Source organism: Actinosynnema sp. NPDC023794, from assembly GCF_040639675.1.
In the GTDB taxonomy this organism is placed as follows: Bacteria; Actinomycetota; Actinomycetes; order Mycobacteriales; family Pseudonocardiaceae; genus Actinosynnema; species Actinosynnema luteola.
In genome coordinates this window covers 57672-113724 of sequence record NZ_JBFAFR010000021.1, presented here as the reverse complement: position 1 = coordinate 113724, position 56053 = coordinate 57672, and the positions used below count along the sequence as shown (strand labels likewise).

General features: G+C 72.1%; 60 protein-coding genes and 1 pseudogene (2 of these 61 only partly in view). 32 read left to right on the top strand and 29 right to left on the bottom strand.

Translation table 11 applies throughout. The features are described from left to right. The 5 genes from scpA to AB0H12_RS32140 form a co-directional block, all read left to right on the top strand. Positions 1-777, top strand: partial view of a methylmalonyl-CoA mutase gene (scpA, locus tag AB0H12_RS32160; RefSeq protein ID WP_499628123.1) — the 3' end only. Its footprint begins 1419 nt before the window's first position; 777 of the gene's 2196 nt are visible here — the last part of the coding sequence; its start codon lies beyond the left edge, outside the window; the stop codon is at positions 775-777. Continuing rightward, a complete protein-coding gene (meaB, locus tag AB0H12_RS32155; protein WP_499628121.1) occupies positions 770-1771 on the top strand; it encodes a methylmalonyl Co-A mutase-associated GTPase MeaB in 1002 nt (333 codons plus the stop codon). The genes scpA and meaB overlap by 8 nt, the downstream gene beginning before the upstream one ends. Before the next feature lie 104 nt (positions 1772-1875). Further along, the gene (locus AB0H12_RS32150; protein ID WP_499628119.1) at positions 1876-2199 is read left to right on the top strand and encodes a hypothetical protein; all 324 of its coding nucleotides are present in this window, start codon (positions 1876-1878) and stop codon (positions 2197-2199) included. A 194-nt stretch (positions 2200-2393) separates the two neighbouring features. After that, positions 2394-3560, top strand: coding sequence for a M20 family metallopeptidase (locus AB0H12_RS32145; protein WP_499628117.1), 1167 nt, complete (start codon positions 2394-2396; stop codon positions 3558-3560). After that, on the top strand, positions 3557-4819 hold the full coding sequence (locus tag AB0H12_RS32140) for an amidohydrolase (protein WP_499628115.1): 1263 nt from the start codon (positions 3557-3559) through the stop codon (positions 4817-4819). Before AB0H12_RS32145 ends, AB0H12_RS32140 begins: the two co-directional genes overlap by 4 nt. Before the next feature lie 41 nt (positions 4820-4860). On the opposite strand, the gene AB0H12_RS32135 is transcribed toward AB0H12_RS32140, so the two are convergent. After that, the gene (locus AB0H12_RS32135; protein WP_499628113.1) at positions 4861-6591 is read right to left on the bottom strand and encodes a glycerol-3-phosphate dehydrogenase/oxidase; all 1731 of its coding nucleotides are present in this window, start codon (positions 6589-6591) and stop codon (positions 4861-4863) included. Between the two features lie 182 nt (positions 6592-6773). On the opposite strand from AB0H12_RS32135, the gene AB0H12_RS32130 reads away from it, so the two are divergent. Both AB0H12_RS32130 and glpK read left to right on the top strand, forming a co-directional pair. Continuing rightward, a complete protein-coding gene (locus AB0H12_RS32130; RefSeq protein WP_499628111.1) occupies positions 6774-7514 on the top strand; it encodes an MIP/aquaporin family protein in 741 nt (246 codons plus the stop codon). 14 nt (positions 7515-7528) lie between these two features. Continuing rightward, complete coding sequence (glpK, locus tag AB0H12_RS32125; protein ID WP_499628110.1) at positions 7529-9034, top strand: glycerol kinase GlpK; 1506 nt, start codon at positions 7529-7531, stop codon at positions 9032-9034. Between the two features lie 87 nt (positions 9035-9121). Here the strand turns inward: glpK and AB0H12_RS32120 are convergent, their stop codons facing one another. After that, positions 9122-10525: an NAD(P)H-quinone dehydrogenase gene (locus AB0H12_RS32120; RefSeq protein WP_499628108.1), complete on the bottom strand. Its 1404-nt coding sequence runs from the start codon at positions 10523-10525 to the stop codon at positions 9122-9124. A gap of 136 nt (positions 10526-10661) precedes the next feature. Between AB0H12_RS32120 and AB0H12_RS32115 the strand changes: the two genes are divergently transcribed. Further along, positions 10662-11111, top strand: coding sequence for a gamma-glutamylcyclotransferase family protein (locus tag AB0H12_RS32115; protein WP_499628106.1), 450 nt, complete (start codon positions 10662-10664; stop codon positions 11109-11111). A gap of 101 nt (positions 11112-11212) precedes the next feature. On the opposite strand, the gene AB0H12_RS32110 is transcribed toward AB0H12_RS32115, so the two are convergent. From AB0H12_RS32110 to AB0H12_RS32070, 9 genes are all read right to left on the bottom strand, one after another. Then, positions 11213-12130 (bottom strand): DUF559 domain-containing protein, encoded by a 918-nt coding sequence (locus tag AB0H12_RS32110; RefSeq protein WP_499628104.1) that lies wholly within the window; start codon positions 12128-12130, stop codon positions 11213-11215. Between the two features lie 151 nt (positions 12131-12281). After that, a complete protein-coding gene (locus tag AB0H12_RS32105; RefSeq protein ID WP_499628101.1) occupies positions 12282-13076 on the bottom strand; it encodes an ESX secretion-associated protein EspG in 795 nt (264 codons plus the stop codon). Next, a complete protein-coding gene (locus AB0H12_RS32100; RefSeq protein ID WP_499628100.1) occupies positions 13076-14371 on the bottom strand; it encodes a PPE domain-containing protein in 1296 nt (431 codons plus the stop codon). Before AB0H12_RS32100 ends, AB0H12_RS32105 begins: the two co-directional genes overlap by 1 nt. Positions 14372-14399: 28 nt before the next feature. Continuing rightward, positions 14400-14777 carry a transcriptional regulator gene (locus tag AB0H12_RS32095; RefSeq protein WP_230570428.1) on the bottom strand — a complete coding sequence of 126 codons (378 nt, stop codon included), beginning with the start codon at positions 14775-14777 and terminating at the stop codon, positions 14400-14402. A 114-nt stretch (positions 14778-14891) separates the two neighbouring features. Continuing rightward, positions 14892-15479: a DUF3558 domain-containing protein gene (locus AB0H12_RS32090; RefSeq protein WP_499628097.1), complete on the bottom strand. Its 588-nt coding sequence runs from the start codon at positions 15477-15479 to the stop codon at positions 14892-14894. 6 nt (positions 15480-15485) lie between these two features. Beyond that, positions 15486-15926: a GNAT family N-acetyltransferase gene (locus AB0H12_RS32085; RefSeq protein WP_499628095.1), complete on the bottom strand. Its 441-nt coding sequence runs from the start codon at positions 15924-15926 to the stop codon at positions 15486-15488. Between the two features lie 9 nt (positions 15927-15935). Beyond that, a complete protein-coding gene (locus AB0H12_RS32080) occupies positions 15936-16808 on the bottom strand; it encodes an HAD family hydrolase (protein ID WP_499628094.1) in 873 nt (290 codons plus the stop codon). After that, positions 16805-17194 carry a DUF1707 SHOCT-like domain-containing protein gene (locus AB0H12_RS32075; protein WP_499628092.1) on the bottom strand — a complete coding sequence of 130 codons (390 nt, stop codon included), beginning with the start codon at positions 17192-17194 and terminating at the stop codon, positions 16805-16807. The genes AB0H12_RS32080 and AB0H12_RS32075 overlap by 4 nt, the downstream gene beginning before the upstream one ends. A 10-nt stretch (positions 17195-17204) precedes the next feature. Further along, a complete protein-coding gene (locus AB0H12_RS32070; protein ID WP_499628090.1) occupies positions 17205-18986 on the bottom strand; it encodes an acetyl/propionyl/methylcrotonyl-CoA carboxylase subunit alpha in 1782 nt (593 codons plus the stop codon). Between the two features lie 313 nt (positions 18987-19299). On the opposite strand from AB0H12_RS32070, the gene AB0H12_RS32065 reads away from it, so the two are divergent. Further along, positions 19300-19776, top strand: coding sequence for a hypothetical protein (locus AB0H12_RS32065; RefSeq protein WP_499628088.1), 477 nt, complete (start codon positions 19300-19302; stop codon positions 19774-19776). A 125-nt stretch (positions 19777-19901) separates the two neighbouring features. On the opposite strand, the gene AB0H12_RS32060 is transcribed toward AB0H12_RS32065, so the two are convergent. Both AB0H12_RS32060 and AB0H12_RS32055 read right to left on the bottom strand, forming a co-directional pair. Further along, positions 19902-21224 carry a dicarboxylate/amino acid:cation symporter gene (locus AB0H12_RS32060; protein WP_499628086.1) on the bottom strand — a complete coding sequence of 441 codons (1323 nt, stop codon included), beginning with the start codon at positions 21222-21224 and terminating at the stop codon, positions 19902-19904. Positions 21225-21402: 178 nt separating this feature from the next. After that, positions 21403-22011: a Maf family protein gene (locus tag AB0H12_RS32055; protein WP_499628085.1), complete on the bottom strand. Its 609-nt coding sequence runs from the start codon at positions 22009-22011 to the stop codon at positions 21403-21405. A gap of 184 nt (positions 22012-22195) precedes the next feature. On the opposite strand from AB0H12_RS32055, the gene AB0H12_RS32050 reads away from it, so the two are divergent. Next, positions 22196-22600, top strand: a complete 405-nt coding sequence (locus tag AB0H12_RS32050; RefSeq protein ID WP_499628084.1) for a hypothetical protein — start codon at positions 22196-22198, stop codon at positions 22598-22600. A gap of 126 nt (positions 22601-22726) precedes the next feature. Here the strand turns inward: AB0H12_RS32050 and AB0H12_RS32045 are convergent, their stop codons facing one another. Then, on the bottom strand, positions 22727-22939 hold the full coding sequence (locus AB0H12_RS32045; RefSeq protein ID WP_499628082.1) for an acyl-CoA carboxylase subunit epsilon: 213 nt from the start codon (positions 22937-22939) through the stop codon (positions 22727-22729). Next, complete coding sequence (locus AB0H12_RS32040; protein ID WP_499628080.1) at positions 22936-24567, bottom strand: acyl-CoA carboxylase subunit beta; 1632 nt, start codon at positions 24565-24567, stop codon at positions 22936-22938. The genes AB0H12_RS32045 and AB0H12_RS32040 overlap by 4 nt, the downstream gene beginning before the upstream one ends. 230 nt (positions 24568-24797) lie before the next feature. On the opposite strand from AB0H12_RS32040, the gene AB0H12_RS32035 reads away from it, so the two are divergent. From AB0H12_RS32035 to AB0H12_RS31995, 9 genes and pseudogenes are all read left to right on the top strand, one after another. Further along, entirely contained in the window at positions 24798-25586 is a 789-nt protein-coding gene (locus tag AB0H12_RS32035; protein ID WP_499628078.1) for a biotin--[acetyl-CoA-carboxylase] ligase, read from the top strand. A 45-nt stretch (positions 25587-25631) separates the two neighbouring features. Beyond that, entirely contained in the window at positions 25632-26162 is a 531-nt protein-coding gene (locus AB0H12_RS32030) for a PH domain-containing protein (protein ID WP_499628076.1), read from the top strand. After that, positions 26149-27078 carry a hydroxymethylglutaryl-CoA lyase gene (locus tag AB0H12_RS32025; protein WP_499628074.1) on the top strand — a complete coding sequence of 310 codons (930 nt, stop codon included), beginning with the start codon at positions 26149-26151 and terminating at the stop codon, positions 27076-27078. Before AB0H12_RS32030 ends, AB0H12_RS32025 begins: the two co-directional genes overlap by 14 nt. Before the next feature lie 290 nt (positions 27079-27368). Beyond that, on the top strand, positions 27369-27647 hold the full coding sequence (locus AB0H12_RS32020; protein ID WP_499628071.1) for a GNAT family N-acetyltransferase: 279 nt from the start codon (positions 27369-27371) through the stop codon (positions 27645-27647). Continuing rightward, entirely contained in the window at positions 27644-28309 is a 666-nt protein-coding gene (locus AB0H12_RS32015) for an adenosylcobinamide amidohydrolase (RefSeq protein WP_499628069.1), read from the top strand. Before AB0H12_RS32020 ends, AB0H12_RS32015 begins: the two co-directional genes overlap by 4 nt. A 16-nt stretch (positions 28310-28325) precedes the next feature. Continuing rightward, a complete protein-coding gene (locus AB0H12_RS32010) occupies positions 28326-28793 on the top strand; it encodes a YbaB/EbfC family nucleoid-associated protein (protein WP_499628068.1) in 468 nt (155 codons plus the stop codon). Then, the gene (locus AB0H12_RS32005; RefSeq protein ID WP_230570446.1) at positions 28790-29098 is read left to right on the top strand and encodes a WXG100 family type VII secretion target; all 309 of its coding nucleotides are present in this window, start codon (positions 28790-28792) and stop codon (positions 29096-29098) included. The genes AB0H12_RS32010 and AB0H12_RS32005 overlap by 4 nt, the downstream gene beginning before the upstream one ends. 14 nt (positions 29099-29112) lie before the next feature. After that, complete coding sequence (locus tag AB0H12_RS32000; protein ID WP_499628066.1) at positions 29113-31869, top strand: TNT domain-containing protein; 2757 nt, start codon at positions 29113-29115, stop codon at positions 31867-31869. Next, positions 31866-32114 (top strand): annotated as a pseudogene (locus tag AB0H12_RS31995) (hypothetical protein); the annotation flags it as partial. The gene AB0H12_RS32000 and the pseudogene AB0H12_RS31995, both read left to right, overlap by 4 nt. 70 nt (positions 32115-32184) lie before the next feature. Here AB0H12_RS31995 and AB0H12_RS31990 read toward each other — a convergent pair. Then, positions 32185-33459, bottom strand: a complete 1275-nt coding sequence (locus AB0H12_RS31990) for an ATP-binding protein (protein WP_499628064.1) — start codon at positions 33457-33459, stop codon at positions 32185-32187. Next, positions 33459-34124: a response regulator transcription factor gene (locus tag AB0H12_RS31985; RefSeq protein WP_499628175.1), complete on the bottom strand. Its 666-nt coding sequence runs from the start codon at positions 34122-34124 to the stop codon at positions 33459-33461. The genes AB0H12_RS31990 and AB0H12_RS31985 overlap by 1 nt, the downstream gene beginning before the upstream one ends. A gap of 39 nt (positions 34125-34163) precedes the next feature. Between AB0H12_RS31985 and hisN the strand changes: the two genes are divergently transcribed. Then, on the top strand, positions 34164-34949 hold the full coding sequence (gene hisN / locus AB0H12_RS31980) for a histidinol-phosphatase (RefSeq protein WP_499628062.1): 786 nt from the start codon (positions 34164-34166) through the stop codon (positions 34947-34949). Between the two features lie 7 nt (positions 34950-34956). Here hisN and AB0H12_RS31975 read toward each other — a convergent pair whose 3' ends face one another. The 3 genes from AB0H12_RS31975 to AB0H12_RS31965 are packed head-to-tail and all read right to left on the bottom strand — an operon-like array spanning position 34957 to position 38352. Further along, positions 34957-35511 carry a GtrA family protein gene (locus AB0H12_RS31975; protein ID WP_499628060.1) on the bottom strand — a complete coding sequence of 185 codons (555 nt, stop codon included), beginning with the start codon at positions 35509-35511 and terminating at the stop codon, positions 34957-34959. Positions 35512-35547: 36 nt separating this feature from the next. Further along, the gene (locus AB0H12_RS31970) at positions 35548-36063 is read right to left on the bottom strand and encodes a GtrA family protein (protein WP_499628174.1); all 516 of its coding nucleotides are present in this window, start codon (positions 36061-36063) and stop codon (positions 35548-35550) included. A 36-nt stretch (positions 36064-36099) separates the two neighbouring features. Beyond that, on the bottom strand, positions 36100-38352 hold the full coding sequence (locus tag AB0H12_RS31965) for a sigma-70 family RNA polymerase sigma factor (RefSeq protein ID WP_499628058.1): 2253 nt from the start codon (positions 38350-38352) through the stop codon (positions 36100-36102). 147 nt (positions 38353-38499) lie between these two features. Between AB0H12_RS31965 and AB0H12_RS31960 the strand changes: the two genes are divergently transcribed. Continuing rightward, positions 38500-39306 (top strand): GGDEF domain-containing protein, encoded by an 807-nt coding sequence (locus AB0H12_RS31960; RefSeq protein WP_499628056.1) that lies wholly within the window; start codon positions 38500-38502, stop codon positions 39304-39306. Positions 39307-39538: 232 nt separating this feature from the next. Here AB0H12_RS31960 and AB0H12_RS31955 read toward each other — a convergent pair whose 3' ends face one another. After that, the gene (locus tag AB0H12_RS31955; protein WP_499628054.1) at positions 39539-40021 is read right to left on the bottom strand and encodes a ricin-type beta-trefoil lectin domain protein; all 483 of its coding nucleotides are present in this window, start codon (positions 40019-40021) and stop codon (positions 39539-39541) included. A 263-nt stretch (positions 40022-40284) separates the two neighbouring features. Here AB0H12_RS31955 and AB0H12_RS31950 point away from each other — a divergent pair, with 263 nt between their 5' ends. From AB0H12_RS31950 to AB0H12_RS31920, 7 genes are all read left to right on the top strand, one after another. Beyond that, positions 40285-40701, top strand: a complete 417-nt coding sequence (locus AB0H12_RS31950) for a GntR family transcriptional regulator (protein WP_499628052.1) — start codon at positions 40285-40287, stop codon at positions 40699-40701. Continuing rightward, positions 40698-41570, top strand: coding sequence for an ATP-binding cassette domain-containing protein (locus AB0H12_RS31945; RefSeq protein ID WP_499628050.1), 873 nt, complete (start codon positions 40698-40700; stop codon positions 41568-41570). The genes AB0H12_RS31950 and AB0H12_RS31945 overlap by 4 nt, the downstream gene beginning before the upstream one ends. A 23-nt stretch (positions 41571-41593) precedes the next feature. Continuing rightward, positions 41594-42547, top strand: a complete 954-nt coding sequence (locus AB0H12_RS31940; protein WP_499628049.1) for an ABC-2 membrane transporter-related protein — start codon at positions 41594-41596, stop codon at positions 42545-42547. 138 nt (positions 42548-42685) lie between these two features. Then, positions 42686-43882 (top strand): 5-(carboxyamino)imidazole ribonucleotide synthase, encoded by a 1197-nt coding sequence (locus AB0H12_RS31935; RefSeq protein ID WP_499628047.1) that lies wholly within the window; start codon positions 42686-42688, stop codon positions 43880-43882. A gap of 17 nt (positions 43883-43899) precedes the next feature. Next, entirely contained in the window at positions 43900-44385 is a 486-nt protein-coding gene (gene purE / locus AB0H12_RS31930) for a 5-(carboxyamino)imidazole ribonucleotide mutase (RefSeq protein WP_499628172.1), read from the top strand. 52 nt (positions 44386-44437) lie between these two features. Next, positions 44438-45601 (top strand): acyl-CoA dehydrogenase, encoded by a 1164-nt coding sequence (locus AB0H12_RS31925; protein ID WP_499628045.1) that lies wholly within the window; start codon positions 44438-44440, stop codon positions 45599-45601. 198 nt (positions 45602-45799) lie between these two features. Beyond that, positions 45800-46129 carry a hypothetical protein gene (locus tag AB0H12_RS31920; RefSeq protein ID WP_499628043.1) on the top strand — a complete coding sequence of 110 codons (330 nt, stop codon included), beginning with the start codon at positions 45800-45802 and terminating at the stop codon, positions 46127-46129. A gap of 229 nt (positions 46130-46358) precedes the next feature. Here the strand turns inward: AB0H12_RS31920 and AB0H12_RS31915 are convergent, their stop codons facing one another. From AB0H12_RS31915 to AB0H12_RS31905, 3 genes are all read right to left on the bottom strand, one after another. Continuing rightward, on the bottom strand, positions 46359-47420 hold the full coding sequence (locus AB0H12_RS31915; protein WP_499628041.1) for a VanZ family protein: 1062 nt from the start codon (positions 47418-47420) through the stop codon (positions 46359-46361). Positions 47421-47531: 111 nt separating this feature from the next. After that, complete coding sequence (locus AB0H12_RS31910) at positions 47532-48011, bottom strand: SRPBCC family protein (protein ID WP_499628039.1); 480 nt, start codon at positions 48009-48011, stop codon at positions 47532-47534. Continuing rightward, on the bottom strand, positions 48001-48339 hold the full coding sequence (locus AB0H12_RS31905) for an ArsR/SmtB family transcription factor (protein ID WP_499628037.1): 339 nt from the start codon (positions 48337-48339) through the stop codon (positions 48001-48003). The genes AB0H12_RS31910 and AB0H12_RS31905 overlap by 11 nt, the downstream gene beginning before the upstream one ends. Before the next feature lie 144 nt (positions 48340-48483). On the opposite strand from AB0H12_RS31905, the gene AB0H12_RS31900 reads away from it, so the two are divergent. Then, positions 48484-48891, top strand: a complete 408-nt coding sequence (locus AB0H12_RS31900; protein WP_499628035.1) for a DoxX family protein — start codon at positions 48484-48486, stop codon at positions 48889-48891. A 2-nt stretch (positions 48892-48893) separates the two neighbouring features. Here the strand turns inward: AB0H12_RS31900 and AB0H12_RS31895 are convergent, their stop codons facing one another. The 4 genes from AB0H12_RS31895 to AB0H12_RS31880 form a co-directional block, all read right to left on the bottom strand. After that, positions 48894-49589, bottom strand: coding sequence for a TIGR03089 family protein (locus AB0H12_RS31895; RefSeq protein ID WP_499628033.1), 696 nt, complete (start codon positions 49587-49589; stop codon positions 48894-48896). A 58-nt stretch (positions 49590-49647) separates the two neighbouring features. Next, positions 49648-50550, bottom strand: coding sequence for a hypothetical protein (locus tag AB0H12_RS31890; RefSeq protein ID WP_499628031.1), 903 nt, complete (start codon positions 50548-50550; stop codon positions 49648-49650). Between the two features lie 69 nt (positions 50551-50619). Continuing rightward, positions 50620-51819, bottom strand: a complete 1200-nt coding sequence (locus AB0H12_RS31885) for an LCP family protein (protein WP_499628029.1) — start codon at positions 51817-51819, stop codon at positions 50620-50622. 84 nt (positions 51820-51903) lie between these two features. After that, positions 51904-53355: an LCP family protein gene (locus AB0H12_RS31880; protein ID WP_499628028.1), complete on the bottom strand. Its 1452-nt coding sequence runs from the start codon at positions 53353-53355 to the stop codon at positions 51904-51906. Positions 53356-53606: 251 nt separating this feature from the next. On the opposite strand from AB0H12_RS31880, the gene rfbB reads away from it, so the two are divergent. Both rfbB and rfbD read left to right on the top strand, forming a co-directional pair. Then, positions 53607-54599 carry a dTDP-glucose 4,6-dehydratase gene (rfbB, locus tag AB0H12_RS31875; RefSeq protein WP_499628025.1) on the top strand — a complete coding sequence of 331 codons (993 nt, stop codon included), beginning with the start codon at positions 53607-53609 and terminating at the stop codon, positions 54597-54599. Beyond that, a complete protein-coding gene (gene rfbD / locus AB0H12_RS31870) occupies positions 54599-55492 on the top strand; it encodes a dTDP-4-dehydrorhamnose reductase (protein ID WP_499628023.1) in 894 nt (297 codons plus the stop codon). The genes rfbB and rfbD overlap by 1 nt, the downstream gene beginning before the upstream one ends. 10 nt (positions 55493-55502) lie before the next feature. Here rfbD and AB0H12_RS31865 read toward each other — a convergent pair whose 3' ends face one another. Then, positions 55503-55985, bottom strand: a complete 483-nt coding sequence (locus tag AB0H12_RS31865) for a GNAT family N-acetyltransferase (RefSeq protein WP_499628021.1) — start codon at positions 55983-55985, stop codon at positions 55503-55505. A 36-nt stretch (positions 55986-56021) separates the two neighbouring features. On the opposite strand from AB0H12_RS31865, the gene AB0H12_RS31860 reads away from it, so the two are divergent. Continuing rightward, positions 56022-56053 carry the 5' end (the start) of a hypothetical protein gene (locus AB0H12_RS31860; RefSeq protein WP_499628018.1) on the top strand. Its footprint extends 712 nt past the window's final position, so 32 of the gene's 744 nt are visible here — the first part of the coding sequence; its start codon is at positions 56022-56024; its stop codon lies beyond the right edge, outside the window.

Genomic DNA, 56053 nt, shown 5'->3' with positions numbered 1-56053 from the left:
GAGTTCGACGAGAAGATCGACGTGCTCAAGGTCGACAACGCCGGTGTGCGGGCGCAGCAGCTGGCGAAACTGGCACGGTTGCGCGAAGAACGCGACCAGGCCCGCGTGGACTCCGCGCTGGCCGCGCTGACCGGTGCCGCCGGCTCCGACGGCAACCTGCTGGAGCTGGCGATCTCCGCGGCCCGCGCCAAGGCCACCGTCGGGGAGATCTCCGAGGCGCTGGGCAAGGTGTGGGGCAGGCACTCCGCGCAGATCCGCACCATCACCGGCGTCTACCGGGAGGAGGCGGGATCGGTGTCCAACGTGGTGGCCACCCGCGAGGTGGTGGAGGCGTTCGCCGAGGCAGAAGGGCGTCGGCCGCGCATCCTGGTCGCCAAGATGGGCCAGGACGGGCACGACCGCGGCCAGAAGGTGATCGCGACCGCGTTCGCCGACCTCGGCTTCGACGTGGACGTCGGCCCGCTGTTCCAGACACCGGAGGAGGTCGCGCGCCAGGCCGTCGAGGCCGACGTGCACATCGTCGGCGTGTCGTCGCTGGCCGCCGGCCACCTCACGCTGGTGCCCGCGCTGCGCTCGGCGTTGGCGGAGATGGGCCGCGAGGACATCATGATCGTGGTCGGCGGCGTGATCCCGCCCCAGGACTTCGACGCGTTGCGCGAGGCGGGCGCGGCGGCGATCTTCCCGCCCGGCACGGTCATCGCCGACGCGGCGGGTGACCTGCTGCGCGAGCTCGCCGGGCAGCTCGGCCACGACGACCTGCCGGGACGAGATGGCTAGGCCGGTCGACGTCGGCGAGTACGCCAAGGGCGTGCTCGCCGGCAACCGGGGCACGCTGGCGCGTGCCATCACGCTGGTCGAGTCCACGCGCCCGGACCACCGCGCGTCGGCGCAGGAGCTGCTGGTCGAGCTGCTGCCGCACTCGGGCGCCGCGCACCGCGTCGGCATCACCGGCGTGCCCGGCGTCGGCAAGTCGACGTTCATCGACGCGTTCGGCTCGATGCTGACCGCGCAGGGCCGCCGGGTGGCGGTGCTGGCGGTCGACCCGTCGTCGACCCGCACCGGCGGCTCGATCCTGGGCGACAAGACCCGGATGGCCCGGCTCGCGGTCGACGAGGCGGCGTTCATCCGGCCGTCGCCGACCTCCGGCACGCTCGGCGGCGTGGCCAGGGCGACCCGCGAGTCGATCGTGCTGGTCGAGGCCGCGGGCTACGACGTGGTGCTGGTCGAGACGGTCGGGGTCGGCCAGTCCGAGGTCGCGGTGGCCAACATGACGGACTGCTCGCTGCTGCTCACCCTCGCCCGCACCGGCGACCAGCTCCAGGGCATCAAGAAGGGCGTGCTGGAGCTGGCCGACGTGATCGCGGTGAACAAGGCCGACGGCCCGCACGAGCCGGACGCCCGCAAGGCCGCCCGCGAGCTGGCCGGCGCCCTGCGGCTGCTGCGCCCGCCGGACGCCCGGTGGCACCCGCCCGTGCTGACGTGCAGCGGGCTGGACGGCTCCGGGCTCGACACCGTGTGGCAGCAGGTCGTCAAGCACCGGGAGACCCTGGAGGCGGCCGGTGGGCTGGCCGAGCGGCGACGTCGCCAGCAGGTCGACTGGACCTGGGCCATGGTGAACGACCAGCTGCTCACGAGCCTGCGCGCGGCGCCGGGCGTGCGCTCGGTCGTGCCCGAGGTGGAACGGCAGGTGCGCGCCGGTGAGCTGACCGCCACGCTGGCCGCCGAACGCATCCTGGCCGCGTTCCGCGCCGACGCCGAGCAAGGCGCGTAGCGGGCACGTTCCGGCCCTGTTCGCTCACAGCACGTGAACGAAAGCCGGTTTGGATGACCACCGACAGTGGTAACCACGAAAGGCGGTGGCTAGGCTTGGCGACCATGTGGCGATCTGTGCTCGCGGTGTGCCTGTTCGTGCTGGCCGGTGTCTTCACCGCGTCGGGCACAGGCGCCGCCGTGACGCCGGCGCCGCACCTCGCGGCCCAGCCCACGGAGACCCTGGCGCCCGGCGGCACCATCCAGCCCGAGGGCACCGTGCCACCCGGCCCGGACATCAACGCCCCCCAGGAGGAGCAGCCCGCGTCCGGCGCCGAGACGCGCCGGAAGTTGTGGATCGGCGGTATCGCGGTGCTGCTGTTCGCCCTCGTCTACTGGCGCAACAAGAAGCGCTGGTCGAAGTGGAAGGCCGGTCGCAAGTCCGGCTGATTCCCACTTCCTGGGAACACGGGGGCGACAGGTGGTCGCCATCTAGCATGGCCTGCGCGAACGCGCACGGTCGCGCGGGCGTGATCGGTCTGACCGAAAATCGAGCACCGCTTGGCGCATCGCCGCGACCGGTTGCCGGTTGATCAACCAGGGGTGCGACGTGCCCGCCGGACCGTGATGCAGGATGGACGCAAATGGGTACCGACTTCAAGATGAGCACACGCTCGGCCGTCGAGCGGTACTCGGATGCGCTGGTAGACCTCTCCCGCAGCATCCACGCGGAGCCCGAGCAGGCGTTCGCCGAGCACCGCAGCGCGGCCAAGGTCGCCGACCTGCTGGCCGCCGAGGGCTTCGAGGTCGACCGCGGTGTCGCGGACCTGGAGACGGCGTTCACCGCGTCGTTCGGCTCCGGCGAGCTGGTGCTGGGGCTGTGCGCGGAGTACGACGCGCTGCCCGAGGTCGGCCACGCGTGCGGGCACAACGTCATCGCCGCCGCCTCGGCCGGAGCGGCCCTCGCCCTGCGTGACCTGGCCGACGAGCTCGGCCTCACCGTCCGGGTGATCGGCACCCCGGCGGAAGAGGTCGGCGGCGGCAAGGTGCTGATGCTCGAACGCGGGGTATTCGACGACGTGGCGTTCTCGATGATGGTGCACCCGGCCCCGTACGAGGCCGTGGCCGCGCGATCGCTCGCCATCACCGACGTCGAGGTCCACTACACGGGCAAGCCGTCGCACGCCGCCGCCGCGCCCCACCTGGGTGTGAACGCCGCCGACGCGATCACGGTCGCCCAGGTCGCCATCGGGCTCGCCCGCCAGCACCTGGAGCCGGGCCAGATGGTCAGCGGCATCGTCACGCGCGGCGGCACCGTGCCCAACGTCGTGCCCGCGCGCACGTCGGCGATGTTCGACCTGCGTGCCGACGACCTCGACTCGCTGCGCCGGCTGGAGGAGCGGATGAACCGCTGCTTCGAGGCGGGCGCCATCGCCACCGGCTGCACCCACGAGGTCGTGAAGGTCTCGCCGGTGTACGCCGAGCTGAGCCCGGACCCCTGGCTCGCGGACGCCTACCGGCGCGCCGCGATCGAGCTGGGCAGGCATCCGTTGAGCCCCGAGGAGGAGCTCAAGGAGAAGATCGGCAGCACCGACATGGGCAACATCACCCGTGCGCTGCCGGCCATCCACCCGACCATCGCCATCGACTGCGGAGACGCGGTGAACCACCAAATCGAGTTCGCGACCGCCTGTGCGTCGGCCTCGGCCGACCGAGCCGTCCTCGACGGGGCGCTCGCACTCGCCTGGACCACAATTTCCGCTGCCACCGACGGTGCGCAGCGCTCTCGACTGCTGGCGGGTGTGGCATGACGGTCCTGGACTCGCGTCCGCCGGAGGAGGGTGCCGAGGTGCTGTTGACCGATCGCGGGGTCAGCATTGCCCCTGTGGATGATCCCGGTGAGGGTCGCGGACCCTCGTGGCTCGACGACTGGCTGGCGGCGAACGCCTCCGAGGTCGTCGCCTGGCGCCGGCACCTCCACGCGCACCCGGAGCTCTCCCGGCACGAGTTCGCCACCACCGAGCTGATCGCCGACGTGCTGCGCTCGGCCGGCCTCAAGCCGCGCATCCTGCCCGGCGGCACCGGCCTGGTCTGCGACGTCGGCTCCGGACCGCGCTGCGTGGCGCTGCGCGCGGACATCGACGCGCTGCCCCTGCCGGAGAACACCGGCGCCCCGTACTCGTCCACTGTGGACGGCGTGGCGCACGCCTGCGGGCACGACGCGCACACCACCGTGCTGCTGGGCGCGGCGCTGGCGCTGGCGTCGGCCACCGAGCTGCCCGGACGGGTCCGCCTGGTGTTCCAGCCCGCCGAGGAGGTCATGCCGGGCGGCGCGCTGGACGTGCTGGCGGCGGGCGGCCTCGACGGCGTGGAGCGCATCTTCGGCCTGCACTGCGACCCGCGGCTGGAGGTCGGCCGCATCGGCACCCGGATCGGCGCGATCACCTCGGCGAGCGACATGCTGGAGCTGCGCCTGACCTCACCCGGCGGCCACACGTCCCGGCCGCACCTGACGGCGGACCTGGTGCACGCGCTGGGCACCGTGATCACGGGACTGCCGGGCCTGCTGTCCCGCCGCGTGGACCCCCGTTCGGGCACCGTCCTCGTGTGGGGCGCGGTGCACGCGGGGGAGGCCCCGAACGCCGTGCCGCAGGACGGGGTGCTGCGCGGCACCCTGCGCACCGGCGACCGCGACATCTGGGCCGAGCTGGAGCCGCTGATCAAGGAGCTGGTGGGCGCGCTGCTGGCGCCGACCGGCGTCGGCTTCGACCTGCACCACCGGCGCGGCGTCCCACCGGTCGTGAACGACCGGGAGAGCACGATGCTGCTGCGCGCGGGCGTCGAGGCGGCGCTGGGCGAGGACGCGCTGGCCGGCACGGAGCAGTCGTCGGGCGGCGAGGACTTCGGCTGGTACCTGGAGCACGTGCCGGGCTCGTTCGCCCGCCTGGGCGTCTGGGACGGCGTCGGCAAGCAGAAGGACCTCCACCAGCCCGGCTTCGACCTGGACGAACGCGCCCTGCTGGTGGGCGTGCGCGTGATGGTGCACGCGGCCCTGGCGGCGCTGGCCTGACCGCACAGCGGCGCCCGGCTCGTCCGGGCGCCGCGTCTCGGTCAGCTCACCGGCTCCACGATCTCCGGCCGGGCCTCGGGCGCGGACGAGCGGACGGCGTCGGCGGCCTGGTCGTCCGGCTCCGTCTGAGACGCCCGCTCGGCGTCGACCCGGGCCGTGTAGACCGACACCTCGTGCGCCACCATGGCGTCGTCCCAGCCGTGCACACCGGCGATCAGGCGGGCCACCGGCAACGCGCACTCCACGCCCCGGTGCGGGTACTCGATCGAGATCCTGGTCCGCCGGGTCAGCACGTCCTCCAGGTGCAACGCGCCCTCGTGCGACGCCGCGTAGACCACCTCCACCTGCAGGTAGTCCGGCGCGCCCGGCACGGGCTTGAGCAGCTCCGCGTCCGCCGACCCCAGCACCTCGTGCACCAACGACCCGTAGCGGTCCAGCAAGTGCCGCACCCGGTACGGGTGCAGGCCGTACCGGGCCGCCAACTGGTCCGCCTGGTTCACCAGCGCGTGGTAGCCGTCCGCCCCGATCAGCGGCACCTTGTCCGTGATCGACGGCTGGATCCGCCCCGGCAGGTCGACCGAGGCCGCGTCCACCGCGTCGGCCCCCATCACCCGGTACGTCGTGTACTTCCCGCCGGCGATCGCGACCAACCCGGGCGCCACCCTCGCCACCGCGTGCTCGCGCGACAGCTTCGACGTCGACTCGCTCTCACCCGCCAGCAACGGCCGGAGCCCGGCGTACACGCCCTCGATGTCGTCGTGCGTCAACGGCGTCGCCAGCACCGAGTTGACGTGCTCCAGGATGTAGTCGATGTCCGACCGGGTCGCCGCGGGGTGAGCCAGGTCCAGGTTCCAATCGGTGTCGGTCGTTCCCACGATCCAGTGATTCCGCCACGGGATCACGAACAGCACCGACTTCTCCGTGCGCAGGATCAACCCCGACTCGGACACGATCCGGTCCCGCGGCACGACGATGTGCACGCCCTTCGACGCGCGCACCCGGAACCGGCCGCGACTGCCGGACAGCCGCTGCAGCTCGTCGGTCCACACCCCGGTCGCGTTGATCACCGCGTGCGCCCGCACGGACGTCTCCCGCCCGTCCTCCACGTCGCGCACCCGCACGCCCGACACCCGGTCCGCCTCCCGCAGGAAGCCCACGACCTGCGTGGACGTCCGCACGACCGCCCCGTAGTGCGCCGCCGTTCGGCCGACCATCATGGTGTGCCGCGCGTCGTCCGCCTGCGCGTCGTAGTACCGGATCCCGCCGATCAGGGCCGACGGCTTCAACGCGGGCACGAGCCGAAGGGCGCCTGCCCTGGTCAGGTGCTTCTGCCCGGGCACGGACCGCGCGCCGCCCATCGTGTCGTACATGAGCAGCCCGGCCGCGGTGTACGGCCGCTCCCACCCGCGGTGCGTCAGCGGGTACAGGAACGGCACCGGCTTGACCAGGTGCGGGGCCAGGCGGGTCAGCATGAGTTCGCGTTCCCGCAGCGCCTCGCGCACGAGCCCGAACTCCAGCTGCTCCAGGTACCGCAGCCCGCCGTGGAACAGCTTGGACGACCGGCTCGACGTGCCCGAGGCCAGGTCGCGCGCCTCGACCAGCGCCACCCGCAGGCCGCGCGTCGCGGCGTCCAGCGCGGCGCCGACGCCGACCACGCCACCACCGATGATCACCAGGTCGAACGTCTCCGCGCCGAGCCGGTCCCAGGACGTCGAGCGTTCGAGCGGACCCAGCCGGCCCGCGGTGGAGGGGTACTGCTCGCGCGTGGCCACTGACGCCTCCCTGATGCTCGAACCGACCGGGCGGACCAGGACTGACTCGACCACGTTACCCGCTGGTACGCCACCCGTGGACAACCGATCTGGACGGAACTAGCGTCAACCACCGTTGTGGGGTGGGCAGCGCCGCCGGACCCGGACCGCGCTGCCTCCTGCCAAGGCGAGGAGGTCGGCGAGTGAGCAGTGGCTCGATCTTCGTGTGGGAAGTGCTGGGCACCGCGATCCTGATCCTGCTGGGTGCGGGTGTCGTCGCCAACGTGGTCCTGAAGGACACGCTGGGCAATGCCGGCGGATGGCTCCTGATCAACATCGGCTGGGGTTTCGCGGTCTTCGCGGGCGCCAGCATCGCCGCGCCGAGCGGCGCGCACCTCAACCCGGCGGTGACCCTCGGCCTGGCCGTCGCGGACAAGACACCGTGGGACCAGGTGCCCGTCTACTTCGCCGGGCAGATGGTCGGCGCGTTCATCGGCGCCGTGCTCGCGTGGCTGGCCTACAAGGCGCAGTTCGACGCGCACGACGACCCGGCGGGCACGCGCGGCATCTTCTGCACCGGCCCGACCATCCCCAAGGCCGGCTGGAACGTCGTCACCGAGGTGATCGGCACGTTCGTGCTGGTCGCGTGGGTCCTGCTGAGCCCGGCCGCGAAGGGGGCGGCGGACGGCGTGCCGCAGCTGGGCAACTCCGCCCTCGGCTACGCCGGCGTCGCGTTCGTCGTCATCGGCATCGGCGCCTCGCTCGGCGGGCCGACCGGCTACGCCATCAACCCGGCCCGCGACCTCGGGCCGCGCATCGCCTACGCGATCCTGCCCATCCGCGACAAGGGCAGCGCCGAGTGGGGCTACGCCTGGGTGCCGGTGGTCGGACCGCTGGTCGGCGGCCTGCTCGCCGGTCTCCTGTACCTGGTTCTCCCGGTCTGAAAGGACTCCAGCGCATGACGAAGCACGTGGCCGCGATCGACCAGGGCACGACGTCGACCCGGTGCATGATCTTCGACCACTCGGGCCGCGTGGTCTCCGTCGACCAGAAGGAGCACGAGCAGATCTTCCCCAAGGCCGGGTGGGTCGAGCACGACGCGAACGAGATCTGGGCCAACACCCGGCAGGTGGCCGCGGGCGCGTTGGCCAAGGCCGACCTGCACACCGCGGACATCGCCGCCGTCGGCATCACCAACCAGCGCGAGACCGCGCTCGTCTGGGACAGGACCACCGGGCAGCCGGTCTACAACGCGATCGTCTGGCAGGACACCCGCACCGACAGGATCTGCCAGGACCTGGCGGCTCTCGGCGGCGGGCAGGAGCGGTACCGGGACAAGACCGGCCTGCCGCTGGCGACGTACTTCTCCGGTCCCAAGATCCGCTGGATCCTGGACAACGTGGAGGGCGCGCGCGAGCGTGCCGAGGCCGGTGATTTGCTGTTCGGCAACATGGACACGTGGGTGCTGTGGAACATGACCGGCGGTGTGGACGGCGGCGTGCACGTCACCGACCCCACCAACGCGTCCCGCACGCTGCTGATGGACCTCGACACGCTGAGCTGGGACGAGGGCATCGCGGCCGACATGGGCGTGCCGCTGTCGATGCTGCCGGAGATCCGGTCCTCGTCCGAGGAGTACGGCAAGGTCCGGGAGCGCGGCGCGCTGGCCGGCGTGCCGATCGCGGGCATCCTCGGCGACCAGCAGGCGGCGACGTTCGGGCAGGCGTGCCTGTCGCCGGGCGAGGCCAAGAACACCTACGGCACCGGCAACTTCGTGCTGCTCAACACGGGCACGGACAAGGTGATGAGCGAGAACGGCCTGCTCACCACCGTCTGCTACAAGATCGGCTCGCAGGCGCCGGTGTACGCGCTCGAAGGTTCGATCGCGGTGACGGGCTCGTTGGTGCAGTGGCTGCGCGACAACCTCGGGATGATCACGACGGCCGCCGAGATCGAGGAGCACGCCCGCACGGTGGAGGACAACGGCGGCGCGTACTTCGTGCCCGCGTTCTCCGGCTTGTTCGCGCCGTACTGGCGTTCGGACGCGCGTGGCGCGATCGTCGGCCTGACCCGGTTCGTGAACAAGGGCCACCTGGCCCGCGCGGTGCTGGAGGCGACGGCGTTCCAGACCCGTGAGGTGATCGACGCGATGAACGCCGACTCGGGCGTGCCGCTGAAGTCGTTGAAGGTCGACGGCGGCATGGTCGTGAACGAGCTGCTGATGCAGTTCCAGGCGGACATCCTGGGCGTGCCGGTGATCAGGCCGGTGGTCAACGAGACGACCGCGCTCGGCGCCGCCTACGCGGCGGGGCTGGCGGTCGGGTTCTGGGAGTCGGAGGACGACATCCGGCAGAACTGGGCGCAGGACAAGCAGTGGGACCCGGCCATGGACGACGACACCCGGGCCCAGACCTACGCGCAGTGGAAGAAGGCCGTGACCAGGACCTTCGACTGGGTGGAGTGACGGTCGGGGGCGCCGCTCGTCCGTGAGCGGCGCCCTCTCCGGGCTCGGCCCCCGGCCTCGCGCCCGTCGTCCTGCGCCGTTCTCGCCTCAGTCGAGGTCGTCGTGGCGCATGAGCTGGCGACCGGCCTCGGTGATCGAGCCGGTCAGCGACGGGTAGACCGAGAACGTGGTCGCCAGGTCGTCCACCGTGAGCTGGTTCTGCACGGCGAGCGTGATCGACAGGATCAGCTCGCTGGCGTTCGGCGCGACCACGACGCCGCCGATGACGACACCCGTCGCCGGGCGGCAGAACAGCTTGACGAAGCCGCGCCGCAGGCCTTCCATCTTGGCCCGCGGGTTGGTGGCCAGCGGCAGCATGATGGTGCGCGCGGGCACCTCGCCGGAGTCGATCGCCTGCTGGCTGATGCCGACGGACGCGATCTCGGGGTTGGTGAACACGTTCGCCGCGACCGTCTTGAGCCTGATCGGGCTCACGCCCTGGCCCAGCGCGTGCCACATGGCGATGCGGCCCTGCATGGCGGCGACGGACGCGAGCAGCAGCAGACCCGTGCAGTCGCCCGCCGCGTAGACGCCGGCGATGTTCGTCCGCGACACCCGGTCCACCGGGATGTACCCGCCGCGGCCGAGTTCGATGCCGATCTTGTCCAGGCCGAGGTCGGCGGTGTTCGGGACCGAGCCGACCGTCATCAGGGCGTGGCTCGCCTCGATCGTGCGACCGTCTTCCAGGTGAATCAGGACGCCGTCGCCGACGTTCTCGACCCGGTCCGCGCGGGCGTGCTTGACGACCGCCGTGCCGCGTTCGGCGAACACGTCCTCCAGCACCACGGCTGCGTCGGCGTCCTCGTGGGGGAGCACCCGATCGCGGCTGGAGACCATGGTCACCTTCACGCCGAGCTCGGTGTACGCGGAGGCGAACTCCACACCGGTGACACCCGATCCGATGACGGCCAGGTGCTCCGGCAACTCGGGGAGGTCGTAGATCTGCCGCCAGGTCAGGATCCGCTTGCCGTCGGGCTCGGCGCCGGGCAACACGCGCGGGGTCGCGCCGGTCGCGATGAGCACCACGTCGGCCGGGAGGACTTCCTTCGTGCCGTCCTCGGCGATGGCCACGACCTCGTGCTGGGCGAGGCCGGGCGCGTTGTCGCAGAACTTGCCGACGCCGTTGACGATCCGCACGCCCTCGCGCTGGAGGCGGGCCCGGACGTCGGCGGACTGGGCGAGCGCGAGGCCCTTCACCCGTCCGTGGACGACCGGCAGTTCGACCGCCGCTTCCGCGTTGTCGGTGCGAATGCCCAGCTCACCGGCGTTGCGGAAGGCGCTGCGGCCACCCGCGGAGGCGATGAACGTCTTCGACGGCACGCAGTCGTAGAGCACGCAGGCGCCGCCGAGGCCCTCGCGTTCCACGATGGTCACGTCGGCCCCGTGCTGGGCCGCGACCAGTGCCGCCTCGTAACCTGCGGGGCCACCGCCCATGATGACGATGCGGGTCACGACACGTCCTCCTCGTGGTCTTCGGCGCTGTTTGCGCCGGTTGCAGCCGCTGGTAACCGTACGCGGTCGGGTGTCGGGGTGTGTCGTCCGGTCTTCTGGTACCTCGCGGTGATCGCGAGGTCGCTAGGCTGTCGTCGTGCCGCTCTATGCCGCGTACGGGTCCAACATGGACCCGAACCAGATGATGGAGCGAGCCCCCTACTCCCCGATGGCGGGGACCGGGTGGCTCGCCGGATGGCGTCTGACGTTCGGTGGCGAGGACCTGGGCTGGGAGGGCGCGCTCGCCACCATCGTCGAGGACCCCGACACGCAGGTGTTCTGCGTGCTCTACGACGTGAGCCCGCGTGACGAGTCCCGCCTCGACCGCTGGGAAGGCGCCCTCGGGCTCTACAAGAAGATCCGCCTGCGCGTCCAGACCCTGGAAGGCTCGGTGACCGCCTGGCTCTACGTCCTGGACGCCTACGAGGGAGGTCTGCCCTCCGCCCGCTACATCGGCGTCGTGGCCGACGCCGCCGAAGCCGCGGGCGCCCCCGACGACTACGTCTCCGACCTCCGCACCCGCCCCTGCCAAGGCATCGGCCCCTGACCCCCGGCGTGTCGAACCTTCAGGTCCCGCGTGTCGAACACTCGGGACCGGCGTGTCGAACGCTCAGGTCCCGAGTGTCGAACGCTCAGGTCCCGTGAGTTCTACGTTCGGAACGCGCGAGCCCTGCGTGCAGGACTGCTGAGCTCGACACTCAGCTGCCGGAACAGGCGAACGGGGTTCCGCAGGTCCGAAACGTCGGCCCGGAGCACTTTCCAGCCGCGGCGCCGCAAGTCCTCGTCACGGGCTTGGTCGGCTTCGGCTTTGCCGACGTGTGCCGCGTAGCCGTCGTACTCCACGGCCACGCGGTGGTCCGGCCAGGCGAGATCCAGCCGCCAGATCTCCTGGTCGTCCAGATCGCGGACCGAGTACTGCGGCTCGGGCAGCGGGAAGCCCGCTTCGGCGATCATCAGCAGGAGCGTGCTCTCCGGCGGGGACTCGGGCAGGCCCGTGGCCAGGTCCAAGAGGAACACGCCTTGGCGTCGGCCGCGGAAATCACGACGTGCCGCGATGCGCACCGCGAGGTCGGCCTTGAACGCGGCTCGTTGCTGCGGCGGCAGGGCGCCGAGTGCTTGATCCGCGCAGGCCAGGGCCGTGGAACGGTGGCGTCCCCGGCACAGCAGGTCGGCGAGAGCGTAGTCGAGCACCATGGTGCGCAGACCGTCGATGTCGACCACGTCCGCGGGGTCGTAGCTGTCGTAGTGGACCGCGACATCCGGGCGTGGTCGGAGTTTGCGCTCGTAGCCCATCATCAGGTGGACGCGATTCGTGTCCGCCGCTGTGCAGCCGTGCAGCCACACCGCCGTGTGGCTCGCCAGCGCGGCGCCTTGCCCAGCCATGAGCAGCGCCGCAGCGGCCCGGGTGTGCAGGTTCGCCATCCGTTCCCGTTGGATGACGACCGTTCGGCAGTAGCTGACCAGGCGGCCGTCGGCGATGGCGTTGCGCAGCGACTTGGCGCCGAGGTGGTTGTGCAGACGGGTGCGCGAGTAGGCCCCGTGGAGGCCTGGAGGTAGTTCGATCATGCACAACCGAGTGGCGGGGACCGTCGATCCGTACACGGTTCACCCGACCGTGGGACGCCCCTCGACCTGAGCGTTGAACTCAGGGGTTCTGGAGGTTCGACATGCGGACCTGAGTGTTCGACACGCGAGTCCTGAAGGTTCGACACGCCGGTTAGGGGGTGGTGAGGGATTCCAGGTGTTGGATCAGGCGGCGGGTGTCGACGGGGGAGACGGTGCTCCACGGTTGTTGGCCCGGGGTGGCCCGGCGCAGTTGGATGTAGCGGCCCTGGGGGTTGTCGAAGAACGACACGACGTGCTCGTGGCGGACGCGCTTGCCCCACTTGTCACGGCTCGCGGCGCCGAACTGGCCGCGGTTGCCCACGTCGCGGAACATGTCGGCGAGGGTGCGGGCGTCCTCCTGGCGGATGCCGCGCGCCAGCAGGGCCTGGTACAGGTCGTCCGGCGTGTTGGCGTGAGCCGCCGCGGCGTCCAGGTCGGAGCTCGGCAGCGTCACGGAGTGCCCCGGGCCCGCGGACAGCGGCGGGAGGACGGAGAGGGCCTCGCGCGGGAGGCCCTCGGCGGACGCCGGGCGCAGGGTCAGCTGGTCGTGCGAGAGGACCGCCAGGACGCCGGACTGGCCCTTGGCCGCGGCCAGCACGCGAACGCTGTGGCCGAGCCACAAGCGCCCGTCCACCTCCTGCTGCGGCCGGTTGAGCAGGTGCAGCAGGTCTTCCAGCATCGGGTCCAGCGACACGGGCCGACCCAGGCCGCGCCGGTCCAGCCCGCTCCACGCCTGCCGCTCCAACTCGGCACGCTCGGTGTGCGTCTTGCCCGGTGACGGCACCTTGAGCACCAGCGGCATGGTCTCCAGCCGCAGGTGCTCCCAGAGCACGTCGAACTCCAGCGCCGAGATCGTCACGGGTTCGCGCAGGTCGTTGCTGCCCAAGTCCAAGCCGAACGTCGTCATCAGTGGGTGGTGCTCTCCCCGATCACCGGAGGCGAGATGATCCCGCCGATGCCGTAGATGTCGTCCGTCTCCCGAAGGTAGTCGGCGGCGTCGTGCGTGGCCTCTTCTTCCTCCTCCGCGCCACGAGCCGCACCCAGACCGCCGAACGGGTCGAACGCGGGCTGCGGCGGCGCCGCGACGGTGCGCTTGTGCACGGTGTCGTTGCCGCCGACCTGGCCGCCGGCGCCGAGCATCGAGCCCGTCGACCCGCCCGGCCCCGCCGTCGCCGCGTGCTGCGTGCTGGCCGCGAACGCCCCGATCTCCACCGAGCTCACCGACGTCGTGCCGCTGGGCAGCAACGGCCCACCGCCCGCACCGGGCAGCAGCTGCTGGTTGGCACCGGCGGCGTGCTGCCCGTTCGTCGTGTCGGAGGAGGACGACGACGAAGACGACGCCTTGCGACGATCCTTGTCCTGCTGACCACCCGCACCGCCGCCACCGACCACACCACCGGGCCCGAACACGCCCGAACCAGACGCCGACGCGGGTAAGGCGGCCGACGAAGCCCTGGTGGAACCGGTCGTCCCGGCCGACGACGTCCCCGTCGACCCGCCGAACGAGGGCTGCGCCGCCGGGCGCGGACCCGAGTAGCCGCCACGGCCACCGCCGCGACCGCCACGCCACCCGCCCCGACCGCCGCCACGCCCACCGCGCGGACCGCCGTAACCCCAACCGGGCCCGGACACACCCGCCGCGTCGTTGCGCACCACCTCGGGCGTGCTGATCACCAACTGCGGCGGCTGGTGGAACTGCCCCAACGTGCTGGTGTTCGACACGGTGCTGGAGGCGTAGGTCGTCATGACCTCGCGCGCCCGCTGCTCGGCCGCGTTGCGCGCCTTCTCCTGCTGCTCGTAGTCCGTCTGCCCGCCGACCAGGTTGGTCAACGCGCTGACGAGCAGGTTCGGCTCCTCCGCGGTCACCTTCACCGGCGGCGGCATGTCCGCGCGCGCCTTGGCGATGTAGTCCGCCTGCAGCTCGGCCGAGATGCGCATCACCTCCGCGCCGGCACGGGCGTCGTCCGCCCACGCGGCCAGCGGGTTGATGCCCGTCCGCGCCTTGTCCGCGGCCGAACCCTCCCAGGACGCGCCGGACTTCAGCACGCCGCGGTGCAGCTCGGCGTTGATCTCGGTCAACGCGGCGGAGACGCCCTGCCACCGCTCCATCGAGGCGTGCGAGGCCTTGGGCCCCGGCCCCGAGTTGATCTGCTCGTACAGCTCTTCGTGGCTGTACCCGCTCCAGCGGTGTCCATCGGGCATGAACGCTCCCCTTGCCTGCGCCGGGCGCTCAGCGGCTGCCCTGCTGTCCCATCAACCCGGTGTTGTCTTCTTCGATGGACTGGTACTGCTGCTCGACCAGGGTGAGCGCGTCCATGGCCGACTTGAGCTGCCGCTGGTAGTTCTCCAACGCGATCAGCGCCGAGTCGCCCGATTCGAGCGACCGCTCGTTGAACCGCTCCGCGGCGTCCTGGCTCACCGGGTCACCCGCCCACGGGCGGACCCTGACCTCGGTGATGGCCTGCTCGATCTGCTCGTCCAGCTTCGACAACGCGCCCGCGAACGCGTTGCGCAGACTGGGGATCGCGCTGGGTTCGACGTTCAACGTGTGCGACAGGGGCGGTGGTGAGCCCGTGTCAGCGCCGTGGCCGTGGTCTTCCGACGGCATGGACAACCTCCCGCCTTCCTCGTTCCCGTCGCGCCATTCCGTTCTCGCGCAAGGTCACTCTAGCCACCCGGTCCGACAGCGGGGAGTGGGTGGAGCACACATCCCCCGCGTGGATCAGCGCCGTTGCAGCAAACCGGCTACTGCCGCTTCTGCCGCCCGTTGCGCCCCTTGGCACAGAGTGTCTTGCTTCGCCGCTCTTTCGTTACCGCCGTCGCGGAACATCACGTCGAGGAACTGCCCCTCCGCGACGTCCACCTCGACGTTGCACACGTTGTCCATGCCGGGCGTCCGCACGGTCAGGCCGGGGAATCCGGCCACCGCGGTCTGCTCGGCGTGCACCTGGGCGTTCTCGCTGAGCCACACGCCCACGCCCTCCACTGTGACGAGCGCCAGCCGGACGACGTTCCCGCTGATGTTGCTGCGCATGGTGCACGCCTTCGCGTTGCCGAAGCTCGCTTCCACATACGCGCTCGGCGGGTTGTCCAGGCTCAGCGCGATGCGCTGTTCGGGTGAGAGCACCGCGCACGGGTCGACGTCGTCCAACCGCAGTTCCCGCGGCCTCGGTGGCAACGACAGCACGGTGGTCGTCGTGGCGGGCAGCGGTTCGTCGACCCGGCCGTCGGCCTTCTTGTCCGGAACGGGCGTGCAGGAGGCCATCGCCAACGCGCAGAGCGTGGCGGTGAGCACCTGAGCAGCCCTCATGGACACCTACCGTAGCCGGGTCCACACGCCAAGTGGACCCTCGGCTGTGAAGCCGCACTTCGCGGCCACGCGACGGGCCGCGTCGTCCGGGGGTCTGGCGGTGATCAGCGGTAGGTCGAGGAACCCGAAACCGAACCGCAGCACGGCGGCGGTCACGTGTGTCGCGATGCCCTTGCCGCGCAGGTCAGGTGTGATCCAGCAGTGCAGCTCGCCGGTGCGGGACAGGGAGATCTCGCCGACGGCCGTCCCGGTGAGCTGGTCGCACACGGCCCAGGAACAGCATTCGTCGGCGTGCCACTGGTCCGCGCGTTCGGCGATGTGCGCGCCGGCCGCGTCGAAGTCGGGGTGCAGGCCACCGCCGACCAACGCCGGCCGGTCGTCGACGCGGTCGTCCGCGCGGAGTTGGCGCAGGTAGAACTCACCCGCGTTGATCTCGACGCCCTCCATGCGCGGAGACTAGTCCGTGACGAACCCGTCGTAGCGCCCGGCCAGCTCTTCGAGCAGGCCTCGGTGGGCGGACGCGGGACGGTCGTCGGGACCGGTGGTCAACTCCACGACCCAGTCGGCGTCTTCCAGGTCGTCCTCGCCGGCCAGCACGTCCTTGTGCACCGCGCACGGCGCCCAGCCGGCCGCGCCCAGCTCCCGCGCGGCTTCCTCCGCGTCGTCACGGTCGTGCAGGACCAGCAACAACGGACCCGCGGTCCCGGGCGGACCGGAGCCGACGCCGTCGTCCAACAAGCCGCGCGACGACAGCGCCCCGTGCAACGCGGCGAAGTCCGGCGTGTGCACGGCGTCGATGCCGATCGTCCGCGCCGCCTCCGCGTTCACCGCGTTGTCATCGCAGAACAACGTCCCCGACGGCGAGTGTTGCAGCACCCGCAACGCGCGCCGGAACGCCTCGGGCGACGGCTTGGCCACCCCGAGCCGCGCGGACGACACGACCGCGTCGACCTCGCGGTCCAGCCCCAACGCCGCCAGGTCGCGCGGCAGCCGGTCGGTCGCGTTGGACAGCAACGCCACCCGGCACCGCCCGCGCACCCGCCGCACGAGGTCCAACGCCTCGCCGATCACCTCGCCGGTCCGCGTCCACGCCGCCACGGCGTCCGCCGCGCGAGCCGGCGAGAGCCCTTCGACGACCAGCTGCTCCCGCACGGCCGCGCGCCACTCCTCGTCCGTGGCACGGCCGGCGGTCGCGGGACCGGCCAGGGCGAACGACACCCGCGCCAACGTGCCGCGCGGCAGGCCGAAACCGTCCTCGACCGGCCCGTCCGGCGGGAACCGCCGCAGCACGCCGTCCAGGTCGAGCAGCAGCAGCGACGGCGCGCTCAACGCCTGCCCATCCGGCCGATCAGCAGCATCGCCGCGGGGATCAGCAGGAACACCAACGGCGTCTTGGCCAGGAAGAACAACGCCACGCTGATGATCGCGACCGCCGTCACGGCCGCGCTGCTGACCCGGAACTCGAGCGGGAACCCGCGTCGCGCGGACACCGTCGAACCCGACGGAGGCGGCTCGACCTGCGTGAACCGCGGCCGTGGCGCGGGCAGGTCGCTGAACAACGCGTACAGGTCGCCCCGGGTCTTCGCGGTGGCGACGCGGGCGGAGCGGTCGCCGTACTCGTCCATGCTCAGCCGCCCCTCGCCGAGGTGCGTGCCGAGCAGTTCGAGCGCGTGCTCGCGCTCCGCGTCGCCGATCCGGATGTCCCGCTCGCTCACACAGGTGAGCCTATTCCTTGATCTCGCAGATGACCGTGCCCTGGGTGACCGCCGCGCCCGGCTCGGCGGCCAGACCCGTGACCACGCCGGACTTGTGCGCGGTGACCGGGTTCTCCATCTTCATGGCCTCCAGCACGACGATCAGCTCGCCGGCCTCGACCTGCTGGCCGTCCTCGACCGCGACCTTGACGATCGTGCCCTGCATGGGCGCGGCCACCGCGTCACCGGAGACCGCCGCGCCGCCCTTGCCGCCGCCGCGCTTGCGCGGCTTGGCCTTCACGCCCGCCTTGGCCGCGCCACCGCCGCCGCCACCACCGCCGGCGAACGCCAGGTCACCGGGCAGCGAGACCTCCAGCCGACGTCCGCCGACCTCGACCACCAGGGTCTGCCGCGGCTCGTCCTCCTCGGCCTCCGCGCCGTCGGTGAACGGCGCGATGGTGTTGTCGAACTCGGTCTCGATCCACCGCGTGTGCACGGTGAAGCCGTCCTCGGAGCCGACGAACGCCGGGTCGCGCACGATCGCGCGGTGGAACGGCAGCACGGTCGCCATGCCCTCCACCACCATCTCGTCCAGCGCGCGCCGGGCCCGCTCCAGGGCCTGCGCCCGGTCCTCGCCGGTGACGATCAGCTTGGCCAGCAACGAGTCGAACTGGCCGCCGATGACCGTGCCGCTCTCCACGCCCGCGTCCACCCGGACACCGGGACCGGACGGCGCGGAGAACGTGGTGACCGTGCCGGGCGCGGGCAGGAAGTTGCGGCCCGCGTCCTCGCCGTTGATCCGGAACTCGATCGAGTGGCCGCGCGGGGTGGGGTCCTCGGTGAACCGCAGCACCTCGCCGGCGGCGATGCGGAACTGCTCGCGCACCAGGTCGACGCCCGCCGTCTCCTCGCTGACCGGGTGCTCGACCTGCAGGCGGGTGTTGACCTCGAGGAACGAGATCGTGCCGTCCACCGCGACCAGGTACTCGACCGTGCCGGCGCCGTGGTAGCCGGCCTCCTTGCAGATGGCGCGCGCCGACCGGTGGATCTCGGCCCGCTGCTCGTCGGTCAGGAACGGCGCGGGCGCCTCCTCGACCAGCTTCTGGTGGCGGCGCTGCAACGAGCAGTCACGCGTGCCGACGACGATGACGTTGCCGTGCTGGTCGGCCAGGACCTGCGCCTCGACGTGCCGCGGCTTGTCCAGGTAGCGCTCGACGAAGCACTCGCCGCGGCCGAACGCCGTGACGGCCTCGCGCACCGCGCTGTCGAACAGCTCGGGGATCTCCTCCAGCGTGCGCGCCACCTTGAGGCCACGGCCGCCGCCGCCGAACGCCGCCTTGATCGCGACCGGCAGACCGTGCTCCTCGGCGAACGCGATGATCTCGTCCGGGCCGGAGACCGGGTCCTTGGTGCCGGGGACCAGCGGCGCGCCCGCGCGCATCGCGATGTGCCGCGCGGTGACCTTGTCGCCGAGGTCGCGGATGGCCTGCGGGGTCGGCCCGATCCAGATCAGGCCCGCGTCGAGCACCGCCTGGGCGAAGTCCGCGTTCTCGGACAGGAAGCCGTAACCGGGGTGCACCGAGTCCGCGCCCGCGCGCTTGGCCACGTCGAGGATCTTGTCGATGGAGAGGTAGCTGTCCCCGGGCGTGCTGCCGCCCAGGGCGAACGCCTCGTCCGCCAACCGGACGAACGGGGCGTCCCGGTCCGGGTCGGCGTACACGGCGACGCTGGTCAGGCCGGCGTCTCGGCAGGCACGGATGACCCGGACGGCGATCTCACCGCGGTTGGCGACGAGGACCTTGCGCAGCGACACGACGTCCTACCTCCTGGCAACGCTGGGACTGGGAGCGGCAATGGTCGTGGAGTTTAGTGACCCGTCAGTACTCGGAGACCGAGAGACAAGTCACGCTTGGGTGGAACAATCGGGAATCGTGACACGCCCGCCCGTCGCCGCGCTTCTGACAGCTTGCGCAGCTGTGCTCATCACCGTCGCGGGACTGGTCATGGCCTGGTCACTGCGGCCCACCGCGGCCACCGACCCCGGTGCCGTGACACCGCAGGACGAATTGCGGTGCGGGACGACGGCGTGCCGTTCGGTGGTGAAACAGGAGGTCGGTGTCGATTCAGTGGAATTGGTCGTCGGCGAGGGCGCGGGCCGGATCCGGACCAGCGGCGCGTCCGGGCCGAACATCTTCGAGTTGACCATCGCGACTTCGGGGGCCCGGATCGACGCGTCGTCGCTGCAGTGCGTGGACGCCGAGGTCGCGGTGTGCCTGGTGCGGGGCGAGGTCGGCGGCGAGGTGCTCGGGGAGGTGCTGGTCCGCCGGTCGGGCGCGTGGTCGCGGGCGCAGGTGCCGTACGTGGCCAGCGGGGCGTACTTGGCGCTGCGCGACGTGGACGACGACGCGGTCGCCGACGTGGTGGCCGTGCAGCGGGCGTGCCAGGCGGGCGTGGACTGCTCGCGGTGGTTCGCGCAGGTGTTCTCGCTCGCCGGTGGCGGCGGTGAGCTGGGGTGCACGCCGGTCGTGCGCGCGGCGGAGTCGTTGCCGGGCTGGCCGACCGTCGCGCCGGACCCGTCCGACCTGCGTCACTGCGGCGCGTGACCGTCCTGAGCGTTGGATTCAGGTGCTCTGGACGTAGGACTCTCGCGACGCGGACGTAGGACTCTCGCGAGAGTCCTACGTCCAGAGCGCGAGAGTCCTACGTCCGCGTCACGTGAGTCCTGAGGTCAGGCGGGGACGGGGGTGGGGCGGGGGCCCGTCAGGAGCGGCGGGTCGCTCGGGGTGTTGAGGACCTCGTCGTCCAGCAGGCCCTCGGAGCGGGCGACCAGGACCGGGACGGTGATCTGGCCGGTCACGTTGGTGGCCGTGCGGACCATGTCCAGGATCGGGTCGATCGCGTAGACGACCGCGACACCGGTGGCGATGACCTCCGGCGGCATGTTCACCGCGCCCAGGGTCAGCGTCAGCATGGTGAACCAGCCGGTGGTGCCCGCCGTGGCAAGCGCGCCGAACACGGCGACCGCGACGATCGCCACGTACTGCCACAGGCCCAGCTGCACGCCGAACAGGTTCGCGATGAACACCGTGGCGATGGCGGGGTACACGGCGGCGCAACCGTCCATCTTCGTGGTGGTGCCCAGCGGCACGGCGAACGACGCGTAGTCGTCGTCCACGCCGAGGTTGGCGGTGGTCTGCCTGCTCAACGGCAGCGTCGCGCCCGACGAGCGGGACACGAAGGCGAACTGGATCGCGGTCCACGCCTTGGCGAAGAACGTCACCGGCGACACCCGGCCGACGAACCGCAGCAGCAGCGGGTACACCACGAACAGCACCAGCAACGACCCGCCGTACACCGACGCGATCAGCGAGAACAACGGCTGGACGAACGAGTTGCCGTACGTCGCGAACGCCGTGCCGATCAGGCCGAACACGCCGACCGGCGCGAGCAGCACGATCCAGCCGACGATCTTCTGGATCAGGTCGAACGCCGACCGGGTCAGCGTGACGAACGGCGTGGCCCTCTCGCCCAGCGCGTACGCGGCGAAGCCGACCAGCACCGCGATGAACACGACCTGGAGCACCTCGCCCTCGGTGAAGGCGCTGAACAGGTTGGACGGGATCAGGGTCTCCAGCAACGTGCTCCACGAGCCCGGGTCACGCGCGGCGAGCTTCTCCACCGCCGCCGCGGACGGCTCGACCTGCACGCCCGCGCCCGGCTTGAAGATCAACGCGATGGCCAGGCCGATCAGCACGGCGATCAGGGACGTGATGGCGAACCACAGCAGCGTCTTCCCGCCCAGCCGCGCGGCGCGCGAGCTGCCGAGCCTGCGCAGGCTCGTGATGCCCACCACGATCGCGGTGAACACCAGGGGGATGACGGTGAACTGCAGGAGGCTGGTGAAGACGTCGCCGATGGAACCGAGGGTGGTGGTGAGCCACGCCTGGTCGGTGGTCTTGGCGACGTACCCCGCCAGGGCGCCGAGGACGAGCGAGGCGAGGACGGTGAAGCCGAACACCTTCGGCTTCGTATAACTGCGGACGAACGACACGACTGCTCCGGGTTGGCTGCGCAGGGGTGGACGACGGGGGCGGCGTCAGCCGCGACAACCCGTGTTCGTCCTGCGCCCGAAGTCGATGTGACGGCGGCGCGTCAGCAGTTCACCCACAGCTCCCCCAACGCGAAAGGCCTTCGAGGAGCTTCCCGGATCAGGGAAAATGTGACAACGGCTACCAGATGTCGGACACCTTGACGTCGACTTGACGCAGCAGCTCGCGCGTGAGCGGCAGGCTGATGCCGATGACGCTGGACGGGTCGCCGTCGATGCCGTCCACGAACCAGCCGCCCAGGCCGTCGAGCGTGAAGGCACCCGCGACCGCCAGCGGCTCCCCGGTCGCGAGGTACGCCTCGAGCTCGTCGTCGGCCGGGCGGCCGAACCGGACCGCGGTCGTCTCGTGCCCGACGGCGCGCGCCACGACCCGCCCGCCGCTCAGCCGCAGCACGGCGTGCCCGGTCAGCAGGGCGCCGGTGGTGCCGGCCATCTTCTTCCACCGCTCGCGCGCGACCTCGACCGTGCCGGGCTTGCCGTGCACCTCGCCGTCGGCGGTGCGCAGCATCGAGTCGCAGCCGACGATCACCGCGTCGTCGTCCTCGTCCCGGGCGATCGCCTCGGCCTTCGCCGTCGCCAGGGCCGTGACCAGCTCTTCCGGGGTCGGGTCGGCGAGGGAGGCGGCCAGCGCGTCCTCGTCGACGCCGGACACGCGGACGACGGGCTCCACACCGGCGGCACGCAGCACGGCCAGGCGGGCGGGGGACTGGGAGGCGAGGACGAAGCGCACGCCGTGCAGCCTAGGGCGCGGCCGGGTGGACACCCCAACGGACGGCGGCCGGCCGGGTTCGCTTCGGGACCCGTGCGTGATCCCGAAGCGGAAACCCCAGCTCAGGCGACTTCGGGACGTCGTCGCGCACGCGGTGCGTAGAACTACCGATGCGCGCTGTCACGGCGTTCGGCAGCCTCGGGGTGTGCAGCGTTTGGCTCTGGTGGTCCGCCGGAACGACCGGGGTCGAGGCCGGTACCGGTGGCTCTGGGCGGTCCCGGCCGTCCTGGTCCTCGTCCTGACCGGCCGGGTCGTGTCGACGGACCCGGTCGGGTACGGCGTGCCGTTCTGGCCGTTCGCGAACGGCAGCGACCGCGTCGAGTACCAGGTGATGGACCAGGTGACGTCCATCGCGCGGGCCTTGCGGCGGCTCGACGCAGTGCCCTCGGCGGTGGCCGCCGAGGGCGTCGAGGTGCTGGAGGCGCGGGTCGGCGCCGGCGCCGTGTGGATGCGGGTGCGCGTGCACGTGCCGGACGGGTCGCGCTGCCGCGAGGTCTCCGTCCTCGGCGACGGCGCGCAAGTCAACTCACGCCGGGTGGATTGTGCCTGACCGGGCCGCCGCTGGAGTCGCGTGCGCAGGTGACCCCCACGCGAGGACGCGAACGTCCGACTTCCAGGCGTCCGAGCCGCCGTCTGCGGAGCAGCGGCAACGCGACACGGCGACCTCGCGGTGTGCTCAGCGGGGCAGGGTCGAGGCGCGCCACGCGCCGGGGCCGTGCGGCAGCGGTCGCCGCACCTGCCTGGACTTGTCCGACCACGCCGACCGGCGCGGCTCGTCCTCGACGGGACCGCCGGCCGTTGCCAGGCCGACCACGACCGCCGTCACGGCGGCCAACTCGACGTCGTCCGGGTTGCCTCGCACCACCCGGAGGTGCGGCGCCGCGCTCACAGCGGGATGTTCCCGTGCTTCTTGGGCGGCAGTGCCTCGCGCTTGTCGCGCAGCACCGCCAGCGCCCTGGCGACGTACGAACGCGTGAAAGAGGGAGGGATCACACTGTCAACATAGCCGCGTTCGGCCGCCACGTAAGGGTTGCAGAGGGTGTCTTCGTATTCTTGCTGCAAACGGGCCCGAAGCGCGTCCACGTCCTCCCCCGAAGCCGCGGCCGCCGCCAACGCCTTGCGGTGCACGATGTTCGCCGCGCCCTGCGCGCCCATGACCGCGATCTGCGCCGTCGGCCACGCCAGGTTGATGTCCGCGCCCAGGTGCTTGGACCCCATCACGTCGTACGCGCCGCCGTAGGCCTTCCGGGTGATCACGGTGACCAGCGGCACGGTCGCCTCGGCGTAGGCGTAGATCAGCTTCGCGCCGCGCCGGATGATGCCGTTCCACTCCTGGTCGGTGCCGGGCAGGAAGCCGGGCACGTCCACGAACGTCAGCACCGGGATGTTGAACGCGTCGCAGGTCCGGACGAACCGCGCCGCCTTCTCCGAGGCGTCGATGTCCAGGCAGCCCGCGAACTGGGTCGGCTGGTTGGCCACGATGCCGACCGAGTGGCCGTCCACCCGGCCGAAGCCGACCAGGATGTTCGGCGCGAACAGCGGCTGGACCTCCAGGAACTCGCCCTCGTCCAGCACGCGGGTGACGACCTCGTGCATGTCGTACGGCTGGTTCGCCGAGTCCGGGATGAGCGTGTCGAGCTCGCGGTCGGAGTCGGTGATCGAGTCCTCCACCGAGCCGTGCACCAGGTCGTCCGGCGCGTCGAAGACGGGCGGCTCGGACATGTTGTTGGCGGGCAGGTAGGACAGCAGCTCCTTGACGTAGGAGATGGCGTCCTCTTCGTTGTCGCCGAGGTAGTGCGCGTTGCCGGACTTGGTGTTGTGCGTGCGCCCGCCGCCGAGCTCCTCGAAGCCGACGTCCTCGCCGGTGACGGTCTTGATCACGTCGGGGCCGGTGATGAACATGTGCGAGGTCTGGTCGACCATGACCACGAAGTCGGTCAGCGCGGGCGAGTAGACGTGGCCGCCCGCGTTCGCGCCCATGATCAGCGAGATCTGCGGCACGACGCCGGACGCGGCCACGTTGCGGCGGAAGATCTCGCCGTAGAGGCCGAGCGAGACGACACCCTCCTGGATGCGCGCGCCGCCGCCCTCGTTGATGCCGACGATCGGCCGGCCGGTCTTGATCGCCAGGTCCATGACCTTGACGATCTTCTCGCCGTACACCTCGCCGAGCGAGCCGCCGAAGATCGTGACGTCCTGGCTGAACACGCACACCGGGCGGCCGTCGACGGTGCCGTAGCCGGTCACCACGCCGTCGCCGTAGGGCCGGTTGCGCTCCTGCCCGAAGTTGGTCGAGCGGTGCCGCGCCAGCTCGTCCAGCTCGACGAACGAGCCCGGGTCCAGCAGCAGTCCGATGCGCTCGCGGGCGGTCTTCTTGCCCTTGGCGTGCTGCTTCTCGACCATGCGCGCCGAACCGGCGTGCACGGCCTCCTCGTTGCGCCGGTAGAGGTCGGCGAGCTTCCCGGCCGTGGTGTGGACGTCCGGCTCCTCGCCATCGGGGGCGGTCGCACTGCTCATAGCGCCGCAGCTTAACCAGCGGGTAACGAACGCGCGTGGCGGTAGTAGCCCAGGTCACTGGACGGGAAGTTGACCTCCAGCGCGGTGGAGGTTGCAGGCTTGACCCCGCGACCCGCCCCGCGATCCACACCGCTCCGACAAGCGCGTGGGGCGGGTCGCGACTTCCGGCGCGGACCCGCGGTCCCACGCGGACCCTGCGGGCCGGCCGCGTCGCTCCTAAGGTGCGAGCCGTGACCTTGGATGCCACCGCCCTCCGCTCCGCTCTCATCGGCCCCTACGCGACGGTCGACGTCGTCGCCGAGACCGGTTCCACGAACAACGACCTGCGTGACGCGGCGAGCCGGGGCGCACACGACCGCACCGTCCTGATCGCCGAACGGCAGACCGCGGGCCAAGGTCGGCGGGGCCGCGGCTGGACGTCGCCCGCCGGCGGCCTCTACCTGAGCGTGCTGTTCCGCCCGACCAACGTGACGCCGGCGAGGTTGCCGTGGGTGACGCTGCTGGCGGGCGTGGCGTTGGTCCGCACGGCGCGGAGCGTCGGCGTCGAGGCGTCCCTGAAGTGGCCGAACGACCTGCTCGTCGGTGACGCCAAGGCGGCGGGCGTGCTGGCCGAGACCAGGGCGGGCGTGGCGCAGGCGGTGGTCGTCGGCATCGGGCTCAACGTGGCGAAGCTGCCCGAGGACGTCGAGCCGGGCGCGGGTGGTCTGCTGCCGACCAGCCTCGAGGACCACGCCGGACCGCTGGACCGCACCGAGGTGGCGATCACGCTGCTGCGCGAGCTGGCCGCGCTGGAGGAGCAGTGGCGGCGGGCGGACGGCGACGAGCCGTCGTTGCGCGAGGAGTACCGGCGGCACTGCACCACGCTCGGCAGCCAGGTGCGGGTGGAGCTGGCCGGGGGCGAGGCGCTGGTCGGCACGGCCCGGTACCTGGAGACCGACGGCACGCTGGTGGTGCGCGACTACGCGGGCGTCGACCGCTCCGTTTCCGCCGGGGACGTGGTGCACCTCCGGGTACGGTGAGGCGAGCCGCACCCGAGGCGAGCCGAGCCACCGAAGGGGACCGTCGTGGCCTACCCGGACGACCTGCTCAGCACCGGTGAGCACGTCGTGATCCACCGGCACCCGCACTGGAAGACGCTGGTCGTCCCGGTGCTCGTGCTCCTCGTCGCGGTCGGTGTCGGCGCCTACCTCGCGGTGCAGGTGTCCGGCTTCAGCTGGGCCCCGATCGCCTGGATCGCGCTCGCGGCGATCGTCGCGGTGCTCGTCGCCTGGCTGACCCTGGCGCCGGTCATCCGCTGGCGCACCACGCACTTCATCATCACCAGCGAGCGCGTGATGTACCGGATCGGCGTGGTCAAGCGCACCGGCCTGGACATCCCGCTCGGCCGCGTCAACAGCGTCCGCTTCGAGCACACCCTGGTGGACCGGCTGCTCGGCTGCGGCACGCTGATCATCGAGTCGGCCTCGGACGAGCCGTTGGAGTTCGACGACATCCCGCGGGTGGAGAAGGTGCACTCGCTGCTCTACCGGGAGATCAACGACAACCCGGCCGACGACCACCGGACGGAGGACAGGGTCACAGATGGGCGCGCGTGAAGTCGGTCTGCCGGACACGGTCGGCGCGGGCGGTCTGCCCGACCGCGTGACGATCTGGGAAGTCGGGCCGCGGGACGGGCTGCAGAACGAGTCCGAGGTCGTGCCGCTCGACACCAAGCTGGAGTTCCTCGACCGGCTGGCCGACGCGGGGGGCACGGTGCTGGAGGCCACGAGCTTCGTGCACCCCAAGTGGGTGCCGCAGCTGGCCGACGCGGAGGAGCTGCTGGCCGGCCTGGTCAAGCGCCCCGGCGTGAGCTACCCGGTGCTGGTGCCCAACGAACGCGGGCTGGAGCGGGCGTTGCGGGCGGGCGTGGACCACGTCGCGATCTTCGCCAGCGCCACCGAGACCTTCGCCCGGCGCAACCTGAACCGGTCGCTGGACGAGCAGTTCGCCATGTTCGACCCGGTCGTGTCCCGCGCCAAGGCCGAGGGCTTGGCGGTGCGCGGGTACGTGTCGATGTGCTTCGGCGACCCGTGGGAGGGCGCCGTGCCGCGCGAGCAGGTCGTCGGCGTCGGCAAGCGGCTGCTGGACATGGGCTGCGACCAGCTCTCGCTGGGCGACACGATCGGCGTGGCCACGCCGGGCCAGGTGACCGCGCTGCTGGCCGGGTTCGACGACGTCGACCGGCTCGCCGTGCACTTCCACGACACGTACGGGCAGGCGTTGGCGAACACGCTGGCCGCGATGCAGGCGGGCGTGCGCACGATCGACTCGTCGGCGGGCGGGTTGGGCGGCTGCCCGTACGCCGGGTCCGCGACCGGCAACCTCGCCACCGAGGACCTGGTGTGGATGCTGGACGGGCTGGGCGTGGCGCACGGCGTCGACCTGGACAAGCTCGCCGACACCAGCGCGTGGATGGCCGAGCGGCTGGGTCGGCCGAGCCCGTCGCGGGTGGTCCGGGCGCTGCGGGGGTAGCGCGGTGCGGGTGGTCGAGCTGACACCGCGGACCTGGCCGTCGCTGGAGGAGCTGTTCGGGCCCAACGGCGCGCAGTCCGGGTGCTGGTGCACGTGGTTCCTCCAGACCAACGCCGAGATGCGGGCCAACGGTTCGGCGGGCAACAAGGAGCTGCTGCGCTCCCGCGTCGGGTCCGGCGCGCCGGTCGGGTTGCCGGCGATCGACGACGACGAGCGGCCGGTCGGGTGGGTCGCGGTCGCTCCCCGGCTCGGCTACGCCCGGTTGGCGCGCACCAAGGTGGCGGCCCCCGGTGGACGACGACCTGACCGACGTGTGGTCGGTGACGTGCTTCTTCGTCCACCGCACCGCCCGCCGACGCGGCTTGGGCGCGGTGTTGCTGGAGCACGCCGTCGGGTACGCGCGGGAGCGCGGCGCGCGGTCCGTCGAGGGTTATCCCGTGGACACCGCCGGTGCGAAGAAGGGCTCCGGCGACCTGTACCACGGCACGCTCGGCATGTTCACCGACGCGGGGTTCGAGCTGGTGGAGCGCCGGGGCGCGAACCGGGCGCTCGTGCGGCTCGCGACGTGATCGAACGGCACCCCGGCGTCCTGGTCTGGCGGCTGCCGAAGCCGCTGCCGGCGATCTCGTCCGGCCCGCACGGCGGCGGGCTCGGCGTGCGGCACTGGGCGCTGAACGCGACCGTGCCCGAGGACTACGCGCGCCTCGACCCGGACGCGCACGTCGCCGAGATCGCGGCCGACCTCGGGTTGACCGGGCCCGGCACCGGGCTGCTCACCGCCGTCGACGTGCGGGACGTGGTGCCGGAGGCCGACGGCGGTGTGCGGTCGTGGGTGACGACCGGGATCGGCGTGCACCCGACGTGGGCCGCCGGGCCGCCCGCCGACGGCCTGCCGAGCGTCGGCACGATCAACGCGGTGTGCGTGCTGCCGGTGCGGTTGGCGGACGCGGCCCTGGTGAACGCGGTCGCCGCGGTCGCCGAGGCCAAGGCGCAGGCGTTGGGCGAGGCGGGCGTGCCGGGCACCGGGACGGTCACCGACGCGGTCGTCCTGCTGTGCCCGGCGGACGGACCGGTCGAGCCCTACGGCGGGCCGCGGTCGGTGATCGGCTCGGCGTTGGCCCGAACGGTGCACCGCGCCGTCCACGCCGGTATTTCGCTGGAACGGGCGGGAACCGGGATACGGGTCGTAACGTCCAACGCGCGACCGACGACCATGCCCGGCGACGGCTGAAGGACCGGAGGTGGCCGTGACGACCGATCACCGCGCCCAGGTGGACGAGTTGCTGGCCGACTACCGGCGCAGCCGGGACCAGCTGGCGTCCGTGCAGCGCGACCTGGCCCGGATCTCCGGGTCGGCCACCAGCCCCGACGGCTCGGTGACCGCTGCGGTCGACGCCAAGGGCACGCTCACCGACCTGGAGCTGCGAGACGACGCGTACCGGTTGCGGCCGGCGCAGCTCGCCCAGTTGATCGTGACCACCGCGCGGGAAGCCGTGGCCAAGGCCACCGAGGACGCCTACCGGACGTTGACGCCGGTGCTGCCCGCCGGCACGGATCCCGAGGCGTTGTTGCGCGGCACGGCCGACCTGCGGCCCGAAGAGATCCAGCCGCCGCAGCCGACCCGGAGGCGTCCCGTCGCCGTTGACGACGAGGACTTCGAGCAGCGCGAGTGGATGACCGACGTCGACGCCAAGGCTTCGAGGAGAACGAGATGACCGGCTTCCAGACCGACCTCGCCCGCCTCGCCGAGGGCGCCGACGACTTCGCCGCCTTCGCCGAGCGCGCCGGGAAGATCGCGGGCGAGCTGGGCGGCGTGCTCGGCTCGATCGGCGACTGCTGGGGCGGTGACGCGATCGGGCAGAGCTTCGCGGCGAGCCACGTCCAGCCCTCCGGCGAGGTGCTGGGCGGGTTGACCGGGTTGAGCGCCGGGTTCGGCGGTGTCGGGGAGCGCTTCGCCGAGACGGCCCGGACGTACCGCGAAGTCGAAGAGGGCAACCGCAACGCGCTCGGCGCGATCTGACTCAGGGGGCCGTGATGGGGATCGAGCTGCCGGCCGAGTTGGCCGAGGTCGCCGCCAAGGCGGGGGTGTCGTGGCCCCAGGCCGACGAGGACAAGCTGCGCGCGTCCGCCACCGCGTGGCGTGAGGCGGGCGCGAAGCTCTCCTCGTTGGCGGGCGAGTCCGACGGCGCCGCGGGCAAGGCGCTGACCGCGATGACCGGGTCGACCGGTGACGCGGCGCGCGGCCACTGGAACAAGTTCACCGCGCCGGACGGCACGCTGAACTCCGTGCTGCGCGGCTGCCACGCGGCGGCCGACCGGTTGGACCACGCGGCCGAGCAGGTCGGCGCGGCCAAGGTCGAGCTGGTCCGCGAGCTGGTGAACCTGGCGAAGAACAACGACGCCGCGCAGCAGGCCGCGAACGCCGGGCACCCGACGGCGTTGCTGGGACTGGAGACGGCGGTGCGCGGCGCGGCGGCGAACGTCGCCCACCTGACCGACACGTTGACCAGCGCGGTGCGGTTGGACAGCGGCGTGCAGATCGGCGGCCACCAGCCACCGGTCGCGGCGAACCCCGGCGTGCACGCGCCCGACGCGGGCCCCGGTCAGGGCCCCGGTCAGGGACCCGGTTCCGGTCAGCCCCAGGGCGGTCTGCTCGGCGGAGGCCTGCTGGGTGGAGGTCAGGGCGGCGGGCTGCTCGACGGGTTGGCGCCCGGCGGGTCCGAAGCCCTCGGCAGCGGTGGCGCCGCCGCTCCGGGCGCCCAGCCGCCCGGGTTGGTCGAGAGCCTGCTGCCCGCCGGTTCCGGCGCGGCGCCGGGCAACGGCCAGGCGCCCGGTCTGGTCGGCGGCTTGGTCGGCGCGGTGACCGACACGGTGAACGCGGTGACCGAGCCGGTCGTCGACGTCGTGGAGACCGTCGCGCCGCCGCTGGCCGCCGTGGTGGAACCGGTGTTGGACACGGCGGGCGAGGTCGTCCAGGACGTCGGCGGCGCGGTGGACGACACGGTCGGCCGCACCGTCCAGGGCGCGGCGGAGACGGTCCAGAGCGTGGCCGGAACCGTGGCCCCCGGCCACGCCGACGCGCCCGGCCGATCCGACCACGCGCCCGGCCACGGCAACGGGCCCGGTCAGGGCAACGGACCCGGTCAGGGCAACGGGCCCGGCACCGCGCCCGGTCAGGGCAACGCGGTCGGCAACCTGCTCGGCAACGTGGTGAACCCCGTCCTCGGCACCGCGGGGCCGGTCGTGGACGCCGTGACGCGCCCGGAGGGCACGGTCAACCAGTCGTCGGCGGCGGTCCTGGACCGTCCGCTGCTCCCGCACGCCGAGGCGCCGCACGCGACGGCTCAACCAGCGGCCCCCGCCGCGAACCAGGCCGGGCCGCAGGGACCGTCGTTCGGCGGACCGTCCGTCGGTGGCGCGCCCGCCGCGGCTCCGGCGGCGGCTGCGGCAGCCGCCGCGCAGGGCCCGGCCGCGAGCGCCGCCGCGAACACCCAGGCCCCGGCCCAGCAGGCAGGTCAGCAGGCGGCCCAGCAGGCGGCCCAGCAGGCGGCGGCGAAGGCCGAAGCGCGTGCCGCCCAAGCCGCCCAACCCCAACCCGGTCAGACCCCGGCAGGTCAGACCCCGGCAGGTCAGACGCCGGCAGGTCAGGGACAGGGCCAGAGCCAGTCCGGCTCCGGTCAGGCCCAAGCAGGTCAGGGGCAGGGCCAGAACCAGGGCCAGGGCGCTCAGGCCAAGGGCGAAGCCGCCCCGAAGGCCGAGGGCCAGGCCAAGGTGGAGGTCCAGCCGAAGGGCGAGGGCCAGGCCAAGGGCGACAGCTCGGCCAAGACCGAGCTCAGGGACGTCGGCCACGACCTCAAGGACGCCCTGGCCGCCGTCGGTCAGCAGGTGAAGGACGGCGACCTCGCGTTCGCGATCGTCCCCCTCCCGCTCGGCGGTCGCGACACCATCGCGCCGCCGCTCGCGGCCGGAGCCGCGTCCGCGGTCCTGCCGACCGCACCGGACGACACCCCGCCCGCGCCACCGGTCAAGGCCGCGCGGACCGCGCAGCCGACCACCGAAGCGGCGGCGTTGTTCCTGCTGCACATGTTCCCCGGCGGCACGCTCCCGCCGCCCAGCGCGAAGCCCGCGCGCCAGCTGCCACCGCCGTCGGAGGACGAGACGTTCGCGGCGGGCCTGCGCTTCGAGCCGCAGGGCCACCCCGACGGCCACCTGGTCGACGCCTCCGCCCAGTTCGGCCTCGACCTGCGCGCCGTGAGCCAGGACGCGCTGCGGTCACGGCTCTCGGGCGTGGAGCCGACCGGTCCGGTGTCGACGGACCCGGTGCCCGCGGGCAACCGGCCGCGCCTGGTCCTCACGCCCGGCGTCGCGCCCGATCCCGTGCTGCTGGACGGCTACGACCCGTTGGCGGGCATGCACGAACGCGACTGGGAGCGCCGGTTCCTGGTCCGCGCCGACCCGCCCGAGTACGCCTGGCCGCCCGGCGAGCTGTTCCCCGAGGGCGGCTACGAGGCGGGCCAGCCCGGCGTGCTCGCGGTCGGCGTCGAGCTGGACCGGTTCGGCGGGCCGGAGGGCCGGGTGCTGTCCCAGCTCGGCACGGCCTACGCCGAGCGCTCGCTGCCGCCCGCGCTGGTGGACGCGGGCTACCACCGCTACCGGGTGGCCAAGGTGCTGCCGGTGTGGTTCACCCTGTCCGCCGAGTGGTTCGGCCAGACCGGCGGCGGCGCCCGCTTCCGCGCCACCTACCCGGTCGCCGACCTGGTCGCGCTGGGCTACCTGGAGGAGATGGCATGAACGCGGAGTCGATCCAGGGCTGGCTGTTGGCGGTCGGCGTGCCCGCCGAGGTCGTGTCGATCGGCGCGGAGGCCGACAACAGGTGGTGCCTGCTGCCGACCGAGGAGGGCGTCGAGGTCTTCTGGCGCGAGCAGGGCAACCGGTACGACTGGGCCGCGTTCACCAGCGAGGACGTCGCCTGCCACTACCTGTTCGGCCGCTTGGTGTGGGCGCAGGTGGTGCGCGGCGCGGTCGGCGTGCTGCCCCAGGAGGCCAAGCCCGAGGACGCCAAGCCCGAAGCAGCCGAGTCCGAGGACGCCGAGCGGGAGGTCGCGCCTAGCGGGGCGTGAGGTCGGTCCGCCAGGTCACGCCGACCACGTCCTCGGCCTTCGGCACGGGCAGGAACAGCGCGAACGTCGCCGGCCGGGCGGTCGACAGCTCCAGCCGCCCGCCGTCGGCGTCCACCAGGGCGCGCGCCAAGGCCAGCCCCACACCGGTGGACCCGCCGCCGGACACACCGCGCTCGAAGATGTGGTGCGCCAACTCGTCCGGCACGCCGGCGCCGCCGTCGGCGACCTCCACGACCACCGTGCCGTCGTCACGGCGCGCGGTGACGACGACCTGGCCCTCACCGTGCCGCAGCGCGTTGTCCAGCAGCACGCCGATCGCCTCACGCAGCCGCGCGGGCGTGGCACGCGCCAGCAGACCCTCCGGCACCCTCACCCGCAACGCGCGCCCGGCCCGCCGCAGCGGCTCGCGCCACTCCTCGGCGATGGCCGTCAGCTCCGCGCCGAGGTCGAGCGGTTCCGCACCGACCGCGCGGGCGGCCCTGGCCGCGGCCAGCATCTCGTTGAGCACCTCGGCCAGCCGTTCGGCCTGCTCCAACGCGGCCCGCGCCTCGGCCGCCATGTCCGGCTCCGGGTGCAACGCCAACGCCTCCAGCCGCAGCTGCAACGCGGTCAGCCTGCTGCGCAGCTGGTGCGAGACGTCGCCGACCAGCTCGCGCTCCCGCTGCACGAGCTGCGCCAGCGCGCCCGCCGACCGGTCGAGCGCCTCGGCCACGAGGTCCAGCTCCGGCACGCCGTGCCGCCGGTCGTCACGCCGGAAGTCGCCCGCGCCCAACCGGGCCGCGCGCGCCGCCACGTGCCGCAACGGCATGGCGAGCTTGCGGGCGGTGACCGTGGCCACCACCGTGCCGGTGCTCACCGACAGCACGACCAGCAGCACCACCAGCGCCGCCACCTGGTACCGCGCGGTGTGCATCGGCGCGGACGACACCTCCAGCCGCACCGTGCCCTGCTGCGCGATCGGCACCTCCACCGACAACGGGTCCGGGCCGGGTCGGTGGCCGAACTCGCGCAACCCGGAGGCCGATGTCACCACGAGGTGGCCGCCCTCCGGCACGCCGACCTCGACCGGCCCGAGGTCGATCTCCCGGCCGCTCGCGATCTGGTCGTCGATCGACGCCGCGATCCGCTGCGCCCGCGCGGCCAGGTCGGTGCGGGCGCCGTCCTCCACCAGCCGCAGCGCCGTGTAGCCGAGGGGCAGGCCGAGGGCGAACCCGGTGACCGCGACGGCGAGCAGGATGGCCCGCAGGATCCGGCTGCGCATCAGTCGGCGGTGTTGAAGCGGAAACCCACGCCGCGCACGGTGGCGATGCGCCGCTCCACCGAGCGCACGTCGCCGAGCTTCCGGCGCAGCCACGACATGTGCATGTCGAGGGTCTTGCTGCTCTTGAGCTCCGGGTCGTTCCAGACCTCGGACAGGATCTCGTCGCGGTGCACCACCTGGCCCGCGCGTTGGATCAGCACGCGCAGCAACTCGAACTCCTTGTTCGCCAACTGCACCTCCAGCCCGTCCACGGTGACGCGTCGGGCGGCGAGGTCCATCCGCACGCCGTTGACCTCCAACGTGCCGGGCGCGCGCCGGCGGAGCAGCGCGCGGATGCGGGCCATCAGCTCGGCCAACCGGAACGGCTTGGCCACGTAGTCGTCCGCGCCGGCGTCCAGGCCCACGACGAAGTCGACCTCGTCGGACCGCGCGGTGAGCATCAGCACGGGCAGGACGCGACCGCCCGCGCGCAGCCGGCGGCACACCTCCAGCCCGTCCATCCCGGGCAGGCCTAGGTCGAGCACCAGCAGGTCGATGCCGCTGTGCGTGGCGGCGTCCAACGCGCCCAGGCCGTCGGTGACCACCTGCACCTGGTAGCCCTCCCGCTGTAACGCGCGGGACAGCGGTTCGGCGATCGCCGGGTCGTCCTCGGCCAACAAGACCACGCTCACGACATCCAGGGTAGGCGTGGCACGATCCGGTGCGTGTCCGACCACCGCGCAGATCTGTCCCTGGCCCTCCGCCTGGCGGACGAGGCCGACAAGATCACCACCGCCCGGTTCCGCTCCCGCGACCTCGTGGTGCGGAGCAAGCCCGACCGCACGCCGGTGACGGACGCCGACGTGGCGGTCGAGGACGCGATCCGCGCGGTGCTCGCCGCGGAGGCGCCGGACGACCAGGTCGCGGGCGAGGAACGCGGCGGCACGGCGGGCGACGGCCGCGCCTGGGTGGTCGACCCGATCGACGGCACCAAGAACTTCCTGCGCGGTGTGCCCGTGTGGGCGACCCTGATCGCGCTGGTCGTGGACGGTGCGCCGGTGGTCGGCGTGGTGAGCGCGCCCGCGCTGGGCCGTCGTTGGTGGGCCGCGACGGGCGGCGGCGCGCACACGTCGGACGCGTCGGGTGTGCGCGAGATCTCCGTGTCGGCGGTGCGCGACCTGTCCGACGCCTACCTGTCGACCACGCACCTGGGCACGTGGGTCGAGCACCACTCGCGCGAGGCCTACCTGGCGCTGGTCGACGCGTGCTGGGAGAACCGGGCGTTCGGCGACTTCTGGCAGCACTGCCTGGTCGCGGAGGGCGCGATCGACGTGGCCGCGGAGCCGATCGTGAACCCGTGGGACGTGGCGCCGTTCCAGGTGCTGGTCACGGAGGCCGGCGGTCGGTTCACCGACCTGGGCGGCGTGGCGCGGTTCGACGGCGGCACCGTGCTGACCAGCAACGGGCACCTGCACGACGCGGCGCTGAAGGTGCTGGCCGAAGGCCGCTGAACGCCGGTCAGGAGTGGCCGGGCGGTCGCTCGTCGTCCCCCGGGCGGTCGTAGGCGCGCGTCACGCGACGCGGCCGGAAGTCCGCCTCGGGGAAGACCCACTTCTTGTAGCCCCACCAGCGGAACACCATGGCGATCAGGGTGCCGATGACCTGCGCGCTGAGGAAGTCGGCGACCTCCTCGCCGAGCCTGCTCACGTGCGGCTCCTGCAGGTGCAGCAGGTACCGCGACACCCACAGCGGCATCGAGTTGAGCGCGATGCCGATGCCGTTGACGAGGAAGAACAGCGCCGCCTCGTGGCTCCGCTCACGTCCGCCCCTGGTCTTGAACGACCACTCGCGGTTGAGCACGTACGACACGATGGTGGCCACGAGCGTCGCCACGATCTTCGCGGTGACCGGGTTCTCGCTCAGCACGATCGTCTTGAGGCCGAAGAAGATGACCGTGTCGATCACGAAGCAGGTGCCGCCGACCACCGCGAACTTCAGCAGCTCTCTGTGCTTGAGGGCCAGGGAGCGCAGCGGTTCGGGCAGGCGGAGGACGACGCTTTCGACTACGGACACCCCGGCAGTCTACGGAAAGCCCGGTGAAAGGCCTGTTCAGGCGACTTCGCGGGATTCGGCCACGACGTGCAGCGGCTGGACCGACGGCCGCGCGTCCGCCTGGGGGAACACGAACTTCCGCATCGCCCAGAACTTGAAACCCGTGGCCAGGAGCATGCCGATCACCGAGCCGGCGGCGAAGTCGGCGACCTCCGAGTGCAGGTCGAACACGTGCCGCGAGACGTACAGCGGCAGCAGGTTCACGCCGATGCCGATGCCGCTGACCAGGAAGAACAGCGCGGCCTCGTGGCTCCGCTCACGTCCGCCGCGGGTGTGGAACGACCACTCGCGGCTCAGCACGTACGACGAGATGACCGCGACCAGCACCGCGATGGCCTTGGCGGTGACGACCTTGTCCTGCAGCACGGTGAGCTTCAACGCGTACCAGACACCGTTGTCGATGACGAAGGTCGTGCCGCCGACGACGGCGAACCGGATCAGCTCGCGGTGCTTGTTGATCAGGAAGCGGACCGGTTCCGGCAGGAGACCCAAGACCCTGCGCACGAGTGGCAGCACCGGGGCAGGCTACCGACCCGCGTGATCGAACGATCACGAAGGGGTACGGCAGTGGCCGGGGAACGGGTCGTCCCAGCCCGGCGGCAACCACGGTGGCCTCGGCCGACACGGTTCGCCGCGGGTGGGCGGCGGCGTGGTCGTCGTCGGCGTGGTCGTCGGCTCGGTGGTGGTCGTGGTCGACGCGGGCGGTCGGGTGGTCGGTGTCGTCGGGGCGGTCGTCGTCTCCGGCGGTGTGGTGGTCGTCGGTGTGGTCGACCTGGTGGTGGTCGTCGTGGGCGGCGTTGCGCGGGTGGTGGTGGTCGGCTCGGTGGTCGTCGTCGGCGTGCCGGCCGGTGGCCCCGGCTCGTGCGGTTCGCCCGGGAGCGGGGAGATCGGCACCTCGACCTGCTCGGCCGCCGTGCCGAGGGTCGCCGAGACCCGCACCACACCGTCGCGGTGCGGCGACCCGATCGCCCAGACGGCCAGCCGGAACGACGCGCCGCGCGCCAGCGGCACCTCGCACACCACCCGGTTGCGGGACCGCTCGCAGCCGGGCCACAGCGCGACCAGCGTGACGTGCCGGTCGGACTCCACGACCAGGCGCAGGTCGCCCGCCCGGCCGCCGGTGTTGGTGGCCTTGACGTCCAGCCTCGGGTCCCAGAACCCGTGCTGCCACTTGTGGACCAGCAGTTCCAGGTCGTCGTGCACCGGGCGCACCTCGACGTCGACCGCGATCGCCGCGCTCGCCGACGTGCCCGCGGTGACCGTGCCGGTGATCCGGCCGGTCGTCGCCTCCGGGTCGGCCAGCACCCGGAACACGAACGTCGCCGAGCCGCCGGGCGCGATGCCCTGCGTGGTGGCGCACGTCACCGTGCCCGTGCCCGCCGGGCAGGCCACGGTCTGGTCGGCCGCGCCGTCGAGCCGGACGAGCCCCCCGCCCGCGAACGACGCGGCGGGGCCGGCGGACCGGACGCCGGGCGGCAGGTCGAGCGCGGCGGCGGCCGGCTCCGACGCCGTCTCGCCGGAGTTGCGCACGGTGATCGGCAGGTCGACCGGGTCCTCGCCGGGCGTCAGCACGAACCCGCTCGGCACCACCGGCACCAGGTTCGGCGGCGTCGGCTCGGGCTCGGCGGGCGGTGTGGTCGTGGGCGGCGGTGTCGGCGGTGTCGGTGTCGGGGCGGGCGCGGGTGGTGGTTCGGTCGTCGGTGAGGGCTCCGGCGAGAGCTCCGGCGACGGCTCCGGCGTCGCCGGCACGGTGGCGGGTGGCGGCGGAGGGGGCGGTGTCGGCCGGGTCGGTTCGGCGGGCTGCGTGGTGACCACGGGCGCGGCCTGAGCCGCGGGCACCTCCTGCTCACCGCCGGAGGCCAGGCCGATCGCCACCGCGACCACCAGGGCGGCGGCCGAGACGCCGGCGACGAGGAACTGGCGGGGCGCGGACGCGACCGCTCCGGCCGCACCACCCGTGCCCGCGGCGGCGGCGACCGTGACGGCCTTGGCGGTGCCCGCGCCGGCCGCGGCGAGGTAACCGGACGCGCCGAGGCCGAGCACCAGCGGCGCGATGATCCCGCGCAGCGCGCCGTTGACGTCGGCCAGCTCGGCGGCCAGCGCCCGGCAGGAGCCCGTGCACTCGTCCAGGTGAGCCTCGACCTGCGTGGTCTCCCGCTTGGACAGGCCACCGCGCGTCCACGCGCCGAGCCGCTCCACGGTGGCGCGGCAGCGCTCGGTCTCCGTCTCGGCCAGGTGCACCTGCAAGTAGGCCTGCTTGAGGCCCTCGCGGGCCCGGTAGGCCAGCGCGGAGACGCCGTTGGCGGTCAGGCCGAGCAGCGGCGCCACCTCGGCGGGCGACTGGCCCTCGATCTCGGTGTGCCACAGCACGGTCTGCCAGCGCTCGGGCAGCCGGGCGAACGCCTTGGCGGCCATCGACCGCTCCAGGCCGGCCACGGCGGTGTCCTTGAACGGCACGCTGGTCGCCTCTGGCGCGACCTGGGCCACGTCGTCGGCCAGTTCGAGCTTGCGGTCCCGGCGCGTCTTGTCGTAGGCGGTGTGGCGCAGAGCGGTGAGCAGGTAGGCGCGGAACGCCGAGTCGGGCCCGCGGCCCGCCCGCAGCGTGTCGAGGACCTTCGCGAAGGCGTCGGAGACCAGGTCGTCGGCCTCGGCGGAGGACCTGGCGAGCTGGCGGGCGAGGTTGTACGCGGCGGACACGTGGCGTTCGTAGAGCTGCCCGTAGGCCTCGATGTTCCCGGCGCGCACGGAGTCGATGAGCTCCGCATCGCCAGGTCCCTGGACTTCGGCAGGAACGGTCGCCACGTGTTCTTCCCTCCTCGCGCGGCGCCAGTGTGACCTACGGAGTCGCAGACCGTCACCCAGAACCCCCCGACTGGGTGGACTTAATGCCGTCATGGCTGAGCGGCGACGACGTCTCGTAGGCGAAACCGACGTCGAGGAGGCATCCGGGTGGGTGTTCGGGAAGCGGTCGCACGGCGTTCCGGCGCTGGAGGGTCGCGGGCACTGAGGTCGAGGTGGCGCACCGCCGCGGTGGCCGCGGGCTGGGCGTTCCCGGCGGACTGGCCGTTGGCAGAGGTGGACGAGGTGTGCCGGGCGGTGCTGGGCGAGGGGGACGAGAGCACGGCGCTGTACCGGCTGGGCGCCGCGCGCGCCGAGACGGGCGCCGGGCTGGCGGAGACGCTGGTCGACCTGGCCGCGCTGCACGCGGTGCTGGCGGAGCCGCCGGGCTCGACGGGCATCGTGTCGCCCAGCGTGGACGCGATCCCGTCGCGGATGCTGCGGTCCGCCGCGCTGGGCTGGGGCGACGTGATGAGCAGGCGTGCGGCGGCCTGCGCCGCGGACAACCCGCTGACCGGCCTGGCCACGCCCGCGTACCTGCGCACGAGGCTGCGCGAGGTGTACGCGGAGGCGCGCGCCGTCGGCCGCCAGGACCACGTGCTGGTGTTCGTGGCGATCGACCTGACCCGCACGTCCGGGTGGTCGCGCGTGGTGGCGATGACCTTGTTGGCCGACGCGCTGAAGGAGGTGTTCGACGGTGGCGAGACGGTGGCCTCGATCGGGTCCTCGGTGGCGTGCGTGCTGCTCCGCCGCGACCGGCACCTGCCGCGGGCCGTGGTCAACCTGCGGGTGCTCGCCGCGGACAGGCTGGCCGTCGACCCCCACGTCGCGCCGACCGGCCCGATCGAGGTCCGGCTGGAGGAACTGCCCCCGACCTGTGAGGACGCGCTGGCGTTGATCGCCGGTCTCGGCCGCTGAGGGCCCGGGCGCCGAACCCCTGTCCGGCGTCCGACAACTGAAAACCCCCGAGGAGCCCGGCGCCTGCATTTCCAGTGCGCCGGGCTCCCCGCTTTCAGGCACGTTCGGGGGACGCGCCCGGCCGATTCGGGTGACGGACCTGTGGCGCGTGCCGGTCTTCCGGTGTCTGTGTTCGCGAATCAGGAACACCTGTCACCGGTGACCGGTGGGGGGGTGAGCCGAATGCCTTCGGCTACGCCCTGCCGATGATCCACTTCTGATCGGTCCGACGGTCCTGGCACTCCGCGAGGATCAGTTCCTTGTAGGTGCCGTTGTGCGTGACGCAATCGTCGGTGCCCTCCAACCGGATGAGCCAGACACGCCAGTTCTCGCGGTCCATGAAATCCCACTTCTGGTAGGGGAAGGCTCCGCACTCCCGGCCTGCCAGCTTGCCCTCGAGCGAGGTCACGCACCACCCGTACTGCACGTTCCTGATGGTGCCGTCACCGGGCCAGTACCATTTCTGGTTGGCCCCGTCGTGGTGCGGGTGGGGAATGACCGGGTAGTCGGGGTTCCAAGCCCAGTTGGTCTGGTCCCACACGTCGTTCGGCACGGCATCGCTCTCGAGGAACCACTGGTCCTGTTGTGTGTCGGGCTGGGCGGCGTTGGAGAGCGGTGCGACGAGCAGCGCCGAGACGGTCGCGACAAAGGTGACGAGGATCCGTGCGAATTTCATTCGCATTCCTTCCGGGATCGGGTTTCGTACACCGTTCAGTAAAGGCGTCGGACGGGGTTCCCGAGCGGCGGGAACAACCATCGTGGCGGGAAACGACCCGTCCGGTAGAGGTGCGCGTCGTGGCGGTCACGGACGCGGGAGGTGGTGACACCCCACAGTGCGAGGCGCGGTGGGCCGAGGGGATGACCCGCTTGACAACCTCCGGGGTGTTCCTGAACGGTGTGTCAGTGTCTTAGTCGAGTGACACAATTTGGAGGCGCCGGGTGGAGTTCCGCATCGACCGGTCCAGCGGCCTCCCGGCCTACCTCCAGCTCGTGCGCCAGGTCCGGGAAGCGCTGCGCCTGGGCTGGCTGGGGCCGGGAGACCGCCTGCCGACCGTCCGCGACGTCGTCGCGAGGAGTGGTGTGAACGCGAACACGGTGCTCAAGGCCTATCGCGAACTGGAACTGTCCGGCCTGGTCGAGGCACGCCAGGGCTCGGGCACGTTCGTCAAAGCCGGTCTCGGCTCGACCGACCCGCGGGTGATGGACGCGCTCAGAGCGCGGCTCGCCGTGTGGGTCCGCGAGGCGCGTGCGGCGGGGTTGGACATCGAGGACATCGACGCGCTGGTGCGTTCCGTCCTCGCCGCCGACGAGGGCGGCGACCAGGCAACGGCGGGGGATGGGGTGGCGGTCCTGTGAGCATCGCGGTGGAGTCCGCCGACGCGGGCGCGGTCGCGGTCCGGGCGCGGGCGCTGGGCAAGCGCTACCGTGCCAAGTGGGCGTTGCGCGAGTGCACGTTCGAGCTGCCCGCGGGCCGCGTGGCGGCGCTGGTCGGCGCGAACGGCGCCGGCAAGACGACGTTGATGACCGTCCTGGCCGGACTCCTCGACGCCGACGAGGGGTCGGCGGGCGCGGCGGGCCGGGTGGCGTTCGTGTCGCAGGAGAAGCCGGTCTACCGGAACTTCTCGGCGGCGGACATGCTGCGCCTCGGCGCGCGGCTCAACGTCGTCTGGGACGAGGCGCGCGCCCGCCGCTGGCTGGCGCGCTTCGAGATCCCGCTGGACCGGGCGTGCGGCAAGCTGTCCGGCGGCCAGCAGGCCCAGGTGGCGTTCGCGCTGGCCATCGGCTCGCGGCCGGACGTGCTCATGCTGGACGAGCCGCTGGCCAACCTCGACCCGCTGGCCCGCCGCGAGGTGACCGCCGAGCTGCTGGCCGAGGTCGAGGAGACCGGCATGACCGTGCTGCTGTCCACGCACGTCGTGGCCGAGCTGTCCGGTGTCGCCGACTACTTGCTGCTGCTCGCGCACGGCCGGCTGCTGGTGGGCGGTGACCTGGACGAGCTGCTCGGCAGGCACGTCAGCTACACCGGGCCGCGCTCGGACGTGCCGCCCGCGCTGGGCGGGATCGTGGAGGCGCGGCACGCCGGCAACCAGTCGACGTTCCTGGTCGAGCTGCCCGAGGGGCAGCCGCGGCCGGTGGTCGCGGGCCCGTGGGTCGAGCGCCCGCCGACGTTGGAGGACTACGTGCTCGCGCAGCTCGAAGCCACCCGGAAGGGGGCCCGCGCATGACGCCCACGACGGATACCGTGCCCGTGACCGGACGCGCCCGCGTCGGGTGGGCGGACCTGGTGTGGCTGACCTGGCGGCAGCACCGGTGGGCGATCGTCGGCCTGGTGGCCGCCGTCGGCGCGGCCAGCGCGCTGGCGCTCTTCCTCGCGTGGCGGGTCGACGTCACCGGCAACCCGCAGGGGCTGTTCGGTCGTTGGCGCTTCATCAGCCTGGGCAGCGTGGTGATGCTGGCGCCGATGGTGACCAGCTTGGCCGTCGCGGTGTTCTGGGCGGCGCCCGTGCTGTCGCGCGAGTACGAGCAGCGCACGCACCTCGTGGCGTGGAGCCAGGACATCACCTCGACCCGCTGGCTGGCGGGCAAGGCGGTGCTGCTCGGCGTGCCCGCCGTGGCCCTGGCCGTCGGGGTCGGCCAGGCGTCGAGGACGCTGATCGACAGCATCAACGCCGCGTCCGCCCGACCGATCTTCTCGCCGTTCGGGGTGCCGGCGTTCGAGACGGCGCCGCTGGTGCAGGCCGGGTTCGCGGCGTTCGGCTTCGCGCTCGGGCTGGCGCTCGGCGCGGTCACCCGGCGCACGGTGATGGCCATGGGCCTCGCCCTCGGCGCGTTCATCGCGGTGCGCGGCGTCGTGGCGGGTCTGTGGCGGCCGAACTTCCGGGAGCCGTTGCTCAAGGTGGAGCCGTACGAGGCCTACCAGCGGTCGTGGGACGGCCCGGGCGACGGTTCGTGGACGGTGGGAACCGGGTTCTCGGACGCGGCGGGCAACGAGGTCGCGTACCCCTCGGCGTGTTCGAGCGCCCAGGACAGCGCGGCCTTCGCGAAGTGCATGAACGACAACAACGTGCTGTCCTTCACCGAGTACCACCCGGCGGACCGGCTCGTGCCGTTCCAGCTGTTCGAGTCCGCGATCTTCCTCGTGCTCGCCGCGGGCCTGCTCGCGCTGGCCTTCGTGCGGGTGCGCCGGGCCGATCGGGTCTGACCCGGGTTCACCGAGACCGGGCTCGCCGCCTTCGCACCGCGGCGGTCCTGCTGAGGGGTCCCGCGCGCGTCACCGACCGCGCGGGGCTTCCGCACCCGGTCCGGGGCACCCTGTTTGTGCACGTAGAATCACGAAACCGTGGACTCCCGAACTCGTCTCCCCGTCGTCGGCATGGTCGGCGGCGGCCAGCTCGCCCGCATGACGCACCAGGCCGCGATCCCGCTCGGCCAGTCGCTGCGGGTGCTCGCCGAGTCGGACTCCGACCCCGCCGCGCTCGTCGCGCGTGACGTGGAGCTGGGCAAGCACACCGACCTGGACGCGTTGCGCGCGTTCGCCAAGTCGTGCGACGTCGTCACGTTCGACCACGAGCACGTGCCGCAGGAGCACCTGCACGCGCTGGTCGCCGACGGCGTGAAGGTCTTCCCCGGGCCGGACGCCCTCGTGCACGCGCAGGACAAGCTGGTCATGCGCGAGCGGCTGTCGGCGATGGGCGCGCCGGTGCCGCCGTTCACCGCTGTGCGGGACGCGTCCGACGTGCTCAAGTTCGGCGGTCGGCACGGCTGGCCGTGCGTGCTGAAGGCCGTGCGCGGCGGCTACGACGGCCGTGGCGTGTGGATGCTCAACACGCCGCAGAGCGCGCAGCGGGTCGTGCCCGAGCTGCTGGCCGCCGGCACGCCGTTGATGGTCGAGCAGTGCGTGCCGATGCACCGGGAGCTGGCCGCGCTGGTCGCGCGCTCGCCGTTCGGCCAGGGCGCGGTGTGGCCGCTGGTGCAGACCGTGCAGCAGGAGGGCATCTGCGTCGAGGTGCTGGCGCCCGCCCCGGACGTCGACCCGGCCCTCGCCGAGCAGGCGCAGGAGTTGGCGCTGCGGATCGCCGCCGAGCTGGGCGTGGTCGGGCTGCTGGCCGTGGAGCTGTTCGAGACCACCGACGGGCTGGTCGTCAACGAGCTCGCCATGCGCCCGCACAACTCCGGCCACTGGACCATCGAGGGCGCCCGGACCTCGCAGTTCGAGCAGCACCTGCGTGCCGTGCTGGACTACCCGCTCGGCGCGACGGACCTCGCCGCGCCCGCCGTCGTGATGGCGAACGTCCTCGGTGCGGCGGACGCGCCCGAGATGGGGCCGGACGAGCGGCTGCACCACCTGTTCGCCCGGTTCCCCGACGCGCACGTGCACCTGTACGGCAAGGCGGAGCGGCCGGGGCGCAAGATCGGTCACGTGACGCTGCTCGGTGAGCGGATGGACGAGGTGCGGCGGCGGGCGGGGCTCGCGGCGCACTGGCTGTCCGACGGTGTGTGGCTGGACGGGTACGACATCCACGGAGGACAGCAGTGACGCACGTCGGCGTGATCATGGGCAGTGACTCGGACTGGCCGGTGATGAAGGGCGCGGCCGAGGCGCTGGCGGAGTTCGACGTCACCTACGAGGTCGGCGTGTACTCGGCCCACCGCACGCCGCAGCGGATGCTGGACTACGCCGCCACGGCCGCGTCCCGGGGGTTGCGGGTGATCATCGCCGGCGCCGGCGGGGCCGCGCACCTGCCGGGGATGGTGGCCTCGGCGACCGCGCTGCCGGTGATCGGCGTGCCGGTGCCGTTGAAGTACCTGGACGGGATGGACTCGCTGCTGTCGATCGTGCAGATGCCGGCGGGCGTGCCGGTGGCCACGGTGTCGGTGGGCGGCGCGCGCAATGCCGGGCTGCTGGCCGTGCGGATCCTGGCGGCGGCGGACGAGGAGCTGCGGAAGCGGATGGAGGCGTTCCAGGCGTCGCTCGCCGAGTTGGTGCTGGAGAAGGACGCGGCGCTGCGGGCTGTTGCGGACGGCACAGCGGCGAACTGAGTGAACGCGCGCTAACATCCGGGTAGGACGCCCTACCGGGAGGTAACTTAACGTGGACCCGAGCTTCGGTACCTACCAGCTCGCCGAAGAGCACGAGGCGCTGCGCGAGGCGGTCCGGTCGCTGGCCGACAAGGAGATCGCGCCGCACGCGGCGGACGTGGACGAGCAGGAGCGCTTCCCGGTCGAGGCGTTGAACGCGCTGGTCAAGTCCGGTTTCGCGGCCGTGCACGTGCCCGAGGACTACGACGGCCAGGGCGCCGACTCGGTGGCGACGTGCATCGTGATCGAGGAGGTGGCGCGCGTGTGCGCGTCGTCGTCCCTGATCCCGGCGGTGAACAAGCTGGGCACGATGCCGATCCTGCTGTCGGCGTCCGAGGAGTTGAAGCGGCAGGTGCTGCCGTCCATCGCGTCGGGCGAGGCGATGGCGTCGTACGCGTTGTCCGAGCGGGAGGCCGGTTCGGACACGGCGTCGATGCGCACGCGGGCCAGGCTGGACGGCGACCACTGGGTGTTGAACGGCACGAAGTGCTGGATCACGAACGCCGGTGAGTCGACGTGGTACACGGTCATGGCCGTGACGGACCCGAACGCGCCGAAGAAGTCGCAGGGCATCTCGGCGTTCGTCGTGCACAAGGACGACCCGGGTTTCGTCGTGGGTTCGAAGGAGCGGAAGCTCGGCATCAAGGGCTCGCCGACCCGTGAGATCCACTTCGAGAACTGCACGATCCCCGCGGACCGCATCATCGGCGAACCGGGCACCGGCCTGAAGACCGCGCTGCGGACGTTGGACCACACGCGTCCGACCATCGGCGCGCAGGCCGTGGGCATCGCGCAGGGCGCCCTGGAGGCCGCCGTCGCCTACGTGAAGGACCGCAAGCAGTTCGGCAAGTCGATCTCCGAGTTCCAGGGCGTGCAGTTCATGCTGGCCGACATGGCGATGAAGATCGAAGCCGCCCGGCACATGGTCTACGTGGCCGCGGCGAAGGCCGAGCGGGGTGAGCCGAACATCGGCTTCATCACGGCGGCGGCCAAGTGCTTCGCGTCGGATGTGGCCATGGAGGTCACGACGGACGCCGTGCAGCTGTTCGGTGGCGCCGGCTACACGCGCGACTTCCCGGTGGAGCGCATGATGCGTGACGCCAAGATCACCCAGATCTACGAGGGCACGAACCAGATCCAGCGCGTCGTCATGTCGCGCGCACTCCTGAACGGCTGAGTTCTGCTCGATGGCGGCCTGATCTTCGTCGATCAGGCCGCCTTGATTTTCGTCTACGGGTATCCGCACGGTTCCCCGTGGATTATCACGGTTAGTAGTGGCGCGTTACTCTGATGGTCGAGTGTGTTCCCGCGTTTCCTGCCCCTACCGTTGCGTCCCGTTCGCACCGCGGATATCGGCGAAAAGGAAGCAGGGCTCATGAACAGGACCAGGACCGCCGTCGTGGCACTCGCGATGGGTGTCGGCCTCACGGTGTCCGGGGGTGCCGCCACCGCCGCCCCGGTCGCGGCCACGACCGGTGACGTCGGCGTCCAGTGCACCCGGCAGTACGTGCTGACCAGCAACGCGACCCTCCGGTACTCGCCCGGCGGCTCGGTCAAGGCGTACGCGTTCGCGGGCGACAAGTTCAACGTGCCCAGCCCGTCGGGCAATTGGTACTACGGCAACCTCTACGACCAGAACAACACCCACTTCGGTGACGGCTACATCCTGGCTTCGGCACTCGCCTACACCGGTATCTGCTTCTGATCCGGCCTATTGTCCGGCCCGCTCAGGAGTCCCGGAACTTCGTGTCCCCCAACGGCGTGTACGCGTCCTCCGGGCCGCGGTGGTGGCGGTCGAAGGACACGTACACGTCGCCGTACCTGGTCGGCACCGAGAAGTGCTCCGCCTGGTCGAGTTCCTCCTCGCAGTAGCGGTGGAGGAGGGTGGAGAAGGTTCGGTACTCGTCGTCCGACGGCGGCCCCGTGGAGTGAGGTTAAGGGCTGGTCAGGGTGGTTGCGGGGGCCGGCTCCGCCGGAACCGCGCGGGTTCCGGCGGCCAGGTCCGGCAGGCTCCGCTGGTCCCGGCGCAGGACCGGGATGACGAACGTGCCCACGACGAAGAACGCGAGCACGGTCGCGTCCACGGCGAACGGCCAAGGGGTCGGCGCCAGGGTGAAGTAGGTGATCAGGCCCGTCACGCCCAGGAGTTCGCGCGCGGTGATCCGGAGCGGGTCGGCTCGGGAGCCGTCCGCACGCCGCAGCTGGTGGCGCAGCAGCCAGCCACCGGGGGTCCGGCCGGTGGCGGACGGCAGGACGACGCGGATCACGACGGTCAGCGCCAGCAGCCACCAGCGGCTGTCGTCGAAGACCAGGTGAGTCGTGACGATCAGGATCATCACGTCCACCGCCAGCGCCATCAGGCGACGCGGCACGGTCACCGTGCGGGGTGGGGCCGTGGCCGCGTCCGGGTCCGGTACGACGGGGACGACCAGGGCGACCGGCGCGAGCATCCAGCCGAGCAGTGAACCGGTGGTGTTCGAGATCAGGTCGTCGACGTCCGCGATGCGGTACGGGCACGGGTACGCGCCCAGGTTCCCCGTGTACTGCACGACCTCGACGGCCAGCGAGATCCCCAGCCCGATCACGACCACGGCGAAGGCGCCCCGCCCGTAGGACTTCCGGAGCACCACGCCCAGCGGCACGAACAGCGCGACGTTGAACGCCTGCTGCAGGAACGCGGGGGACGTGACGACGGCCTCGGGTCCCGAACGCCCGTTCGCCGCCAGGTTGTGGCGCATGTCCGTCACCCACTGGAACGGCGTGGTGGACAGCATCCGCTCGCCGTCGCACACCAGCGCCGACGGGAACGGCAGGAAGATCAGCGCCAACGCCACCAGCCCGTAGGCCAACAGCCCGTACAGCACCACCGCCCGACGCGGCTCCACCCGCCCGAACCGGTAGTAGTGCAACGCGATCAGCGGCAGCAGCACGAGCACACCGACGCCGACGAACGCCGCGAAACCCGTCCGAACCGACTCCAGGTACGAACTCAGCATCTCCACCGATCCGGTCCACCGATCCCGCGACGTAGGTCAACCGCTCAGTAACCCCATCGCGTGAACACCAAACCCGATCGGGGCACGTTGCCGCCGAACGGACGCGCCGGGTCAGCCCGCCGACGTCAGGTACACCGCCAGCCGCTCGTAGCTGATCTCGGCGCCGTCCTTCATCCCGGTCTCCAGGGCCCGGTCCCGGTCGGCCTGCGACGGGTACTTCATCGTCTGCACGACCGTCGTGCGGTCACCGTCCGCGATGAACTCGGTGGTGTTCACCGTCGACGGCCACTCCGGACCCCACGACTCGGTCTGCACCGTCTTCGACCAGGGCGTGACCTCGTGGTACTCGCCGGTCATCGCCATCTCGCCGCCGTCGGCCCGCCGCCACACCATGTGCCACCGCCCGCCCGGCCGCAGGTCGATCTCGCACACGGGCATCGTCCAGCCCTCGGGCCCGAGCATCCAGTGCACGACGTGCTCCGGCTTCGTGAACGCCTCGAACACCAGCTTCTGCGGCGCGTCGAACGTCCTGGTCATGGCCACCTCCACCGCGGACGGCGTGGTCCACGAAACGGTGGTGTCAGTCGTCATCTTCCTGCTCCTTCATGCGTTCGAGGTAGGTGTCCAGGCGGCGGTAGCTGTCGTCCCAGAACCGGCGGAAACCGTCGGCCCACTCGCTGACCTCGCGCAACGGCGTCGCGTCGAGCGCGCACGGCCGCCATTGCGCGTCACGGCCCCGCGTGATGAGCCCCGCCCGTTCGAGCACGCGCAGGTGCTTGGACACCGCCGGCCCGCTCATCGCGAACGGCTCGGAGAGTTCCTTCACGGTCGCCGCGCCGTCCGCGAGCCGCGCCAGGATGGCCCGCCGCGTCGGGTCGGCCAGGGCCGCGAAGGTGATGCTCAGGGGATCGTCCGCCATGGCTACCTAACCACTTGGTTATCTAACTGACTGGTTTTCTACGCCCCTGTCGAGTCGCTGTCAACCTCGCCGGCGGGCGGGAGAAGTGGTTGAAAGTTCATATAACGTCGAGGCGTTCGACAGTCGACGTGAAGGGGAAACGCAATGCTCAAGGACGTGGCAGCGCTCATCGGTCGCATCGGCGTGGGAGTGGTCTTCATCGCCCACGGCTGGCAGAAGGTCACCGAGTGGGGCCTGGACGGCACCGCCACCGCCTTCGCGGGCATGGGCGTGCCGCTGCCGGCGCTGTCCGCCTGGTTCGCCGTGATCGTCGAACTCGTCGGCGGCGCGCTGCTGGTCCTCGGCGTGGCGATGCCCGTGGTCGGCGTGCTGCTGGCGGTGAACATGCTCGGCGCGCTGGTTCTCGTGCACCTGCCGAACGGGCTGCTCGGCCAGGGCGGCTACGAACTGGTCCTCGTGCTCGGCGTGGCCGCGATCGCGGTCGGGTTCAACGGCGGGTCGCTGTCCGTGGCGCGGTTGGCCAAGGGGCGGAGGGTCGAGCAGCCCGCCTGACGTCAGCCGACCAGGTCCAGGGTCGTCTGCTCGCTGGCGCGGCGCGCGGCCAGCAGGTCCGGTGCGGCGTTGCTGCACTGCACCAGCGAACCGCCGCCCGCCAGCACGGCCAGGAAACCGTTCAGCAGGCCGTCCGGCAGGCCCCACTCCACAGTGGACAGCACGCGGGAGGCCGTGGTGATGCCCAACGTCGCCGCCCGCTGGTGCGCCTCTTCCACCACCTCGTCCACAGTGGACTTCAGCAGGGCGGGCGTGGTGCCGGGGACCGGCTCCCACGGCACGAAGTCGTCGCCGAACACGCGCACGTCGTCGTTGTAGTCCACGGGCGCGCCGCTGCCCAGCCCCATGGGGTGCAACGACGCCACGGCCGTCACCAGAGCTCCGGGCGCTTCGCCGCCGGGCGCCACGACGGCCACCTTCGCGCCCGTCGGGTCGTCCGTCACCGCCGCGCCGCACCACCACGCGCCCAGCAGCACGCCGGCCGTCTGCCAGTGCGCGGGCAGCAGCACGGCCACCGGGTCGCCGGGCTCGACGTCGTGCTCGTCGCGGAGCCAGTTCGCCGTCTTGGCCGCCCAGTTCCGGATCGTGGCGCGCGACAGCTCGACCCGTGTGCCCGCCGCGTCGTCGTAGTGCGTGATCAGGGGACGGCCGGGATTCGCCGCGAACAGGGGCGCGAACAGGGCATCCGTGACGGTCATGCGCCAACCTTGCCACGCCCCGCCACGCCCGCGCCCATCGACCCGATCACCGAGAGTCCTACCTTCGCGGTGGGAGGTAGGGCGCGGGTTGGTTGGTGGTGAGGACGCGGAGGGCGGCGGCGGTGGCGATGCCGCGCCACTCCAGGGTGGAAGCCGGGCCCGGTGGTTGCCAGGACACCGGCCAGCCGCCGTCCTCGCACTGGGCGGCGGCGAGCGCGGTCAGGTGCGCGGTGATCGCGTCGGCCGGGAAGAGGGGGCGCAGCGGATCGGTCGGCAGCGGTGCGAAGTCGAGCGGGGTCAGGCCGTAGCCCTCGCCGGGGTAGAGGTGGAACAGGCTCAGGTCCTCGACCGACAGCCCGTGCCGACCGGTCCACTCCCGGTCCGGGGTGGTCGCCAGGAAGCGCAGCACGTTGACCGCCGTGTGCGCGTCGACGTCGCCGGACAGGGCCTCGATCCGCACGCGGCAGAACTCGTCGGCGGCGTCGAGCCACGCGGCGGACACACCGGCCTTCCGCAGCCCCGCGACGATGCCCGCCGTCGGGTTGAGGCCGACCGGGAACCGGCCGTCGCCCCAGTGCTCGGCCCGGGCGTGGTCGGCGATGTCGGGCAGCACGATCGGCAGCCCGCCGTCGGGCGACGTCACCGATTCGAGGTACGGCACCAGGCTCTCGGCGAACCCGGCGACCTTCCGCCGCACCGCGGTGTCGGACGCGGCGGGCGAGTCCAGCACCTGCCCCAGGACGCCGAGCGCGAAGTCGACGGCCAGCGGCTGGCTGTGCGGCGCGCGGACGTCCGGTTCGAGCGCGTGGCCCAGCCCGCCGTCGGCGTTGCGGTAGCCCGCGAGGACGTCCACGATCGCGACCGCCGCGACCGGGTCGGGCCGGGACCACAGGAGGGCGAGCCGTCGTTCGAGCAGCCGGGCGTGGGTGTCCAGGAAGGCGTGTGCGCGGGCGTGGTCCATGCCGACGATGCTGGCACTTGCACCGACGGCGCGTCTTGAACGAATCGGCCGTCAGCCGGCGCAGGCCGGTCAGTCGACGCAGGCCGGGCCGGCCTGGACGACGCGGTGACGTGGGCCGTCCAGGCTCACCGGCCGGTCGGCGGCGAAGCGCCGGGTAGGCGAAGCGCCGGCCGTGGCCGAAGTCTCGGCAGCCGACGTCGCGGGCGGGGCCGGCGCGGGCGTCTTCTCGCCCAGCAACTCGGCCACGAACGCCTTCACCTGCGCCGGGTCCACGGTCACGACGCTCTGGCCGCGGTCGTTGCGCGCGCCGACGCCGGTCACCGGGATCGTCGCGAACTCGACGTTCCCGCCCGCCAGCCCGCGCGCCTGGCCGGCGAACTTCGCCAAGTCCAAGTTCTCGTCCACCACGATCGACTTGTTCACCGCGTCCAGCAGCCCGGACAGCCGCGTCGGGTCCGCCAGCGTCCCCGCCGACAGCAGCTTCGACATCGCCGCCGACATGAACACCTGCTGCCGCGTGATCCGCCCGAGGTCGCCGTTCGGGATGCCCTTGCGCTGGCGCACGAACGCCAGCGCGTCCCCGCCGGAGATCGTCTGCACGCCCGCGCGGAAGTTCGCGCCCGAGTCCGGGTCCGACGTGCCCTGCTTCAGGCACACCTCGACGCCGCCGATCACCTCGGTGAGCAGGTAGAACCCGTACAGGTTGATCTCCGCGTAGTGGTCGACCCGCACGCCGGTCAGCTCCTGCACCACCCGCACCAACGCCCGCCGCCCGGCCTGGTCGCCCGCCTTGGAGCGCTCGGTCAGGTCGGACATGCCCGCCGCCGCCAGCTGCTCCATGGTGAAGAACTTGGTCAGCCCGTACGCCGAGTTGATCTTCTCCTCGCCGATCTCCGGGATCGGCACGTAGGTGTCCCGCGGGATGGACACGGCGTGCGCCTTGCTGCCGTCGTGCGGCACGCGCATCACGATGATCGTGTCCGTGTTGAGGGTGTCCGTCGCCTCCGTGCGCAACTTCCGCAGCACGTGGTCCGGCAGCGGCACCCCCTGGGCGTCGGTGCGGCTGTCGCTGCCGACCAGCAGGATGTCGGTCGCGCCGTCGGCCGCGGGCGGCGCGTTCGGCACGTCCGACAGCACGGTCAGCACGTCCGTCGTGTTCACGCTCTCCTGCACGCGCTGGAGCGTCGACCAGCCGTACCCGGACGCCGCCAGCACGGCCGAGGACAGCAGCGCGACGAGCACGCGTCCGGCGATCACCGCAGCCCTCACCGGCGCTCCTCCTACGATTGGATGTCCGATCAGGCTAACCACCCTCGGCCGGTCGGACGTCCGGATTCACCGGGAGGTGGTGTGTCAGTTGACGCAGACCACACCGTCGGCGGTGATCGGCGGGGTAGAGCTCGTCGAGGGCGGGCTGTCCGTGCCGGGCACGCCGACCGACGCCGGGTCGGACTGGTCCGGCGGCGCGTAGTCGGCGCCGGCGTACACGAGAACCTGCCCCCTGGGCACGGAGTCGTCCTCGATGGCCTCGGCGTTACCGCTCAGGGCGGAGATCACCTTGTCGGCGCTCGCCCGCTCACCCGGCGCGTGCCGCACGGACGTCGTCTCCGCGTACGCCCCGGAGTCCGCCCGGCCGCGCTTGAAACCCTTCTCCACCAACATGTCCAGCACGCTCGCGGCCAGCCGGTCGACCCCGGCGGCGTTGTAGACGTGCACGGTGATCGCCGAGGGCGGCGGCCCGGACGGCGTCGTGGTGGTCACAGGCGCCTTCGACGGGTTGTCGTCGGTCGCCAGGCCCTTGATGAACTGCCGCACCTGCGCCGGGTCGACCGGCAGCACGTTGCCGTCGCTCCACGTGTCCATCGGGTCGCCCACCGGGATCGTGCGGAACTGGATGTTGCCGCCCACGAGGCCCTGCATCTGCGTGGCGAACTCGGTGATGTTCCACCCCTCGCTCAGCACGACGGACTTCTTCACCGCCGTCACGAGCTGGTCGAGCTGGTCGAAGTCGGTCAGCGTGCCCGTGGAGAGCACCTTGCGGGCCAGCGCGCCGATGAACACCTGCTGCCGCACGATCCGGTCCAGGTCGCCGCCGGGCAGCCCGCCGCGCTGGCGGACGAACGACAGCGCCTTCGCGCCCTCGACGGTCTGCCGCCCGGCCGGGAAGTCCGCGCCCGAGTCGCGGTCGCTGGTGGCCTCGTTCAGGCACACCTCGACGCCGCCGAGCGCCTTCGTCACCTCGTAGAAGCTGGCCAGGTTGACCTCGGCGTACCGGTCGACGGTGACGGAGCCGCCGGTCAGCCCCTCGATCGTCTTGATCAGCGTCTTGCGGCCGGCCAGCGTCGACTCCAGCTCGATGCGGGCCTCGTCGGTCACGCCCTTGTCGCGCAGCTCCTGCGCCTTCTCGTTCTTCTGCCTGGCCAACGCGGAGTTCAGCTTGTGCTTGCCGAACCCGTCCGCGATCTCCACGTACGCGTCACGGGGGAACGAGATGGCCACCGCGCGCGTGCCGTCCTGGGGGATGTGCACCAGGATCATCGTGTCGGTGTTCTGCGTGCCGTCCGCCACACCGCCGTTGAGCAGCGCCAACACCTCGTCCGACAGCGGGTTGCCCTGCGCGTCGGTGCGGCTGTCGACCCCGACCAGCAGGATGTCGATCGCGCCGTCGAGCGGCTTGCGCGGCACGCCGTCGGCGTCCTCGGTCACCGAGGACGCGATGACGTCGGTCGTCGTGATGTCGTCGTCGATGTCGCTGAGGTAGTACCAGCCGTACCACGTGACGACGAGCACAGCCGCCGAGACCAACGCCAACAGCGAACGCGCGGTGAGCGCTAGAGCACGCAGCGCAGCCGATCCACCGGCTGCTCCTGGCGGACTGGAGTCCACTGCCTGCCTCCCCCGTGCGCTCAGGCGTGCCTGGTCGACATTAGTGGCGCGGAGGTTGACCGCGCCGGACATTCCTCTTATACGGGAGACGCTGTAACAACCAGGTGGGTTGCACGAAAGGCACTCGTGACAGACTGCGATGAGCAACCGCCTTCAGGAGGACACCGAGCATGCGGGTACTGGTAACGGGTGGGGCCGGGTTCATCGGTTCGCACTACGTGCGGGAGATGGTGGCCGGCGCGTACCCGGCCTACGCCGATGCCGAGGTGGTGGTGCTGGACAAGCTCACCTACGCCGGCAACGAGGCGAACCTGGCGCCGGTCGCGGACAGCCCGAGGTTGACCTTCGTCCGGGGCGACATCTGCGACCGCGAGCTGGTCGCCGACCTGATGAGCCGGACGGACGTGGTGGTGCACTTCGCCGCCGAGTCCCATGTGGACCGCTCGATCTCCGGCTCGGCCGACTTCGTGCTGACCAACGTGCTCGGCACCCAGACGCTGCTGCAGGGCGCGCTGGAAGCCGGTGTGGCGAAGTTCGTGCACGTCTCCACCGACGAGGTCTACGGCACGATCGAAGAGGGTTCCTGGACCGAGGACCACATCCTGGAGCCGAACTCGCCCTACTCGGCGTCCAAGGCGTCGTCGGACCTGCTGGCGCGGTCGTTCCACCGCACCCACGGGCTGCCGGTGAGCATCACCCGGTGCTCGAACAACTACGGTCCGTACCAGTTCCCCGAGAAGGTCATCCCGCTGTTCGTGACCAACCTGGTCGACGGCAAGAAGGTGCCGCTGTACGGCGACGGGCTCAACGTCCGCGACTGGCTGCACGTGGACGACCACTGCCACGGCATCCAGCTCGTGCTGGAGGGCGGGCGCGCCGGCGAGATCTACAACATCGGCGGCGGCACGGAGCTGACCAACCGGGAGCTGACCGAGCGCCTCCTGGAGGCCACGGGGCGTGACTGGGACTCGTTCGTCGAGCCCGTCACCGACCGCAAGGGTCACGACCGGCGCTACTCGGTGGACATCACCAAGATCAGCACCGAGCTGGGCTACGCGCCGCGGGTCGACTTCGCCGAGGGCCTGGCGTCGACCGTGCAGTGGTACCGCGACAACCGGTCGTGGTGGGAGCCCCTCAAGCAGCGCGCGGCGCTGGCCGGCTGATGGCGCTCGCACTCCTGGTGCCCGGCGGCCGCGGCCAGCTCGGGCGCGACCTGGCGACGGCGGCGCCCGGTGACGGCCTCGTGCACGCGCCGTCGTCGGCCGAGCTGGACGTGACCGACGCCTCGGCGGTGGCGGACGCGGTGGCCGTGTTCGCCGCCAGCGCGCGTGACGCGGGGTTCCGGCCGGCGGTCGTGAACGCGGCGGCCTACACGGCGGTGGACGCGGCGGAGACCGACGTCGACCGGGCCGCGGAGGTCAACGCGGTCGGGCCGGCGAACCTGGCCACGAGCTGCCGCGAGCACAACGTGCCGCTGCTGCACGTCTCCACGGACTACGTGTTCCCCGGCGACGGCACGCGGCCGTACGAGCCGACCGACGAGACCGGCCCGAAGTCGGTCTACGGCCGCACGAAGCTTGACGGCGAGCGGCGCGTGCTGTCCACTTGGGACCGTTCGTGGGTAGTCCGCACCGCGTGGGTCTACGGCGAGCACGGCAACAACTTCGTGAAGACCATGGCACGCCTGGCCGGCGCGAACGACACGCTGTCCGTTGTGGACGACCAGCTCGGCTCGCCGACGTGGTCGCTCGACCTGGCGCACGGGCTGCTGGACCTGGCGGTCGCGGTGACGTCGGGCGGCACGCCGGCCCGGGTGCTGCACGCGACCGGCGGCGGTGAGACCACGTGGTGCGGTTTCGCCCGCGCGATCTTCGCCGAACTCGGCCTCGACCCGGAGCGCGTGCGGCCGTGCACGACCGCCGACTTCCCCCGGCCCGCGCCGCGCCCGGCGTACTCCGTGCTGTCCAACAAGGCTTGGGCGGACGCGGGGTTGACGCCGTTGCGGCACTGGCAGGAGGCGTTGGCGGCGGCGGTGAAGGCGAACGCGGTGCCGTGAAGCCGTCGGTTCAGGCCGGCAGTTCCTTGCGCAGCATCGTGCCGCGAGGCCCGTACCCCGCCGACGCGTAGAAGCGGACGGCGTCCTCGTTGAGCGTCAGGACGCCGGCGTGGAGGGCGGTCACACCCCGTGCCGAGGCGGCTCGCTCCACCCCGGCGAGCAGGGCCTTGCCGACGCCCCGGCCGCGGTGCGCGTGCAGGACGACCGTGTGCACGTCGGCCGCCGGGCGCGGCACCGCGATCTGGTGCGCGGGCGGGTCCGGCAGGGGCACCAGTTCCGCCATGCCCGCGACCTCGCCGTCGACGTCCGCGACGAGCACCAGGACGTCCGACCCGCCGGAGAGCACGTCCTCGAAGTGCTGCCGGACGACGTCGGCCTCGGGCAGCCGGTAGACGGCCGGGTCGAGCCGGATGTGCTGCTCGGCGTTCGCGAGGCGGAGGCGGACGAGCGCGGGCACGTCCTCCCGCGCGGCTGCCCTGACCGTGATCGTCACGGCACGCAGCTTCTCAGACGGGGGGAGGATGCGGGGGTGCGCGTGATCACTCTCGCTTCGCGGCCCGA

Bases quoted from the DNA above. Each gene is read 5' to 3' on its own strand.
- meaB (WP_499628121.1), top strand. From the start codon at position 770: ATGGCTAGGCCGGTCGACGTCGGCGAGTACGCCAAGGGCGTGCTCGCC.
- AB0H12_RS32150 (WP_499628119.1), top strand. From the start codon at position 1,876: ATGTGGCGATCTGTGCTCGCGGTGTGCCTGTTCGTGCTGGCCGGTGTC.
- AB0H12_RS32145 (WP_499628117.1), top strand. From the start codon at position 2,394: ATGGGTACCGACTTCAAGATGAGCACACGCTCGGCCGTCGAGCGGTAC.
- AB0H12_RS32140 (WP_499628115.1), top strand. From the start codon at position 3,557: ATGACGGTCCTGGACTCGCGTCCGCCGGAGGAGGGTGCCGAGGTGCTG.
- glpK (WP_499628110.1), top strand. From the start codon at position 7,529: ATGACGAAGCACGTGGCCGCGATCGACCAGGGCACGACGTCGACCCGG.
- AB0H12_RS32110 (WP_499628104.1), bottom strand. From the start codon at position 12,130: ATGATCGAACTACCTCCAGGCCTCCACGGGGCCTACTCGCGCACCCGT.
- AB0H12_RS32105 (WP_499628101.1), bottom strand. From the start codon at position 13,076: ATGACGACGTTCGGCTTGGACTTGGGCAGCAACGACCTGCGCGAACCC.
- AB0H12_RS32100 (WP_499628100.1), bottom strand. From the start codon at position 14,371: ATGCCCGATGGACACCGCTGGAGCGGGTACAGCCACGAAGAGCTGTAC.
- AB0H12_RS32095 (WP_230570428.1), bottom strand. From the start codon at position 14,777: ATGCCGTCGGAAGACCACGGCCACGGCGCTGACACGGGCTCACCACCG.
- AB0H12_RS32090 (WP_499628097.1), bottom strand. From the start codon at position 15,479: ATGAGGGCTGCTCAGGTGCTCACCGCCACGCTCTGCGCGTTGGCGATG.
- AB0H12_RS32085 (WP_499628095.1), bottom strand. From the start codon at position 15,926: ATGGAGGGCGTCGAGATCAACGCGGGTGAGTTCTACCTGCGCCAACTC.
- AB0H12_RS32040 (WP_499628080.1), bottom strand. From the start codon at position 24,567: ATGAGCAGTGCGACCGCCCCCGATGGCGAGGAGCCGGACGTCCACACC.
- AB0H12_RS32025 (WP_499628074.1), top strand. From the start codon at position 26,149: ATGGGCGCGCGTGAAGTCGGTCTGCCGGACACGGTCGGCGCGGGCGGT.
- AB0H12_RS32005 (WP_230570446.1), top strand. From the start codon at position 28,790: ATGACCGGCTTCCAGACCGACCTCGCCCGCCTCGCCGAGGGCGCCGAC.
- AB0H12_RS32000 (WP_499628066.1), top strand. From the start codon at position 29,113: ATGGGGATCGAGCTGCCGGCCGAGTTGGCCGAGGTCGCCGCCAAGGCG.
- AB0H12_RS31990 (WP_499628064.1), bottom strand. From the start codon at position 33,459: ATGCGCAGCCGGATCCTGCGGGCCATCCTGCTCGCCGTCGCGGTCACC.
- AB0H12_RS31955 (WP_499628054.1), bottom strand. From the start codon at position 40,021: ATGAAATTCGCACGGATCCTCGTCACCTTTGTCGCGACCGTCTCGGCG.
- purE (WP_499628172.1), top strand. From the start codon at position 43,900: ATGGGCAGTGACTCGGACTGGCCGGTGATGAAGGGCGCGGCCGAGGCG.
- AB0H12_RS31920 (WP_499628043.1), top strand. From the start codon at position 45,800: ATGAACAGGACCAGGACCGCCGTCGTGGCACTCGCGATGGGTGTCGGC.
- AB0H12_RS31915 (WP_499628041.1), bottom strand. From the start codon at position 47,420: ATGCTGAGTTCGTACCTGGAGTCGGTTCGGACGGGTTTCGCGGCGTTC.
- AB0H12_RS31910 (WP_499628039.1), bottom strand. From the start codon at position 48,011: ATGACGACTGACACCACCGTTTCGTGGACCACGCCGTCCGCGGTGGAG.
- AB0H12_RS31905 (WP_499628037.1), bottom strand. From the start codon at position 48,339: ATGGCGGACGATCCCCTGAGCATCACCTTCGCGGCCCTGGCCGACCCG.
- AB0H12_RS31900 (WP_499628035.1), top strand. From the start codon at position 48,484: ATGCTCAAGGACGTGGCAGCGCTCATCGGTCGCATCGGCGTGGGAGTG.
- AB0H12_RS31895 (WP_499628033.1), bottom strand. From the start codon at position 49,589: ATGACCGTCACGGATGCCCTGTTCGCGCCCCTGTTCGCGGCGAATCCC.
- AB0H12_RS31890 (WP_499628031.1), bottom strand. From the start codon at position 50,550: ATGGACCACGCCCGCGCACACGCCTTCCTGGACACCCACGCCCGGCTG.
- rfbB (WP_499628025.1), top strand. From the start codon at position 53,607: ATGCGGGTACTGGTAACGGGTGGGGCCGGGTTCATCGGTTCGCACTAC.
- rfbD (WP_499628023.1), top strand. From the start codon at position 54,599: ATGGCGCTCGCACTCCTGGTGCCCGGCGGCCGCGGCCAGCTCGGGCGC.